The sequence below is a fragment of the Paenibacillus sp. FSL R10-2778 genome, assembly GCF_038593035.1.
Lineage (GTDB): Bacteria > Bacillota > Bacilli > Paenibacillales > Paenibacillaceae > Paenibacillus_AQ > Paenibacillus_AQ odorifer.
In genome coordinates, this window is sequence record NZ_CP151956.1 from 115,343 (window position 1) to 173,013 (window position 57,671).

The window sequence follows — 57,671 nt, forward strand, 5'->3', positions numbered from 1 at the left end:
CAGCCCGTACATTTTTGGAGCAAGCCAGTAAAGCGGCAGCAGGGTCAGAACCCATTCGATTAGGCTAAAGACTAAGACAGGTAGTCCATAGATCTTCATGCCGGGGAAAAAGAACAGTCCGCGCTCGCCCCTTCGCTCCTGGTGGAGCTCATGCAGCAATCCTGCCCTTATGAAAGGAGAAAGCAGAAGTCGCAAGACAACAAGTCCTAGAAGCATCCATAACCAAGTGCGTATCGCAGGGTCAGTATTCAAGCTGAACTGTCCCTCGATATAATACAACAGTCTGCCCATACCGCTGCCGCCGGCGTCTTTATCTGGATAGCGCAGTAGAATTGGAATAATAGCAGATCGGATGAAACCATACATAAAGTAGCCCCAGAGCAGTCGGTAGATGAAGAGCAGAATTAAAATATAAAATTGCTCCTTCATGCTTTGCCAGCCGCGGGTTATCGATGTTCTCACAATCATTCACCTCACCAGACAAGAGTTCCGAGCACGGTTTCAAGTAGTTTAGTTACACTTAACGTCCAGCGAGAGAGCGTCTTGTGCTCTATTTCCGCCAGCCTAAAGTTGTTTAAATGTTTGCTCTCCAATAAGATGGAATGCTCAGGGTCAATCTCAGCAGAGAGAAGAGGCTTATCGCTTAACAATTGAAACGTAGTCTCTGCTCCTTCACCGTTCCAGACCCGCTGCACCGAAGAGCTGTCGGCGAATGTGAATTTCACGGGAACATCAACGTAATGGCTCCCTTTATTTGAAATCTTCACTAATGATTCGTAGCTTTGAGCATCGCCGCTGTTATTTTTTTTAAAAGTAATCGTATCTACTGAGAAGTCAGGCGCCCCATCGCCATAAATGTAATCATCGAAATATGCCTGCCATGATTTTTTGGTTACCTTCTCAACCACTTTCTGAAAATCTGCCGTAGCGGGATGCTGGAAACGGAACTTACGAGCGTAGGAGGACATGATGTTGTTCATTGCTTTGGTACCTACCTGGCGTTCGATATCTTTAAGTACAAGCTTGCCGCGGATATAAACATTTCGGCTATAGGAATCCGCCCCTGCATATTTCCACGTTTCCAGATTTAACGGCTCAGGTATAGTTACCAGGCTGGCCTGTAAAGGCAAATTAGACTTGATACCGTATTCTTGTTCCATAAGTCTGTCTTCGGCATAGGAAGTAAAGCTTTCATCCAGCCAAGCCTCCTCGAATTCATTGCTGGCTACCATACCGTAGAAGTATTGATGGCCGATCTCATGAATGACGGTTCTTTCAAGTGAGGTATCTGGAGAAGAATCCGCGGCCCCAAAGGCTGTAATAAGGGTAGGATATTCCATTCCTCCCGCGCCGTTTCCCTCCTTAGGTGGGACGATAATAGACAGCGTAGAGTAGGGATAAGGGCCATACCATTTGCTGAAGTAGGTCAGGGCAGCCTTGGCAGCTTGAAGGTAACGCTCTTGTAAGTCTTTGTGCAGAGGGTCGAGATACACCTTAATTCGCACTCCAGGCACCTCCGGCGTAGAGAAAGCTTCCTCTGCTACTGTAAAATCAGGGGATGCAGCCCAAGCGAAATCGTGGACATCATCGGCGTAGAACTGATATATTTTCTGATCTTGTTTGAGCTTGGCATTTTTTACAGGAAATCCGGTCGCTGCCACCGTATAGTTGGAAGGAACGGAAATCGTTACATTAAAGATGCCAAAATCACTGTAAAACTCAGAAGTTCCGTGATACTGATGCAGGTCCCAGCCTTCTTCTTTAACTCCGCGCGTGCCCTTAGGCTCGTATACACTAAGCTTAGGAAACCATTGCCCAGCCATAACGAAGTTACCTGAAGCACCCATGCGAGCAAAGATTTTGGGCAGCTGGACTTCATACTGAAGCTTAAGTGTTACACTTTCCCCACCATTAACAGGCTGAGGAAGATGTACCTTTAGGAGTGTCTTATCGTTGATATTGCCGTCATCAGGTTGGACATATTGCACTCTTTGCATTAGCGAAGTTCCTTCTGTCGTGCGCAGATCGGTCAGCGTCATATTTCCGAAGCCGTTCTCAGGCATGCTGTCGCCTCTGAGCGTCCCCCCGGATTCCTTCATAAAGGTGGTATCTGATGAGGCAAATGCATTTGGATACATGTGAAAATATAAATCACTTACTGGCTTTACTCCGGGGTGTGTCCAGGTTACTGTCTCAGAAGCTTTTAAGGTTTCTGTGTCAGGAACAAGCTGGACATCAATGTGATACTCGACTACCCGCTGGCTTAAAGCCTCCTCTGCCGGGACGGGTGCGCTCTCAGGCAATACCTGCTGTGGTACGGCTGCAGGCGCTGTGCCGCTGGAGGACTTGGCCTCTTTTGAAGCAAAGCTAGTAACAGAAGCTGTTGAGCTATCTCCTGAAAAGGCCCATATTCCTCCTCCCAGCAGCGCGAGGATGGCCAGGGTCGCAAAGATGATGTACTTTAATGACAGTGACTTCATAGTGTGATTCCTCCCGTGACAAGCATCTACGGGATGTATATGTTTGCAATCGCCGCATTATTAGCTAAAATTAAATTATTCGTAAGAGGAAGGGTGTGCACTCGTGGACAACATACAACCGGAGGGCAAGAAACAGATTGCCTTAAATATTGTGAACGCTAAAAGTAAACATAAAGGCTTTGGAGCAGGCTCTATAGATCTCAACAACGTTTCACCTGTCATTATTGATGGTGATGTGGCGGTTATTGATATCGGTGCCATGCATGCCAAGAGCAAGGTGGAAAAAGGAATTAAATTTTCCATGAATCGTGAAGATGTACCGAATGGAAGACAGGTTTGGGTGGTATGGGTAGCGGTAGACCGTACATTGGAAGCTCAATTTTATGGTGGAATCACAGCCTGTGAAATGTGGATTGATACAGAAGCGCGCCGCGGATGGAAAATTCTTGCCGAGCATGTCAATAAGCTGGATGCAGCTCTTAAACGCAAGATCGATGTGGCAGGGCTTGGAGCCATTGAGAAGTCGGCGCTCAAATCCCTTCTGATCTCTCATAATGAAGCATGGTGGAATGCATCCTCAGATGAGCTTAAAGCTGCACTGACTGAATAGTATAGGAGCCTCCAGAAGGGTTATCCGATATAAAAAAAGCTTCGACCTCCGGAAATAGGAGCGTCGAAGCTTTTTTAATTTATGATTTGCTTGTACTGCTAAGCTTGCGTTTGAGCTGACTCACTCTGGCTTGGCTAATCCCGAGGATTTCTGCAAGTTCTTTTTGGTTGGCATAGGGATGATCTTCAATAGCTTGTTCCAGACGTTGGCACATTTCCTCTGTCTTCGACTTTCGGATGCTGGTGTTGTGCTCTGGTGCCTCAACAACAAAATCCTCACGTGACTCTGGCAATTGAGACATGCGTTCAGGATCGACAATTTCTTTTAGACAGCTGCTACAAATAAACTGCTCTTTATAGTAGGTGACATGGTCGTGGCTTCTGCAAAATGTACACTCTGTCGAGGTGTACTTCCTAAGGACGATGATTTTTTCGTCTAAAACAAAAAATTCGATAGGATCACCAATGTCGATATTACGCGTCATACGGATTTCTGCGGGAACCACAATTCTCCCAAGACTGTCTAAACTCCGGATCATGCCTGTATCCTTCATCCCATGTCCCTCATTTACATCAATTTATTTTGGTTTCTAATAACTATTATAGCAGTAATTGAGAGTTAAGAGAATGGGGTAAGCATAATAAATAAAACGGTTACATCCCTTATGTGATAAGTGATATTTGAATTTGGAAATTCTGTTGTTACTACAATATATAACTTATAAAAAAGAAAAACCCCTTCAATATAAATGAAGAGGCTAATTCAACCACCAGCGTTTAATGTTCTTCCATAGGGAACGGTTCTCTTCCGCAGGATCAACCTTGCTTTGTGTGTCATCGACAGCAGGAGCGGCGCCAGTTCCATGCAATTCGCAGTATTCGGTGGGCTCAGTTCCACTAATAAAGGTTTCCAGTTCTTTGTCGGGACATGCTGCTGTAGCAAGTTTACCGGATTGTGGATTGACGTATACGCTGACCACTCCATCTGGAATGGGGAAAATTTTTGGAGGGACATTTTCCAGCGCTTTTTCAGTAAATTGGGCGAAAATGGGAGCCGCACGCCGTCCGTCGGTAGTTGCGATGTCGCGCCCCTTGTCGTATCCAACCCAGACTGCCGTGGATAGCTCCGGGGTGAATCCTACCATCCAGCCATCTGTATCCGTAGTGCCGGTCTTGCCGGCTACCGGACGTTTGATTATGGAAGCCACACGATTACCCGTCCCCCCAGTCTCGAATACCCCCTCCATTAAACGAGTCAGGACATAGGCAGCTGAAGGTTCTACGACGGTTACTCCTTTGGGTTGAGGTGCTTCATACAGGACCATGCCATTCGAATCGGTTATTTTTAGAATGGCTGTGGTCGGCATTTTCTGACCGCTGTTTCCAATTACAGCAAAAGCCGCAGCCATTTCAAGCGGACTGATCGGTGAAGTGCCTAGTGCCAGCGAAGGTACGCTTTGAAGTGGACTGTCAATGCCCATCTTCGCAGCCATTTCGCTCACTTTATCCGCGCCGATCTTCATAATTGTATTAACAGCATAGATATTGTCCGATGCTGCGATAGCTTGCCGCATATTAATTTCACCCAGATACTTATCCCCAAAGTTTCGGGGCTGATACGTTTTGCGGTTGTTATCATAATGAAACATCGTTGGCTGACTATTGAAGACCGAAAGTCCTGTCATCTCTTTGGAAGAGAGTGCGGCCAAATACATAATCGGCTTAAAGGAAGAACCCGGCTGGCGTGTGGTGGCCAAAGCATGATTGTACTGGTTGGTACGATAATTTTTTCCGCCGACCATTGCTTTGATGTAACCGGTGCGAGGATCGATGGATACAAGCGCAGTCTCCAGATCACTAGTTTGATCCATCTCTTTATCAACGGCATTTTCTGCGGCATGCTGCATGTCAGGGTCAAGGGTGGTATAGACATTTAGTCCGCCTTGCTCCAGCTCATCATTACTGATGTGGAGCGATTCTATAGCCAAATTGCGGATATAATCCCGGAAATAAGGCGCAGCTACAAGCGTATCCTTTTGTCCTTGCGGCTTGAAGTTTAAGTTCTCTTGGACAGCTTGTCCGGCTTCTTCCTGAGTGATATTACCTAAATTCGCCATGACGGTCAGGATGATTCTCTGGCGCTTTTTAGCATTGTCCATGTGGTTGTATGGTGAATAATAGGTAGGTCCCTTTGGAATTCCAGCCAGCATGGTACTCTCTGCCAGGTCTAAATCAGCTGCAGATTTACCAAAATACATCCGTGAGGCTGCTTCAATGCCGTAAGCACCGTGGCCATAATAGATATTATTTAAATACATGTTCAGGATTTCATCTTTGCTGTATTTCATCTCCAGCTGCATCGTATAGACAGCTTCTTTAGCCTTGCGCGTCCACGTTTTTTCATGGGATAGGTAGAGGTTACGTGCGAGCTGTTGAGTTAGCGTACTAGCACCCTGCGACCGGTTCCCCTCTTCCAGATTGACAAGAACAGCTCGTGCCATCCCTTTCAGATCAAATCCGGAATGCTCATAAAATTTACGATCCTCGACTGCTAGTGTAGCTTCAATGAGCAGGGGAGAAATTTGACTTAATTTGACGGGTTCACGGCTGCGGCCGTCTGAGGTAAAGGTGGCAAGAACATTGCCCCGGGAGTCAAACAGCTTGGAGCGCACATCATCGCTAATCGGTGGAAGATCTTTTTGATATAGATAACCGAGCAGAGCTCCGGTGGTTAATACAAATAATATGATCAAGGCTGCCAGCAGCCGAAATAAACGCCGGAAGCGGCTTTTTCGTTTCGGTGGATTCGTTGATTCGCGTGTCATGGCACCAGACTCCTTTCTTTCATATTATGGGGAAGGATCTGGAAGGATATTCATTAGGGATATGGAGGGTAACAAATTGTTTCTATTTTGTGATTGTTTAAGGTAGATAGGGTATCCTCTCTGGCGGTATAACAGAGTAGGGATTGTGAGTAAGGGTATATACATATTAGGAGGTGTCATCATGAAATGGACGAAAAGGATTCATAAGACGACAATAACCGCCCTCTCGGCGACGCTTATTATGGTTTCAGGCTGGAGTGCACCTGTAACTTCTGTACATGCTGCACCAGCGACTTGCGGCACGGGAGATCACGGCTTGCTACAGGCCCTGCAAAACAAGCATTCAGGCGATGTATCCACACCGCTTAGCTTTTCTGATGTTCAGTTTTTGAATGGGAATATTGGACGGGCAGCAGGTAATGGATTTATGATTGGTACCTCTGACGGAGGTTGCCATTTTCAAGAGATCTATCAAGGCCAATGGAGCTTCAAACAATTCGATTTTCCCGATAATGTACATGGCTTTGCTCTTGCTTCTGTAGAGGAGGGGCAGGCTCAATATTTAATTGGTACCTCTAACGGTGGCTCGGAGTGGAAGAGACTTTCGAACAATGCCGTCAGCTTTGAAAGAATAAATTTTATCGATAGTAAGAAAGGTTTTGCTTATGAGAGAGCCGCCACGTTTTACACCAAAGACGGGGGGCTGAGCTGGAGTAAAATTTCCACCCCACCCAATACACGAGGCGCTTATTTTAGTGACCGGAATACCGGCTGGGCGGTTGTAATCGTGCCGGGAAGCGGATATCGGGTAATGAAGACCACAGATGGAGGGGGAACTTGGAGCCTTTCATTGAAGGCGGCTTTTGCCGAGCCCGAGTTTGGACAAATCTCCGCTAAGGGAGATCAGGTCGCTGTATTGCTCTATGGCGGTACGGGGATGAGTCAGACCTCTTACTCGCTGTATGAAAGTGCGAACAGGGGGAAAAGTTGGAATCGTGTGATCGCTCAGGAAACTGCCGGCGGCGGACCTGCGCCAGGCAGTGGCAAGGCTGAATTCAATAAAGGGCCAGCCGCTGGCAAACCCGGGAATCTGCAGCTTGTGGGAAACAGCACATCTTTTTTAGTGGGATTTTCCCCAGCAGCAGAGAAAGTGGCAGTTGGACGCTCTTATAACGGCGGTAAGCAATGGGCTAATCTTCCGGAGCTCGCTGGTTATGACGGGGTAACTTCCTTTACTAGTAATAAAGAGGGCTGGCTCGCCATCCATGAGCTTGATTACTCTTCCTTGTATGTGACCAAAGACGGCGGAGCTTCATGGGAACGCAGGTTTTCTTTAAAAGTGATGACCCAATAATTCTCTTCAATAAAAAATATAAGGGTCCGAAGTATTGTAAACATCGCAAATAGGCAGCAGAGCAGCGATTCTCCGGATACTTGGAGAATCGCTGCTCTGTATTTTTTATCCTTGGTTGCTTGCTTGAATAGTACCCTTATCAGTGGCCTTATCAGATCCCTCATCCTCGGAGGGGTACGGACCCAGTTGACGTTATTTGCAAATTTTCGGCCTTTGGGATAGGGTTTCGGACTCCAGTAACACTATTCCCTAGAAAGAGGTTCAAATGGGTTGTTTTTTATGCCAATAGCGACTAAGGGGTCCGTTATCACACCGAATATGGAATCATCCTGCGTTTAGGGTCATCTATGTCCGATAGGTGCTTGGTAGGTGCAAATATTATCGAAGTAAATGATATACATAGAGAATGGACGTTCAAAGTGTGCTTTTAATCATCAATATGGTAATATTTTATGTGCTTATGAAGATATGCTTGATTCTGTATTGAAATGCTTCTTTGAACTGGATTATAGTGTACAATGGGAAAGCGAAATAGGCCTTTGATTAATATAAAAATGTTTAAGCTTTGCCATTAGACGTTTTTCTTATGCAGAATGCAGAGGCTTGCAGAATGGAGGAACGTGTGATGCCTGAAATACAGTCTGACAAATATGATGTCTCTATAACGCTCGTGAGCCTTCAAGATGGTCAGCGAAATGTTATGGAAGCGAATGGAGAAGTAACATCCAAGGGACCGCATCTATATATTCAATATGAAGAATTAGAGCAGGGTCCTCGCGGAGAGGAAGTTTCTGTTCGTACAACGATAAAGATTGCAGGCAATCAACTGAAGCTAATCCGCCATGGCGGGATTCAGTCGGAGCAGAGCTTTGAAGCTGGACGGCGTCTGCCAGGATTCTACCGCTCGCCATATACTCAGTTCAATCTTTCTACGGAAACGAACAAGCTGGAAGTTGTGCGCGAAGGGCGTTCTTTAACGGTTGCCTGGGAATATGATTTGTACGTTTACGAGGAATTGACAGGAAAGTTCGCTATTAGTTTGCATATACAGGAGGAACCGAAATTATGACACATAGTAAGAATCCGTTAGAGCTTGTAAATGAACGGGTAAAAGAAGCCATCGCCGATGCGATTGTGAATGCTGGGCTGGTTGCACCGGAAGAGGTTCCGGATATTGTACTTGAAGTACCAAGAGATAAGGCGCATGGTGATTTGGCTACGAACGCTGCTATGCAGCTGACCAAAATTGCTAAACGTAATCCACGCCAGATTGCTGAAGCTATTATTGAGCATTTGGATACGAGCCGAGCTTCTATTGAGAAAGCGGAGATTGCAGGACCAGGCTTTATTAACTTTACCCTGTCTAAGAATTACTTGTACCCAATCATCAGCCTTGTTGCTGAGCAGGGGGATGACTATGGCCGTATTAATCTGGGTCAAGGTCAGAAGGTTGAAATGGAGTTCGTCAGTGCCAATCCAACGGGTAGCCTACATTTAGGGCATGCCCGTGGCGCTGCTGTCGGTGATGCGCTGTGTAATGTGCTTGATTATGCAGGTTATGAAGTGACCCGGGAATATTATATTAATGATGCCGGTAACCAAGTGGCTAATCTGTGTAAATCCATTGAAACCAGATACCTTCAGGAGCTGGGACAAGAGGCAGAAATGCCGGAAGATGGTTACCATGGTGAGGATATTAAGGGTTTTGCGAAGGAGCTTGTGGCAGAAAAGGGCGATACCTTGCTCGAGATGAGCCCTAGTGAGCGCGCTGCTTTTTTCCGGACCTATGGACTTAATAAAGAGTTGGATAAAATCAAACGTGATCTAGGTCTTTTCCGTGTAAACTTCGATATCTGGTTCAGTGAAACCTCGCTGTATGAGAACGGAGAAGTACTGCGCTCGCTGGACGAGCTCCGTGATCGTGGAGAAGTGTATGAGCAAGATGGGGCAACCTGGCTGCAAACGACAAAATACGGGGATGATAAAGACCGTGTCTTGATCAAAAATGATGGCACATATACCTACCTTACCCCGGATATTGCTTATCACAGCGATAAGTATGGCCGCGGTTACGATAAAATGATTAACATTTGGGGCGCTGATCACCATGGTTATATTCCTCGGATGAAGGCGGCAATGTCAGCCCTTGGCAATGATCCTGAGAAGCTAGTGGTTCTGATTGCTCAGATGGTCAGCCTGTTCCAGAATGGTGAAAAGGTCAAAATGTCCAAACGTACCGGCAAAGCGGTTACGATGGAAGATTTGATGGAGGAAGTAGGGATCGATGCGATTCGTTATTTCTTCACCATGCGCAGCATGGATTCTCATCTTGATTTCGATATGGATTTGGCGATCTCTACTTCTAATGAAAATCCTGTATTCTATGTTCAATATGCGCATGCGCGTATTTGCAGTATTTTCCGTCAGGCAGAGGAGCAAGGGATTTCTATCCCTGATTACGCTGAAATTGACTTCTCCAAGCTGACAGCAGTGCATGAATATGACCTGCTGCGCAAAATTGGTGAGCTCCCGGCAGAAATCGCTGTTGCGGCTGAAGGTTATGCTCCACATCGCCTCATTCGTTATGTATATGAGCTGGCTGCGATGTTCCACAGTTATTACAAAGCTGAACGTGTAATTACTGAGGATGCTGCTCAAACCGTGGCGCGTCTTGCTCTGCTGGGCGCAACACGTACTACTATTGCCAATGTACTGCGTCTTGTCGGAGTTTCTGCACCGGATCGCATGTAAATCAACAGCAAACGACAAAAAATCCGCCTTCCGGTTTCCTGGGGGGCGGATTTTTCTTTGCTGCCGTTCTTCGCACCGGCATCAGCTGTGCTAACGTCAGAGTGACCCACCCGGTGCCCGGGCGGGGTCTACACGTTCGCGGAGACCGAACGCTTCGCCCTTACTCCTGCTCTCAGCAGGCGTAGGGCATCGGCAGAGCCGCCGCCTAGGGATGCGCGGCGCTGCCCCTTACGCAGCCGCACCGGGGACGCGGTGCGGCGCAAGAGCAGCTTCAGCTCCCTTGGCGTGAGGCCCGGTCGCAGTGCGAGCAGCAGTGCGGCGGCTCCCGTGACATGCGAGGTCGCCATGGAGGTGCCGCTCATTTCTTTGTAGCCCTCCTTCAGCCAGCAGGAGGGCACGCCTTCGCCGGGCGCGTATACATCGATATATGAACCGCGATTGCTGAAGCCGGCAACCCGGTGTCTTTTATCGATGGCGCCCACGGCTATCGTCTCGGGATAACGTGCGGGATAGTCCCCGCCACGTTTGCCGTCATTCCCAGAGGAGGCAATGACGGCGATTCCGGCCCGATACGCTTTTATAACCACATTGTGGAGCGCCTTGCTTCTAGTCTTCATTCCAAAGCTCATATTAATGACGTCGATTCGGTTCTGCACACACCAATCAATACCTAGCACAATATCGGATACATAGGCTGATCCACTATGATCAAAAGCCTTGACTGGATATAGCAGCGCTCGCGGCGCCACTCCCATCATTCCGCGATTCCCCCCTGCTGCCGCTAAGGTTCCGGCGATATGAGTTCCGTGCCCATTATCATCCAGCGGCAGCATTCCGCGGTGTAGTAGGTTGACTCCAGTGGCTAATGAATGCTTCAGATCGGGATGACGGTAATCCGCGCCGGTGTCAATGACGCCGATTTTGACGTGAACTCCGGTTGATTTAGACCATGCCTGAGGAGCATGAATCGCTTTCACCCCCCATGGGAGCGCTGCGATTCCGCTTTTTTCGTTAGCTATGGAATGGATTTGGATTTGCAGATCGTCTTCGACATTTAGAAGGTCTGCAAATCGGTTCATCAGCTTTCCGGCGGCAGCGGGCACGAAGAAGGCCCGAATCAGCGGAGATACCTGTACTTGCCGCAGCTCGGGCTGCTTTGCTTTTAGAGCCTTCCATTGGGAGAAAGCTCCGGCATACTGGCGGGGATCGTTGAAGGTAAGAATACGCCGCTCACCATTTTTGGGGGCAACCGATATTTCTTCAAGAAGCATGTTCCAAAATTTGTAATAGTCCATAGGTTTCGCTGTCCCTCCTCGGTGCCCTGCTGCCATATTGTATGAGCGGAGGGAGGGGTCCGAATGGGAACTTGCCCTTTTTTAAGGAAATGGGCTGCCCAGCGTGTCAAAAGACGGCGCTTTACATAAAATAAACAGAAGAGATTAAAACTCTCTTTGTAACATCCCGTAAGGAGCCGATCCTTGGCGTGGATACAGTCATGCGCGGAGGTCTTCCTCCGCCTTTTTAAATCCCATTTCTAAAAACTTTGGGTGCGGCGAACCTTGCTACAATTACATATCAACTCTTCTTGATGAAGACAGGTTTCCTGTATGGATAATAAGCAGGAGGCTTTTTCTGTTGGGCGGTTCTTGCATTTGACTTGCATTTTGTTGTTAAATAGGTTTTACTTAGTTTTGTTAATGGATATTATTGAAATAAACCGTAATGTGAACAATGCGTGAGAGGAAGTGTCCTTTAGTGAGTACGCCACTCAATTTAAAGCTAGACCCTGAGAAAGTTAAAGAAATGCCAATGGTGGATCTTGCCTTTCTGGTGCTTAAAGCAGCCAATACACCGTATTATTACCGTGATCTGATGGTCGAGGTAGCCAAGTTACGCGGCATGACCGATCAAGAAAGCCAAGATACTATTGCCCAGTTATATACCGAGATTAACATTGACGGGCGTTTTGCCTGTGTCGGAACCAACCTTTGGGGACTGAAACGCTGGTATCCTCTTGAGCGCTCCGATGATCCGGTTGGTAACACTAAACGGGTGCGCATCATCAACGATGAAGACGATGATTTGGAAGATGACGATTTTGCTGATGAAGAAGAAAACTACACAGCTGAAGAAGAGGATTTCGACGCTATCGATGAAGATCGCGACGACCTCTATTCTGACGACGACAGCGAAGAAGAAGTCGACGAAGATGTCGTGATCGATGAAGATGACATAGACGAAGACGATACGGACGAAGACGATGCAGAAGATGGCGACGATGAAGATTCCGAGGATGACAAGTAAGATCAATAATCAGAAGAGTCTTGTCTGTGGCATAATTCCTCCCTTGACAGTGGGGGATCGTCAGAGTAAACTATTGCATGGGCTTATCATGTAAGTTAATAAACGTGTTTTCTAAAATAAAAAGTGCCCCGGTTCTACGGGTGTCACTTTTTTGTTTTTTTAGATGCAAAGTAGCTGTAGATTAATGGAATTTGAGGGATGACGGTTTATGTTTTCCCCGGTGAATTAAACTTTTGATTTCCCCTGTTTTGATGATAGTAAAACGGGTTACGATAAACACCATGTGCCGCTTTTATGTTTGGACTTTATTTAGGAGGGTTTTACAGTGACAAAGTATATTTTTGTAACGGGTGGCGTTGTGTCTTCCCTGGGTAAAGGCATTACCGCCGCTTCGCTGGGCAGGCTGCTCAAGAACAGAGGTCTAAAGGTAACGATTCAGAAATTTGATCCGTATCTTAACGTAGACCCTGGAACAATGAGCCCTTACCAGCACGGAGAAGTCTTCGTAACGGATGACGGTGCAGAGACTGACCTTGACCTTGGGCACTATGAACGGTTTATTGATATCAATCTGTCGAAGAACAGCAATGTGACGACAGGTAAGATCTATTCATCCGTAATCAGCAAGGAACGTCGTGGAGAGTACTTGGGTGGAACTGTACAAGTTATCCCGCATATTACGAATGAGATCAAAGAACGCGTGTTCCGCGCGGGCCGCGAGACCAACTCTGATGTTGTTATCACAGAGATCGGCGGTACTGTAGGGGATATTGAAAGTCTTCCGTTCCTGGAAGCGATTCGTCAAATCAAGAGTGATATTGGCCGGGAAAATGTGATGTATATCCACGTAACCTTGATTCCTTATATCAAGGCTGCTGGAGAAGTGAAGACGAAGCCGACACAGCATAGCGTTAAAGAGCTGCGCAGTATCGGTATTCAACCGAATGTCATCGTGTGCCGTACGGAATATGAGCTTTCCGCAGATATGAAAGCCAAAATCGCACTCTTTTGCGATATTGATGCTAATGCTGTTGTGGAATGCCGCGATGCTTCGACGTTATATGAAGTTCCATTGAACCTTCGTGATGAAGGATTGGACGAGATTGTTGTTAATCATTTGAAGCTTACAACACCTGCGCCAGATATGCGCGAATGGGAAAGTATGCTTAGCCGGATTCAGAAATTAGAGAAGACAGTAGAAATCGCAATTGTAGGTAAGTACGTAGCACTGCATGACGCTTATTTGAGCGTTGTTGAATCACTTTCACACGCAGGTTTTGCTGCGAATGCAGAGGTTAAGATCCGCTGGGTGAATGCAGAGGAAATTACGGATGAGAACGTGGACGAAATGCTGCGTGGTATTGGCGGTATTCTTGTTCCTGGTGGTTTCGGTGATCGGGGAATCGAAGGTAAAATCTCCGCTATTCGTTATGCCCGTGAGCAATTGATACCTTTCTTTGGCATTTGCCTTGGAATGCAGGTTTCTGTAATTGAATATGGCCGTTCTGTTCTTGGACTACAAGGTGCAAACAGCTCCGAAATCGATCCAAATACACAATATCCATTGATTGATTTGCTTCCTGAGCAAAAAGATATTGAAGATATGGGCGGCACTATGCGTCTTGGGTTGTATCCTTGTAAGATTATTCCGGACTCTCTGGCAATGTCTTGCTATGATGATGAACTGGTATATGAGCGTCACCGTCACCGGTATGAGTTCAACAATGCTTACCGTGACGAAATTGAAAAAGCAGGACTGGTTATCTCCGGAACTTCTCCGGATGGCCGTCTAGTTGAGATCGTAGAGCTTCCAGAGCATCCGTGGTTCCTCTCGGTTCAATTCCACCCGGAATTCACTTCACGTCCGAACCGCCCGCAACCGCTATTCCGTGAATTTGTCAAAGCCTCTTTGACGCATTCCGAGCAGCAATAATTTATACACAGACAGAAAGAACCCTCGGTTCTTAAATAGTCGAAGAGAGCCTTCATCCGAAGGCTCTCTTTTTGTATTACCCTTTAATAGAAATATTGTAACTGACATTTATTTCATTTTAGACTCTTTATTTACCCATTTTATCCAATTAGCAGGATTTGGACAGTAAAGCACGAATAATAGGTTTCGTATGGAGTAGTTTCTAAAGGGGCCGGTCGCTGTGGAGAGCGCGGTATAGTCAATCTGCCTTAATTTCTGGGAGGGTATCGTATGGAAAAGAAGAAAGTATTAATTGTCGATGATCAGAATGGGATCCGGATTCTTCTTATGGAAGTGTTCAATAGTGAGGGATATACAACATTTCAAGCGGCTAACGGAAAATTGGCATTAGACATTGTTCGCAGCGAGTCACCCGATTTGGTCTTACTCGATATGAAAATACCGGGAATGGATGGACTCGAGATTTTGAAGCATCTAAAGGAGATCAATCCGTCCATTAAGGTCATTATGATGACGGCATATGGTGAACTGGACATGATTAAGGAGGCGACCAAGCTAGGGGCGTTAATGCATTTTACAAAGCCGTTCGACATAGACGAAATGCGCGTAGCGGTAAACATGCATCTTCATAACAAGTCTGTGGATCAATGCAGTTAGAACGGTGATTTCTGTATCGGTCCTATTTCGCGTGGTGACTCCGAAGAGGATGAGTGTAATTGTTATATGGGCTGGATAAAAATCGTCCCACCGGGACATTTTTTTGTTTACCCTATTTAGTATTTGACACAGGATGTGCTATAATAAGCCTGTATGTGATGTCGGTTTAAAAACATAGCCAACCAACATTCTTAGGAGGATGAAACCATGCCATTAGTATCTATGACAGACATGTTGAACAAAGCACTTGAAGGAAAATATGCAGTAGGTCAGTACAACATTAACAACTTGGAGTGGACTCAAGCTATTCTTGGTGCCGCTGAACAAGAAAAATCACCAGTAATCCTTGGTGTATCTGAAGGCGCAGCACGCCACATGGGCGGCTTCACTACTGTTGTTAAAATGGTTGAAGGTCTAATTATTGACATGAATATCACTGTTCCTGTAGCTATCCACCTTGACCATGGATCTAGCTTTGATAAATGTAAAGCAGCAATTGATGCTGGATTTACATCCGTAATGATCGACGGTTCCCATCACCCAATCGATGAGAACATCGATATGACTAAAAAAGTCGTTGAATATGCTCACGCTAAAGGCGTTTCTGTAGAAGCTGAAGTAGGTACTGTTGGTGGACAAGAAGACGACGTTATCGGCGGCATCATGTATGCTAAGCTTGATGAGTGCGTACGTATTGTGAAAGAAACAGGTATCGACACCCTGGCTCCTGCACTTGGTTCCGTTCATGGACCTTACCATGGCGAGCCTAACCTCGGATTCAAAGAAATGGAAGAAATCCGTGACGCTACTAACATCCCAATGGTTCTTCATGGTGGTACAGGTATTCCTGAACATGACATCAAGAAAGCCATCTCCCTGGGTACTTCCAAAATCAACGTGAACACTGAGAACCAAATCGTGTTCGCAAAAGTGGTTCGCGAAGTTCTAGCTGCTAAACCTGATGCTTATGATCCACGTACATTCATCGCACCAGGTCGCGATGCAATCAAAGAAACCGTTATTGGTAAAATTCGCGAATTTGGATCCAACAACAAAGCCTAATCATTGTAGCTTCCGCCTCAGGTGGACAAGCAATTTGTTAAAGGATAGGGCTATTACTCTGTCCAGTTTAATAGTTTGATGAGGAAAGCACACCGCTTAGCCGGTGTCTTTCCATTTTCATCACTAAAAGTCCACAGCACGTATTGCCCACCCAGCTGCAATACACGTAGGGGGAAATTGATAAATCTATGGAAAAATTAATGATTGGCGGTGGACGTCCGCTAGAGGGCGTTGTAACCATCAGTGGAGCAAAGAATAGTGCCATCGCGCTTATTCCTGCGGCAATTTTGGCCGAATCTGAAGTTGTTCTGGATAATTTACCGTCCCTTAGTGATGTAGCCGTATACTCCGAAATCTTGCAAGAGCTTGGCGCTAATGTATCCTGGTCAGGCAATCAGATGAGAATTGACCCTTCACGTATTGTATCTATTCCAATGCCCAATGGGCCGGTTAAGAAACTTAGAGCTTCGTATTATATGATGGGAGCTCTGCTTGGAAGATTCAAAGAAGCGACAATAGGTCTTCCTGGTGGCTGTAATTTTGAACCTCGTCCAATTGATCAACATATCAAGGGATTCGAGGCTTTGGGAGCCACAGTTACCAACGAACATGGTTCTATCCACTTATATGCAAAAGAGCTACGCGGTGCGAAGATTTATCTGGACGTATCAAGCGTAGGTGCCACTATAAACATCATGCTGGCGGCTTCACGAGCCAAAGGCTCTACAATTATTGAAAATGCGGCTAAAGAGCCTGAGATTATAGATGTAGCTACCCTATTGAACTCTATGGGCGCTGTTATTAAAGGCGCTGGTACAGAAACCATCCGGATCGAAGGGGTCTCGGAAATGCACGGTTGCCGTCATTCCATTATTCCCGATCGGATTCAAGCAGGAACTTATATGATTGCCGCTGCGGCTACGCGCGGTAATGTGTTGATAGATAATGTTATTCCTAAGCACTTGGAAGCCTTAACAGCCAAGCTTTTAGAGATGGGCGTGGATATTGAAGAGCTTGATGAAAGTATCCGAGTTATAGGTAGAGCTAATTATGAACATGCAGATGTTAAAGCACTGACCTATCCTGGATTTCCTACAGATTTACAATCTCCTATGACAAGTATGCTGACACAGGCAGAAGGGGTTAGTGTGCTTAGCGATTTCGTCTACAGCAACCGCTTCAAGCATGTGCCAGAGTTGGTAAGAATGGGCGCAAAGATTCGTGTTGAAGGCCGATCTGCAATTATTGAGGGCAGTAAACTTAATGCTGCTAAAGTAAAGGCAGCTGATCTGCGTGCGGGTGCAGCCCTTGTCATTGCCGGGTTAACAGTAGAGGATGGTATTACTGAAGTGACCGGCGTAGAGTATATTGATCGTGGTTATGATAATTTAGTGAGCAACCTTCGGCAACTTGGTGCTCATGTTTGGCGTGAGAATGAATAATATTAGGATATCCCGCTTGGAAGGAGTATTAATTTGCGGTTAAACCGCATATTTCCTTCCATTTGGGGTAATACTAACCTAATGAGCATTTTAATAGAATCATATTTTTGCCTAGTAGATAGACTAGGAAGAACTCATTTAAAAATTGAATAGGTGGTTATTACATGGATCTTCAAATTTCCGATCTGGAAGAAATGAAGCTGACCGAGTTATATAAGCTGGCCAAGAAATACCAGATTCCTTATTACGGACAGCTGAAGAAACGGGAACTGATCTTTGCGATCCTTCGGGCACAGGCAGAGCAGAGCGGTCTCATGTTTATGGAAGGCGTACTAGAAATTTTGCCTGAGGGCTATGGATTTCTTAGGCCGATTAACTATTTGCCCAGTGCTGAAGATATTTACATCTCAGCTTCACAAATTCGTAAGTTTGATCTCAGAAGCGGAGATCTTGTGTCTGGTAAATGTCGGACACCAAAAGAAAATGAACGATATTTTGGCCTGCTTCAAGTCAATGCCGTTAATGGCGAGAACCCTGCTAGTGCAGCGGAGCGTCTTCATTTTCCAGCATTAACACCACTTTATCCGCAAGACAAGCTACCGCTTGAAACATCCCCTACTCATTTGTCTACCCGAATAATGGATTTGCTCGCTCCTGTAGGTTTGGGGCAGCGGGGTTTGATTGTAGCACCTCCAAAAGCAGGAAAAACGCTCCTCTTAAAAGAAATTGCCAATAGTATTTCCACTAATAATCCTGAGATTGAGCTCTTTGTATTGCTGATTGATGAACGTCCTGAAGAAGTAACCGATATGCAGCGTTCTGTAAAAGGCGAAGTGGTTGCATCGACGTTTGATGAGCTTCCAGAGAATCATATTAAAGTGGCTGAGCTTGTGTTGCAAAGGGCACTTCGTTTAGTTGAGCACAAGAAGGATGTAGTTATTCTTTTGGATAGCATTACGCGTCTGGCGCGTGCTTATAATCTGGTGGTTCCACCATCTGGACGTACACTTAGCGGGGGGATTGACCCGGCGGCTTTTCACCGGCCGAAGCGGTTTTTTGGTTCTGCACGGAATGTGGAAGAAGGCGGCTCATTAACTATTTTGGCAACAGCATTAATAGATACTGGCTCGCGTATGGATGATATTATATATGAAGAATTTAAGGGTACCGGTAATATGGAGCTTCATTTGGACCGCAAATTGGCGGAACGCCGGATATTCCCAGCTATCGATATTCGTCGTTCAGGTACACGTCGCGAAGAAGTGCTCTTGAGCAAAGAAGAACTGGATACGATTTGGGCGATTCGCAAAAATATGAACGAGTCCTACGATTTTGTGGAGGGATTCATCAAAAAGCTGCGTGATACGAAGACTAATGCTGAGTTCTTGGCATCCTTTGACGTTGCTGGGGCAAAAACAACACCAAACGGGACTGCAAGTAACGGAGGCACCTCCAACAGCGGTACAGCTGCTCGTCGTACCACACGGGCGAAGACACCTTCAGTACCTACAACTTGAGAATTGATAATAAGAGGAGACTAACATGTATTTGGTATATGCCGACGGGCAAGGAAACGTATATGATCATCCCGAACTGTACGGGCTAGCCCGTAGTGGGGATATGATTGTTGAAATGCTGGAGGAAGAATTAATTCCATTACCAGAAGGTGCTACGCTCGTGGGCTTGCCTAGTACACGTGCTGTGGGTATGAATCCTGAGACGGGTGAAATGATGTCTTTGCCGGAAGGTTCGCAGGCTGTCGGAGCGCTGCTGCCGCAAGGCTACACTCGTCTATGTCTTCCTGGTTATGTGAAGACAGATAAGTCTTATAAGCTTCCTCTGTTTGGGTATTCGGCTGTAGTGTGGAAGGATGGCGGGTTCTATGTTGCGGCAGACCCTACCGATAATCCAGAGAAATGGAATCCACTTAATTGTGACAAAGAAGATCTTGAAGTCAGTGTTGGTGAGATGACAGCCAAATATCCTGATAACCGCCTCTATGAGCATCTTTCTAACTGTGCGCTTGGCTATGAATGCCTGACTTCCTCCAATACCTTTTTAGGGCGTTGGGAGGGCGGTGTACCCGTCTCTTATTCATGTAATGCTGGATGTTTTGGCTGTATTTCTGAGCAACCTGATGATAGCGGCTTTGTATCTCCGCAGACTCGGATGAATTTCCGGCCTACGGTCAACGAAATTTCACAAGTTATGTTGGAGCATTTAAAGACGCCTGAATCGATTATCAGCTTTGGACAAGGTTGTGAAGGGGAACCTTCCACGCAGGCAAAACTTATTATAGAAGCTATTCGTGAAGTGCGCTCGATTACTGATATGGGCTATATCAATATCAACACCAATGCGGGATTAAGCGATCATATGCGAGGAATCGTTGATGCTGGGCTCGATTTGATGCGTGTCAGCACAATCAGTGCCCTTGATGACCATTATAATGCTTATTACAAACCACGCGGTTATACATTGGCCAATGTAGAGAAATCTTTGAAATACGCTGCTTCGCAGGGCGTTTACACATCGATCAATTATCTGATCTTCCCTGGAGTGACTGATCGCGAAGAAGAGATTGAAGCGATGCTGGAGTTTGTAAGACGTACTGATCTGAAGCTTATTCAGATGCGCAATCTAAACATTGACCCGGAGAGTTATTTAGAGTTGATTCCTCCTGCCCAGGGTGAAATCCTTGGGATGAAGACGATGCTTGATATTTTCCGCGATGAACTGCCGGATGTAGTTATAGGCTCTTATACACATGTGCCACCAGCAGATATGGCGCGGGCTAAGCGGCGGGGAATCAATATTTAAGCAGCTAAAATGTAAAAATGAAACATATTGCCCAATTTGATATTTCGTGCTAAAATACCACAGTGTAATCATATAACTCTGGGTCCGCATGAGGCTTAGGGCATGAGAGGTGAAATTCAAAATGCAAGAAGCAATTCAACCAAAGTATAATGTAACTAAGGTAACCTGCGCATGTGGCAACACTTTCGAAGCTGGCTCTGTTAAACAAGAGCTTCGTGTCGAAATTTGCTCCAACTGCCATCCGTTCTTCACTGGCAAGCAGAAGTTCTTGGATGCCGGCGGTCGCGTTGATAAATTTAAGAAGAAATATGGTATCTAATTTGAACAGTCGCTTTGCGGCTTAACAGTTAGATTGAGCCCCCAGCTGTATAGCTGAGGGGCTCATTTTATGTCTTAGAGTTGATTTTTGTCCGAGCGTGAGCTATACTTATCTTCGCCGTGCTAGACGGGGAGGTAGCGGTGCCCTGTAACTCGCAATCCGCTGTAGCGAGGTTGAATTCCTGTTAGAGGTGCTATCGATGTGAGGCCTTGGTTCCTACGGGCTGTGTTGACAGTTGGGTCCTCCGCAATGAGTGCTTATGAACCTGGTCAGGTCCGGAAGGAAGCAGCCATAAGTAAGATTACTCTTGTGCCGGAGGGTGGCCTAACTCGAGCAGTCATGTAGGGTTGCCGCTTGGATCGTAGCCATCAATAACAGGTGCACGGTTTATAATTCTGTTTATCATAGCATCTTTGCCACAAGCAAAGATGCTTTTTGTTTTTGGTCAATAGCCGATGAATATAGTATAATAAATTTGCGACAAATGCCGGGAAAGCGGCAGCTTAAGAGAGGGTAATGCATAGTGGAACATATCGCGCTGTACCGTGCTTGGCGGCCGCAGTCGTTTCAAGACATGGTTGGACAACAGCACATTATCCAAACGCTGCAGAACGCAATTCGTGAACAGCGGGTTTCGCATGCCTATCTGTTCAGCGGTCCGCGGGGAACTGGTAAGACAAGTGCTGCTAAAGTCTTAGCTAAAGCGGTTAACTGTGAACGTGGGCCAGGTCCGGAACCTTGTAACGAATGTCCATCCTGCTTGCGAATCGCTGCGGGTAATGTAATGGATGTGCAGGAAATAGATGCGGCATCAAACCGGGGCGTAGAGGAGATTCGTGATCTGCGTGAGAAGGTGAAGTATGCACCTACCGAGGTGCGCCGTAAAGTGTATATCATTGATGAAGTGCATATGCTGACGACAGAAGCTTTTAATGCTCTATTAAAGACTTTGGAGGAACCGCCGTCACATGCGATGTTTATTCTTGCGACAACGGAACCTCACAAATTGCCGGCGACAATAATTTCCCGTTGTCAGCGTTTTGACTTCCGTAGAGTGGCGTTAGAAGAACAGACCGCCCATCTGACTGCTATTTGTGAGAAGGAAGGGATTACAGCGGATAACAACGCATTGCAGTATATTGCCCGTCTATCTGATGGGGGTATGCGTGATGCATTGAGCTTGCTGGATCAGATTTCATCCTTTACAGATGGTAATGTTACGTACGAGCAAGTGTTAGGAATGACAGGGGGAATTCCCTCCGAGCAATTTGCACGTCTTGCCACTGCCATATTAGAAGGTGATATGGGTCTTCTTCTGGAGCTCGTTGAGCAGCTTATGCATGAAGGTAAAAGTGCAGATAAATGCCTAGAGAATCTCATGTATTATTTCCGTGATTTATTGATGATTAAGATGGTACCCGAGGCCGATCAATTAACAGAGAGGGTGCTGAATCCTGCTGAATTTAAAGATATGGCCACCGCATTTTCTCGGGAGCGTCTATTTCAGATTGTAGATACAATCAATAAATACCTAGGTGAAATGAAATACGCAACACATCCTCAGACACTGTTTGAAGTGGCGCTGATGAAGCTTTGCAGCTTGCAGCAAGAGGTAAGTCAGAGCGCCGCATTTGCTCCGTTAGGTGAAACAAATGCCGGAGTAAGCGCGAATCATTCGAGCGTTGACTCTGGTGAACTCGATCTTCTCAAAAGACAGATCGCAGCACTGGAGAAGAAGCTGGAACAGGCAATGCAATCCGGTGGTATTTCCGGAGGAGGGCGTGATGGTGCTCCTGCACCGAAATCGCACGCGGTTCCAACACCGCGGGTTTCTTCAGCCTCGAAAATGCCTCCTAACGTAGATAAGTTTATTGCTGGTAAGGATAGTCCCGATTTTGCAGCTATCTATAAACAGTGGAGCCTTGTCCTGCAGGGAGTAAAAGAGGAAAAGGTAACGGTTCATGCATGGTTTGTAGACGGTGAGCCAGTATCGATTATGGAGGATGCGGTACTTGTTGCATTCAAGAACACGATTCACCGCGATACTACTGAGAAGCCGGCAAACAGACAGGTTATTGAGAGTGTGCTTGCAGCTCGTCTAGGCAAACCTTATAGACTTGTAACCATGATGCTTCGTGACTGGAATGAAGCTGCCCAGAAGTCTGTGGGACAGACTGGCAAAGAAGAACTGCAGCTGGAGCATGAACACGATACTGCAGAAGCTAAACCTGAACCTTGGATTGATGAGGCTATCCAGCTTTTTGGAGAAGACCTTGTTGTCATAAAAGAGTAATATAAACTTACTAGCGCTAATTGCGCATTCCAAAGGAGAGACGATGTATGAATAATATGAACCAAATGATGAAGCAAGTTAAGAAAATGCAGGAGCAAATGCTTAAAGCTCAAGAGGAACTCGGAGGCAAGGTTATTGAGGGTTCATCAGGTGGCGGCGTAGTTACTGTTCAAGTAAACGGCCACAAAAAATTGCTGTCTATTCAAATTAAACCGGAAGCCGTTGATCCGGAAGATGTTGAAATGCTGCAAGATCTTGTAATCACTGCTGTAAATGATGCATTGACTCAAGCTGAAGAGCTTGCTAACAATGACATGGGTAAATTCACTGGTGGAATGAAGATCCCAGGCTTGTTCTAATAGCCCACTCCACTTCAGTCTAAAGGAGAATTATTAATTTGTATTATCCCGAACCGCTAGCTAAGCTGATCGATGCTTTTACGCGTTTGCCCGGGATTGGACCGAAGACAGCCGCCCGGTTAGCTTTTCATGTGCTTAACATGAAAGAGGATGAAGTCATTGATTTTGCAAAAGCGCTAGTAAGCGTCAAACGCAATCTTCACTATTGCTCGGTCTGCTGTAATATTACGGATACGGACCCATGTAAGATATGTCAGGACAAAACTAGAGATCCTTCAGTGATATGTGTGATTCAAGACTCTAAGGATTTGGTGGCTATAGAACGAACCAAGGAGTTTAATGGATATTACCATGTTCTTCAGGGTGCTATTTCACCTATGGAAGGTATCGGCCCTGATGATATTCGCCTGAAAGAATTATTGACCCGTCTGAGTGATGAGAGAGTAAGCGAGCTTATAATGGCGACTAACCCCAACATTGAGGGAGAAGCAACGGCGATGTACATTTCTCGTCTTGTTCGGCCGTTTGAGATTAAAATCACCAGGATAGCTCATGGCTTGCCTGTAGGTGGCGATCTTGAATACGCTGATGAAGTTACCTTGTCCAAAGCGTTGGAAGGCCGTCGCGAGCTATTCTAGCAGCTCTATAGTGGTATTTTTTAAAAAGGAAGCCCTCGGGTTTCCTTTTTTTTGTTCTAAGTTTGTCCCTATCCCGATATGAATGAGAATAACGAGATGTGTATTTTGGATCAAAATTATTCTGAGGAGGAATTAAAATGGGATGGTGGAGAGAGCTGTGGTGGGGAGTGGATAAGGAACAAGGCAAAAAGGAAAGTGAGGGATGGGAAACCCTCTTAGAGGTCCGTAAGGCGCATTCAGAGTGGGAGAGGGCGTACCTGATGTTCGACGAGGCGTTGGGACAGGATCAGATAGATTACGCGATATATATTTTGGAGGCTGCAGAACGTAAATATCAGATACATCTCAAACATGCAAAAAGCTTGGGGTTGAACAGCAGTCAAATATAAGGGCTTATAAATAATTGTATAAGGGGGATCTACATGCTTAGAATGATAGCTATGGGCGTATTGATATTATCCGTTATCTTATTAGGTTTAGTTGTATTTAGAAAAAAGCTGGGTTTTGGGTGGCTAAGTTTATTTGGGGTTCATTTGGTATTGGCTGCACTCGGGATATATGTAGTGAACTTCTCAGGTTTGCTCACGCAGGTGTATATCCCTTTGAACCCTGCAACTATAGGCGCAGTAACGGTTCTTGGGCTTCCTGGCGTGGTTATGTTACTCGGATTAAGAATAATTTTATTTTAATGCTTGACGTGGCTTTGAAAAATATGATACATTAAGTCTCGCCCGTTTGGACAAGCTGTTGATTAACAACTTGCTGAAATGGTCAAGCAAAAAAAGAAATTAAAAAAATGCTTGACGAAAACAAAGGCGCTGTGATATATTATAAAGGTCGCTGCTGACAAGCAACGACGACGAAAGATGAGACATTGATCTTTGAAAACTGAACAACGAGTGAGTGGGAAATCACGTAAGTGAAATCCAAAATTAGAGAATTAATTTTCTCGTCAGATGTTTCAAAATGAGCATATCGCTCTTTTCAATACTAATTGGAGAGTTTGATCCTGGCTCAGGACGAACGCTGGCGGCGTGCCTAATACATGCAAGTCGAGCGGAGTCATTTTGAAAGCTTGCTTTCAAAATGACTTAGCGGCGGACGGGTGAGTAACACGTAGGCAACCTGCCCTTCAGACTGGGATAACTACCGGAAACGGTAGCTAATACCGGATAATTTCTTTTTTCTCCTGAGAGAAGAATGAAAGACGGAGCAATCTGTCACTGAGGGATGGGCCTGCGGCGCATTAGCTAGTTGGTGGGGTAACGGCCCACCAAGGCGACGATGCGTAGCCGACCTGAGAGGGTGAACGGCCACACTGGGACTGAGACACGGCCCAGACTCCTACGGGAGGCAGCAGTAGGGAATCTTCCGCAATGGGCGAAAGCCTGACGGAGCAACGCCGCGTGAGTGATGAAGGTTTTCGGATCGTAAAGCTCTGTTGCCAGGGAAGAACGTCCGGTAGAGTAACTGCTACCGGAGTGACGGTACCTGAGAAGAAAGCCCCGGCTAACTACGTGCCAGCAGCCGCGGTAATACGTAGGGGGCAAGCGTTGTCCGGAATTATTGGGCGTAAAGCGCGCGCAGGCGGCTATTTAAGTCTGGTGTTTAAACCTTGGGCTCAACCTGAGGTCGCACTGGAAACTGGGTGGCTTGAGTACAGAAGAGGAAAGTGGAATTCCACGTGTAGCGGTGAAATGCGTAGATATGTGGAGGAACACCAGTGGCGAAGGCGACTTTCTGGGCTGTAACTGACGCTGAGGCGCGAAAGCGTGGGGAGCAAACAGGATTAGATACCCTGGTAGTCCACGCCGTAAACGATGAGTGCTAGGTGTTAGGGGTTTCGATACCCTTGGTGCCGAAGTTAACACAGTAAGCACTCCGCCTGGGGAGTACGGTCGCAAGACTGAAACTCAAAGGAATTGACGGGGACCCGCACAAGCAGTGGAGTATGTGGTTTAATTCGAAGCAACGCGAAGAACCTTACCAGGTCTTGACATCCCTCTGAATCTGCTAGAGATAGCAGCGGCCTTCGGGACAGAGGAGACAGGTGGTGCATGGTTGTCGTCAGCTCGTGTCGTGAGATGTTGGGTTAAGTCCCGCAACGAGCGCAACCCTTAACTTTAGTTGCCAGCAGGTAATGCTGGGCACTCTAGAGTGACTGCCGGTGACAAACCGGAGGAAGGTGGGGATGACGTCAAATCATCATGCCCCTTATGACCTGGGCTACACACGTACTACAATGGCCGGTACAACGGGAAGCGAAGCCGCGAGGTGGAGCCAATCCCATCAAAGCCGGTCTCAGTTCGGATTGCAGGCTGCAACTCGCCTGCATGAAGTCGGAATTGCTAGTAATCGCGGATCAGCATGCCGCGGTGAATACGTTCCCGGGTCTTGTACACACCGCCCGTCACACCACGAGAGTTTACAACACCCGAAGTCGGTGGGGTAACCCGCAAGGGAGCCAGCCGCCGAAGGTGGGGTAGATGATTGGGGTGAAGTCGTAACAAGGTAGCCGTATCGGAAGGTGCGGCTGGATCACCTCCTTTCTATGGAGAATCGTTCTCTGCAATGAGGACATTCAAATCGGAAGCTCAGCTTCCACAATAGAACCCTGGGGTTCGAACACTCACTCGTGTTCAGTTTTGAAAGAGCAAGTCTCTTTCGTATGCGTTTGGTGGCGATAGCGGAGGGGTTCCACACGTACCCATCCCGAACACGACCGTTAAGCCCTCCAGCGCCGATGGTACTTGGACCGAAGGGTCCTGGGAGAGTAGGACGTTGCCAAGCGGACAACCAATTCATTGGTTGATTCACAATGTTATATATGTTATATGGGCTTTTAGCTCAGTTGGTTAGAGCGCACCTCTGATAAGGGTGAGGTCGGTGGTTCGAGTCCACCAAGGCCCACCATATAACATTATAGAGTAATTTTATGGGGCCATAGCTCAGCTGGGAGAGCGCCTGCCTTGCAAGCAGGAGGTCAGCGGTTCGATCCCGCTTGGCTCCACCATAAATTTTTAAATGAATAACTTTTTAAACTTGATCCTTGAAAACTGGATACCGAAACGAATTTGCGTTTTAGAACATCTTTTAGCAACTTGTGCAAACAAGTAAATGTTATTAGTGAGATGATTCCAAAGAGAATGTCATCGTATGATATTTTCCTGCGGAAAAATCAAGGTTAAGCTAATAAGAGCACACGGAGGATGCCTAGGCGCCAGGAGCCGACGAAGGACGTGGCGAACAACGAAACTGCCTCGGGGAGCTGTAAGCAAGCTTTGATCCGGGGGTGTCCGAATGGGGAAACCCAGCTGTGGTAATTCGCAGTTACTCATACCTGAATACATAGGGTGTGTAGAGGCAGACCAGGGGAACTGAAACATCTAAGTACCCTGAGGAAGAGAAAACAATAGTGATTCCGTCAGTAGCGGCGAGCGAACGCGGAACAGCCTAAACCTAAGAGCTTGCTCTTAGGGGTTGTGGGACGTCTCACATGGAGTTACAAAGGAATATGGTAGGTGAAGAGGTCTGGAAAGGCCCGCGATAGAGGTAAAAGCCCTGTAACCTAAACTGTATTCTCTCCGAGACGGATCCCGAGTAGTGCGGGGCACGTGAAACCCCGTATGAATCCAGCAGGACCATCTGCTAAGGCTAAATACTACCTGGCGACCGATAGTGAAACAGTACCGTGAGGGAAAGGTGAAAAGCACCCCGGAAGGGGAGTGAAATAGAACCTGAAACCGTGTGCTTACAAAAAGTCAGAGCCCTATTAATGGGTGATGGCGTGCCTTTTGTAGAATGAACCGGCGAGTTACGTTTAACATGCAAGGTTAAGCCGAGAAGGTGGAGCCGCAGCGAAAGCGAGTCTGAATAGGGCGAATTAGTATGTGGACGTAGACCCGAAACCGTGTGATCTACCCCTGTCCAGGGTGAAGGTGCGGTAACACGCACTGGAGGCCCGAACCCACGTACGTTGAAAAGTGCGGGGATGAGGTGGGGGTAGCGGAGAAATTCCAATCGAACTCGGAGATAGCTGGTTCTCCCCGAAATAGCTTTAGGGCTAGCCTCGGTATAAGAGTAGTGGAGGTAGAGCACTGATTGGGTGCGGGGTCCGCAAGGATTACCAAGCTCAGTCAAACTCCGAATGCCATATACTTATTGCCGGGAGTCAGACAGTGAGTGCTAAGATCCATTGTCAAAAGGGAAACAGCCCAGACCATCAGCTAAGGTCCCCAAGTGTGTGTTAAGTGGGAAAGGATGTGGAGTTGCACAGACAACCAGGATGTTGGCTTAGAAGCAGCCACCATTGAAAGAGTGCGTAATAGCTCACTGGTCGAGTGACTCTGCGCCGAAAATGTAACGGGGCTAAACACACCACCGAAGCTATGGCTAGATGCTTTGCATCTGGGGTAGGGGAGCGTTGTGTAGGGGTTGAAGGTGTACTGAAAAGAGCGCTGGACACTACACAAGTGAGAATGCCGGTATGAGTAACGAAAAGATCAGTGAGAATCTGATCCGCCGAAAGCCCAAGGTTTCCTGAGGAAGGCTCGTCCGCTCAGGGTAAGTCGGGACCTAAGGCGAGGCCGAAAGGCGTAGTCGAAGGACAACAGTTTGAAATTACTGTACCACCGTAATCCGCTATGAGCGATGGGGTGACGCAGGAGGGTAGTGACGCGGACTGATGGATGTCCGTCTAAGCAGTGAGGCTGATGTGTAGGCAAATCCGCACATCGATAAGGCTGGGCTGTGATGGGGAGCGAAAATTATAGTAGCGAAGGTCATGATCTCACACTGCCAAGAAAAGCCTCTAGCCAGGAGAAGGTGCCCGTACCGCAAACCGACACAGGTAGGCGAGAAGAGAATTCTAAGGCGCGCGGAAGAACTCTCGTTAAGGAACTCGGCAAAATGACCCCGTAACTTCGGGAGAAGGGGTGCCCCGGTAGTGTGAATAGCACGAGGGGGCCGCAGTGAAAAGGCCCAAGCGACTGTTTAGCAAAAACACAGGTCTGTGCGAAGCCGCAAGGCGAAGTATACGGGCTGACGCCTGCCCGGTGCTGGAAGGTTAAGGGGAGTGGTTAGGGGTAACCCGAAGCTATGAACCGAAGCCCCAGTAAACGGCGGCCGTAACTATAACGGTCCTAAGGTAGCGAAATTCCTTGTCAGGTAAATTCTGACCCGCACGAATGGCGTAACGACTTGGGCGCTGTCTCAACGAGAGATCCGGTGAAATTTTAATACCTGTGAAGATGCAGGTTACCCGCGACAAGACGGAAAGACCCCATGGAGCTTTACTGCAGCTTGATATTGAATTTGGGTACGATCTGTACAGGATAGGTGGGAGCCGTAGAAATCGGAGCGCAAGCTTCGGTGGAGGCGCCGTTGGGATACCACCCTGATCGTATCTAGGTTCTAACCTAGTACCCTTATCGGGTACGGGGACCGTGTCAGGCGGGCAGTTTGACTGGGGCGGTCGCCTCCTAAAGAGTAACGGAGGCGTTCCAAGGTTCCCTCAGAATGGTTGGAAATCATTCGCAGAGTGCAAAGGCATAAGGGAGCTTGACTGCGAGACCTACAAGTCGAGCAGGGACGAAAGTCGGACTTAGTGATCCGGTGGTACCGCATGGAAGGGCCATCGCTCAACGGATAAAAGCTACCCTGGGGATAACAGGCTTATCTCCCCCAAGAGTCCACATCGACGGGGAGGTTTGGCACCTCGATGTCGGCTCATCGCATCCTGGGGCTGAAGTAGGTCCCAAGGGTTGGGCTGTTCGCCCATTAAAGCGGTACGCGAGCTGGGTTCAGAACGTCGTGAGACAGTTCGGTCCCTATCTGTCGTGGGCGCAGGAAATTTGAGAGGAGCTGTCCTTAGTACGAGAGGACCGGGATGGACGTACCGCTGGTGCACCAGTTGTTCCGCCAGGAGCATGGCTGGGTAGCTACGTACGGACGGGATAAGCGCTGAAAGCATCTAAGCGTGAAGCCCCCCTCAAGATGAGATTTCCCAATTAGTAAGACCCCTTGAAGACGACGAGGTAGATAGGTTGGAGGTGGAAGTGCAGCAATGCATGGAGCTGACCAATACTAATCGGTCGAGGGCTTATCCTATATGTAGAATGCAGATTCGTTTCGGATTCAGTTTTCAGGGAGTCAAATTCCTGTTTGGATTGCTGTGGTACTGATATCGTTTGGAGAGATACCCAAGTGGCTATAAGGGGACCCTCTGCTAAGGGGTTAGACTGCGTAAGCGGTGCGTGGGTTCGAATCCCACTCTCTCCGCCATTTTCAATCCATAGCAATACTAATTATTGTGGCGGTGTAGCTCAGCTGGCTAGAGCGTACGGTTCATACCCGTGAGGTCGGGGGTTCGATCCCCTTCGCCGCTACCATAATACCTGGAGGCTTAGCTCAGCTGGGAGAGCATCTGCCTTACAAGCAGAGGGTCGGGGGTTCGATCCCCTCAGCCTCCACCATTTTCATCTTTTAAGAATTTCTTTTACACCGTGCCGGTGTAGCTCAACTGGTAGAGCAACTGACTTGTAATCAGTAGGTTGGGGGTTCAAGTCCTCTCGCCGGCACCATTTTTTATTAATGCGGAACCGTGGTGTAGTTGGCCTAACATGCCTGCCTGTCACGCAGGAGACCGCGGGTTCGAATCCCGTCGGTTCCGCCATTTTTTCCACAAAATGAGTGGGAAGTGTAAGACTTTTCCGCTTAATTGTCATGTAATCTTATGGCTCGGTAGCTCAGTCGGTAGAGCAGAGGACTGAAAATCCTCGTGTCGGCGGTTCGATTCCGTCCCGAGCCACCTTTTTTGGGGGATTAGCGAAGTGGCCAAACGCATCAGACTGTAAATCTGCTCACGTACGTGTTCGGTGGTTCGAATCCATCATCCCCCACCATTTATGAGCCATTAGCTCAGTTGGTAGAGCACCTGACTTTTAATCAGGGTGTCGAAGGTTCGAGTCCTTCATGGCTCATCCCAAACAGAAAGTCATCACCTTAGGGTGGTGGCTTTTTTTGTGTTTTTATGTCGTATTATAGTAGCGCGCTGCTGTAGTGATTAACATAATATTAGAGAATATGCTAAAATAGGCGAAAAGAGCAAAAGTGGTGGAGTATGGTGACTATGGATAGCGAAACATTGCGGAAAAAGTTAGAGCAGCTCACCGGAAAGAAAACCGGAATCAAGCAGTTAGGTAGGCAACATTCAGCTTCTCTTTTTAGTATGGGATTGGAAGCACAGGAACAGCCGGTAATCCATGAGGGTCATCTTTGGGCACCATTATATGAGACTGATGGACGTGTAACCGCTGTCTGGGTGGAATTGGATGGACTTAACTCTTTGGAAATACAATTAGTGAATTATGCAGTTCGAAACTTTGCAATTGCACTAAAAGCTACTGGGGTTAGAGAAGAAGGGGAAGCGGAGGCTCGGCAGCTGGGTATCTGGTTGAACACCGAACTGGAGCAAGAGAAAAATGACTCTGAGATACCCGATGAGATGGCTCTAAAGGGACGTTTATTCGGAGATATGGTTCCATTCCTACTTAGCAGTGAGAATGCACATAGCCCGCAGATCACTTATCGTTCCTTAATGAAGCTGCTGCGCAGCTATTTTGAGAATGAAATTCTGCTTATACCTCTTCAAGAAAAAGAATGGTTAATATTGGCCCGGAAGGAACTACTCACGGGCGGAGATGATAAGGATGAGGAAGAAGAGAGTGTAGATGAAATTCTGGCTCAGACCAGTATGGGCTTACACGAACTGATAGCCAGCGAATGGGTAGGTGTATTCCATTTGGCTGTAGCTCCGGCTATAGTCCCTGTTAAGGGATTGACGGGATCCGTGGCCTTGCTGAGGGAGACCATTGTACTCGGACGTATTTTCCAAGTGGGTGAATATATTCATTTACCTTGGGAGCTGCATTTGGAACGTTTGGTTAACAGCATTCCTGATGCACGGCGTAAACAGTTACTTGGACAGATTGGCGACTATTCTTCCGTATTATCGGATAAAGAGATGCTGATGACCCTGGAGACGTTTTTTGAGATGGATTGTAATGTAAGTGAAACAGCCAAGAAGCTATATATTCATCGCAACACGCTTTTATACCGTCTGGACAAGATAAAACAGGAGACGGGTGCCGATGTGCGTAGCTTTGGGGACGCTGCTATTGTGAAGCTTACTATGCTTTTGTATAAAGTGACGAAAAGGAAATAGGTTTTTTGTGAACGTTACAAATAGCCACCGTGTCCCGTCTAGGGTAATATAAATGTACAAGGAAAAAAGAATTTTTCAATTAATCAATAATTAACTCGAGGGGGAAATACAATGGCAGGCGTACGTTTAGAGCATATTTTCAAAAAATACCCGGGTTCAGATAAAGCAACAGTAATGGATATCAATCTTGATATTAAAGATAAGGAATTTCTAGTATTGGTTGGACCATCCGGTTGCGGTAAATCCACAACTTTGCGTATGATCGCTGGTCTGGAAGAAATCTCCGAAGGTAAAATGTACATTGGCGATCGTGTAGTCAACGACGTTGCACCTAAAGACCGCGATATCGCGATGGTATTCCAATCCTACGCCCTGTATCCGCATATGAGCGTATACCAAAACATGGCTTTCGGTTTGAAACTTCGTAAAGTGAAGAAAGATGAAATCGACAAGAAAGTACGTGAAGCTGCTAGAATTCTCGATATCGAGCATTTGCTAGATCGTAAACCAAAAGCACTTTCCGGTGGTCAACGCCAACGTGTCGCTTTGGGACGCGCTATCGTACGTGATCCACAAGTCTTCTTGATGGATGAGCCTCTTTCCAACTTGGATGCTAAACTTCGTGGTCAAATGCGCGCTGAAATCACTAAACTGGTTAAACGCCTTGAAACCACTTGTATCTACGTAACGCATGACCAAACAGAAGCTATGACAATGGGTGACCGTATCGTAGTTATGTATGATGGTATCATTCAACAAGCTGCTTCCCCTGAAGAGTTGTACAATGAACCAACTAACCTGTTCGTAGCTGGATTTATCGGATCCCCTACAATGAACTTTATCAATGGTACTTTGTCCGAAGCAAACGGTTCTATCCGTTTCCGCGCTGAGAACCTTGATGTTGAAGTACCAGGCGGAAAAGCTCAAATCATCCGCAGCAAAGGCTACATTGGCAAAGAAGTAATTATGGGCGTTCGTCCAGAAGATATCCATGAAGAGCCAGTATTCTTGGAAGCTTCCCCGAACACAATCTTTACTTCATTGGTTGATGTAACTGAAAACCTTGGTCACGAAATGCTCCTTTACTTGAGCGGCCTTGGTAAATCTACTGTAATCGCTCGTGTAGATGGACGTTCCACTACTCGCGAAGGCAGCAAGCCAAAATTGGCTATCGATATGAACAAAGTTCACTTCTTCGATAAAGAATCCGAAGTTAACATTCTGTTGGGATAAGATCGCAGGATCTTTTCTCTCTTGATAAAGCCACCCGAAAGGGTGGCTTTATTGTTTAATTAGGGTCGTAATGGATAGGCGTTAAGATTGCATTCACAAGCGTTATCAATTAAGATAGCAGGAGAATTACCTCCGGAATTGTAATGAGATCGCTGTCAACCGGACGCAGTAAGCGGACATATACCGCAGGTGACGAAAGGACGAATTTACATGGCTAAGAAAGTAAAAGTATCTGAATTGGTACAACATTTTCAATTAGAGGTTATTTCCGGCCAGGAAGGTCTAAAACGACCTATTACGGTCGATGACCTGAATCGCCCTGGACTAGAGATTGCTGGTTATTTCGAATATTATCCGGAAGAACGTGTTCAACTATTAGGTAAGACAGAACTCGCATTCTTCTCCATGCTGCCTGAAGCTGAACGTAAAAGTAGGCTTCGTGGAATCTGTAATGACAATACCCCTTGTATCGTAATTACCCGTAGTTTGGATGTGCCACAGGAGTTAATTGATATAAGTAATGAAAAGGGACTTCCTGTGCTTCGTAGCTCGATGGCTACGACTATTTTCTCCAGCCGTTTGACGAGCTTCTTAGAAGGGAGATTAGCCCCTACAGCAACGATTCATGGTGTGCTCTGTGATGTATATGGTGTAGGTATGCTGATTACTGGTAGTAGTGGTATTGGTAAGAGTGAGACAGCCCTTGAACTTGTAAAACGTGGACATAGACTGATCGCTGATGATGCCGTGGAAATCCGCCAGACTTCAGATAACCAGCTGCATGGTACAGCCCCTGAGTTGATCCGTCACTTGTTGGAAATTCGCGGAGTAGGTATCATTAACGTAATGACACTTTTTGGTGCGGGTGCTATCCGTAATCATAAACGGATTACACTTGTCGTTAGATTAGAGGCTTGGCAGCAAGACAAGCAGTATGACCGGCTTGGACTTGATGAGGAAACAACGCGGATTATTGATACCGATGTTCCACTTGTAACCATTCCTGTACGTCCAGGACGTAACCTTGCCGTTATTATTGAGGTTGCTGCGATGAACTATCGCCTGAAGCAAATGGGCTTTAATGCAGCCCTGCAGTTTACGAATAAGTTAACTGCGACCATATCTGAGGATATGGACGATCTCGATTAGGAGTGTGAGACAATGTTCCCATTAGCAATAGATCCTATTGTATTCTCAATTGGATCACTACCTGTACACTGGTACGGGTTAATACTAGGGGTCGGTGCACTCGCGGGATTATTTCTTGCGATCCGCGAGGGCAAACGGTTCGGAATCCCGCAAGAATTCTTTATGGATATGCTGCTACTGGGTGTACCCTCGGCAATTATAGGGGCACGGATTTATTTTGTAGCTTTTAAATGGGACGATTATAAGCATAATCTGATAGACGTCTTTAAGATCTGGAATGGCGGCATCGCCATTTACGGCGCATTAATAGGAGCGATTATTTGCGGAATTATTTATTTCCGTTATAAGGGTTACCCTTTCTGGCGTATTGTTGATATTTGCGCACCTGGACTACTGGCGGGTCAAATGATTGGCCGCTGGGGAAACTTTGTCAACCAAGAGGCATACGGCAGCGTAGTTGAGGAATCTTTTTTACGGGATAAACTGCATTTGCCTGACTTCATCGTTAATCAAATGTACATAGGGGATGCTTTTCATCATCCGACCTTCCTGTATGAATCTCTTTGGAGCTTACTAGGGATTGCGTTATTGATGGTTCTCCGTCGTCAGAAGTTTGTACGTGCTGGAGAAATCTTCATGTCTTACTTTATATGGTATTCCATCGGTCGGTTCTTCATCGAGGCTGTGCGTACTGACAGTTTAGCGTTTAACGGAAGTGCAGGACTGGCTTCGTTTATAAACGGCTTATGGAGTCCGATGGAATGGTTAGGTTTTGAACAAGGATATTTGGATCCTGCCTATGGTAATATTCGTATTTCTCAGCTGCTTTCTCTACTGATTATTGTGGCAGCTATATTGCTGATCGTTATTCGCAGAGTAACCGGAGAGCCTAAAGCACATTATTCTGACCCTATCGTATGTACTAAACCGATCCAAGCAGATACTGTAGTGCCAGAAAGCGCAGTAAATACACCGCAGAAAACTCGTCAAGGAACACAACCTGAGCAAGGACAGCCAGCGGATGGAGATAAGAAGGAGCAGTAAAACTTATGATAGAATGCGTTCTTTTTGATCTGGATGGAACGATTGTCGATACGAATGAGCTAATCATTAGTTCATTTATGTACGCGCTGAAGGACAATGGTCTGGCTCCACTGACCAGAGAAGAGATAATTCCGCATATGGGAACAACCCTTCAGCAACAGATGAGAGTATTCTCTGGACTAGAGGATGTAAATGGTACGTTAGAAAAGTCCTATCGTTCTTATAATAATGAGCATCATGATGAGTTAGTGCGTTCTTTCCCGCTTGTAAAGGAGACTATTGAGGAGCTCTCGCGTCGTGGGATCAAACTTGGGATTGTAACTACTAAGATCCGTCCAACAACGATCAAGACCCTGGAAAGGTTCGATTTGCTTAAGTACATGGATACGATTGTGACTGTGAACGATGTTACTGAACCAAAGCCACATCCGGAGCCCGTTCTGACAGCGGTCCACAATCTTGGTGTTGATCCTCGCAAAACCTTAATGATAGGTGACAGTGCAGTTGATATTCAATCAGCCAAAGCTGCCGGTGTATACGCTGCTGGAGTATCTTGGTCTTTGAAGGGCGAGGATACGCTCCGCAAGTATGATCCGGACTTTATCATCCATAACATGAAGGATATTATAGAAATTATGGAGCGAGGAACGAATGAATCGTGAGAAACGTAACCCGTTATCCAGTAGAAGGTCATAACTCACTTTGGTATATTTACCGTACGGTCAGCCCTTGGAAGGGTGTCCGCAACTTTATTTTTATTCAGATTGCCCGCTATTGTCCGATTCTACCGTTAAAGAATTGGATCTATCGACGGATGCTGGGGATGAAGGTTGGTAAACACACGGCTTTTGGTCTTATGGCAATGGTGGATGTGTTTTTTCCGGAGAAAATAACGGTAGGTGAGAATTCTATTATTGGTTATAACACGACGATTCTGGCGCATGAGTATCTGATCAAGGAATATCGCCTGGGCGAAGTGGTGATCGGTGAAAATGTATTGATCGGCGCGAATACAACGATTCTTCCCGGTGTAACCATTGGAGATTGGGCAGTTATAGCTGCTGGCTCCGTGGTGCACAAAAATGTGGCGGCTGGCTCTTTTGTCGGAGGCAATCCTCTGCGAGAGCTGCGCCCCTCTTCAACGGAAGAACATGCGGAACAAGTGTAAACGATGCTTTTTTAACCCTGCAGTTACATATTGCGTTTTTTTAGCGCAGGTTCTGCAGGGTTTCTTGCGTCTTAGAGAAGATTATTAAGGAAACTTTAAGTTCTTCTTAAGTTTTTAGAACAGATACATTCGATATAATTAGCGTTAGTGATAAGGCGAATCCCACGCTAGGCATTCAGCTTCAAATATCAGAATGTAAAATCAGCAGGTGCAGGCTTCCTGGTATTTTCAGTTTCCACATTCCGCTTAGCGTCTCTATGAACAACCATCATAGTAGAGAAGAGGAATATAATATGAACACTGCGAGACAGGAAAGGCTGCCCCAGCTGGATATTTTCAGAGCATTAGCGATCTTAGGCGTATTGCATGTGCATTCCTCATCTTTTGCGGCTGGAGAGCAGGCACTGCATTCCCCTTATTATTACTGGCTGAACTGGATCAACATTTTCTTTAAATTCGGTACGCCCTCATTTATTTTTCTGAGCAGCTTCGTATTGTTTTATAATTATTATGGGCGTCCTGTGACACGCAGCTTGATTATTAATTTCTACCGTCGTCGATTAAAGTATATTTTATTACCTTATCTGCTAGCCTCTATGGGCTATTATGCACTAACCTTATATGTGAACGGACGATTGACCCAGAACCTCGGTGGCAACCTGTACAGCTTTATTAGAGCGTTATTCTCAGGTTCCGCATATGCGCATTTGTATTTTGTATTTATCAGCATTCAGTTTTATTTGCTTTTTCCAGTACTGCTTAAGCTACTCCAGAGTTCCCGCTTTTTAATTAAATGGGCGGTTCCGCTCGGATTGGCACTTCAGTGGGGGTTTATTTTCTGGAATAAATACGAACTGCACATTGTTGAAAAAGGGAGCCTGGCGATCTCTTATCTGGCTTATTATATGATGGGTGCTTATATCGCGATTCACTTTGAGAAGGTGAAGACGTGGCTGATGAAGCCATGGAGGGAGCTAACTGCCAAGCAAAAGGGATGGACTGCCCTGTTAGTGAGCGGGTGGTTAATTGCAGCCTTTATCCATGTGCAGCTTTGGTATGTGGCCCGCCATTTTGGGGTGTGGACGGATTCGCTGTGGTACGAGCTATTATGGAATGTCCATACGATGTTATCAGCATTGGTTCTGTTGTATGCTACATTCCTGATCTACCGTAAGGCCTCTCGCGGGATTGTTGCTTTTTTAACACGTTTGGGTGAACTCTCATTTGCGATATATTTGATTCATCCGCTATTGCTGGCGGTATATCGCAGGTTCCGATATCAGATTCCCCTAGAGTCGCTAACATATGTTTTGTTCATCTACGGAGGGCTTGTGGTCGCACTGGGAGGGAGCTGGCTTATTGTGCAGTTTGCTTTCCGGCGAGTTCCGGGTTCATGGATTATTTTTGGAAGCGTGCCTCGCTCTTTGGAATCCAATCCGCAGGAAAAGTCAGGTTATATCTCTGAGGAACGGGCAAAGGGGTTCGTGCAGCAGGAGAAATAGCGTTAGAAGAAGGTCTGATACACGCACACGCTTAAACGTGGGGAAGTAGCCTTCATAATATTTGATTAAAAAGGCATCATTTCGATGCGGAGCTTAACAGGAGGAAAGATTATGAGACAAAAAGAAAGAATTCCGCAGCTGGATATTTTTCGGGCGATTGCTATTTTTGCAGTGCTGGCTATTCATGCTACTTCACGAACGTTGGCGGAGACACTAGGTACAAACATGTTTCATCCGTTCTTATTTATTAATAAATTCAGCCAGTTCGCCGTACCTTCATTCATATTTTTGAGTGGGTTCGTGCTCTTCTATAACTATATTGACCGTCCGCTGGGTGGCAAAACGCTAGGAAAGTTCTACACTAGAAGGCTGCTTTATATTATTGTGCCTTATGTAGTATTTTCACTGCTGTATTTTGCGTTAAAAATGAATGCCGGGAATACTTGGGGCTTACCTCCGGGGGAGATGGCTTCTAAGCTATGGAAGTATTTATGGACAGGAACGGCATATACGCATCTGTATTATATTATTATCATTATTCAGTTTTACGTGTTATTTCCGCTCATTTTGTGGTGTTTGCAAAAGGTTCGTCATCTGGCGGCTTGGGCGCCGCTGATCGGGTTATTACTACAGTGGGGTTTTGTGTTGCTGAATAAATACATGACCAATCACGGGTATTGGCAGTTATCCAAGGGGAGTCTGGCGATCACTTATTTCTCGTATTTCCTGCTGGGTGCTGGGATTGCAGTGTATTACTCTTCTTTGAAAAAATGGTTAGTGCCTTCACGTGAAGGCTGGCGCGCCGGTAAAGGTCCGGTTTGGATTACGTTGTGGTTGTTATGGATTGTAGCAGGGGTTGTTCATGTTGAGCTATGGTTTAACAATTACACGGAAAAAACTGTCATCAACAGCTTATGGTATGAGGGTTTCTCTAATCTACATGCGCTGCTCTCTTGTGTGGTGCTGTTGCAAATCTCCTTCTTGCTCTATGGGGCGGGTCGTAGCTTGCTGACAAGACTTTTGGTATCTGTGGGAGCATGCTCCTTCGGAATTTATCTATTGCACCCTATGCTGCTGTATTTCTATAGAAAATTACCATTTCACGGGGGTTCTCTTGCGTACATCGCAGCGATTGTAGGAGGATGGCTTGTTGCGCTGCTGGTTTCATGGCTGGCAGTGGCTCTCGTCTTCCGGTATGTGCCTGCGTCTTGGATTATTTTCGGATCAGGCGCACAAAAGAAAGCAAAAACAGGCTCCATAAGCACATAGTCTACTGCTAGGTAATATAAAAGCGCCGGTCTCCCGTATATGCGGGTTGACCGGCGCTTTTATTTTTTGTCTATTCTCCAGCTTGTTCCCGCTGAAACTCCGCAATAGCTTGATACTGGCTTTCCAGACTACGGTAGACGGAAATATAAATCGGCAGCAGCTGCTTGTACACTTTGGTATGTTCATCAATCGGATCATGCTGGTAAGTTGAACCGATCATGTCGAATACAACATCGAAGGAGTCCACACGGCCCGTTGCGTATAGACCAAGCACTACTGCTCCGAGGCAGGAGCTTTCGATACTCTCCGGAATGATGACCTCTTGATCAAAAATATCAGACATCATCTGCCGCCAGATTGAGGAACGGGCGAAGCCGCCTGTAGCCAGAATTTTGCTAGGACGCCCGATTTGCTCTTCCATAGCCAGCAGAACCATATACATATTGAAGATTACGCCTTCTAGTACCGAGCGAATCATATGCTCCTTATGGTGATTCATAGAAAGGCCGAAGAAGGAGCCACGAGCATCAGGATTCCACAGCGGTGCCCGTTCACCAGTTAAGTAAGGATGGAATAGAAGACCACCGCTACCTGCCGGAACTTGTTCCGCGATGCGCGTTAGAACCTCGTAAGGGTCAATGCCAAGACGTTTGGCGGTTTCGACTTCAGAAGCAGCGAACTCATCCCGTACCCAGCGGAACAGCATACCACCGTTATTAACGGGCCCTCCGATCACCCAATGTTTTGGGGTTAAGTTATAACAGAAGGTCCGTCCTTTAGGGTCGGTAAGCGGGTGATCCACTACGGTGCGAATCGCTCCGCTTGTTCCAATCGTTGCGGCCACTACACCGGGTTTAATCGCGCCTACGCCAAGGTTGGACAAGACGCCATCACTGGCTCCTACGACAAAAGGTGTCGTCGGGAGCAGTAGTAGCTCCTCTGCTAGACCGGGAAGCAGGCCTTGCATGATCTCTGTGGTGGGAACAAGCCGTGAGAGTTGACCTGGTGAAATATGGGCTATCTCCAGGGCCTCTTGATCCCACTCCAAAAGTTCAAGGTTGAGCATGCCTGTAGAAGAGGCAATGGAATGATCGATGATGTATTCGCCGAACAGCCGAGCGAATATGTATTCTTTTATAGAAATGAATTTATAGGTTTGTTGAAACAACTGAGGCTGCTCTTCCCGAAGCCACATTAGCTTGGTAATCGGTGACATAGGATGAATAGGCGTTCCTGTGCGCAAATACAACTCATGTCCGTTGAACTCGTTCTTCAGGCGAAGTGCAGATCCGGCACTACGGTTGTCAGCCCAAGTGATGCAGGCAGTAAGTGGTTTACCCAGCTGATCAATTGCAATGACACTGTGCATGGCTGAACTGAATGAGACGAATAGGATCTTATCTGGAGTTACGGCGCTTTGCCGCATGACATTAGAGAGGGTATGAAAGACTGCACGTAGGATTTGCTCTGGGTCCTGCTCCGCTATAGAAGGGGAGGGTTGATGCAAGGGATAACCCATATTCGCTTGTGCAACTATGGCTCCATTCTCCTCGAAGAGAACTGCCTTTGTACTTGTAGTACCAATATCAACGCCAATCATATAGGATTTAGTCAAGCGTTAGCCCTTCTTTCTAGTTGAAAGTATATTTTTAGAACACCAATTACAAAATTATGAAGTACAATCGTATTAGCTCATTATAGTATTCGATAAGCGGGGAGGCAAAAATAAAGAAAATGCCAAACGCTCGACTAAGGGTTTGATTGACGAAAAAGCAGTGAACATGATACGATATTGAAAATACTTTAATTTGCTACCACTTTACCATAGTAAAGTAAACATAAACAGTATCTAATGATAACTGACGAGGTGAACAATGAAGATGTCCAAACCAAAGGGATTTGAGAAGCCGTCGGGCGTTCGGGACTATCTGCCCCGGGCCGTAACGAAATTGCGCAAAATTGAGAACGATGTACTGCATTGCATGAGTCGCTGGGGATATCAGCAAATGATGACTCCAACGTTGGAATATTACGATACAGTTGGCGTGGCTAGCTCTACGTCGGACCAGAAGCTCTATAAATTACTTAACAATCGTGGTCAGGCTTTGGTGCTTCGATCAGAAATGACTGCCCCGGTTGCCCGTGTTGTTGCCTCTCTATTGAAGGATGAGCCACTGCCATTGCGTCTGTCATATCACGCGAATGTATTCCGTGCCATTGAGGAAGAAGCGGGGCGGGAAGCGGAGTTCTTCCAGACAGGTGTAGAGCTGGTAGGTGATGATTCACCTGAAGCCGATGCGGAGGTAGTTGCGCTTGCTATTTCTTCGCTGCAAGCCGCGGGTGTGAAGTCTTTTAAGATCGCTATGGGGCATGTAGGCTTTCTGAATGGGTTATTTCAAGAGGCACTTCCTGAACTGCCTGAGGCTCAAGAGGAGCTGAAAAGTCATTTGCTGGGCCGTGACTATGTTTCTTTCCGGGAGACTTTACGGCGGCTGGATCTTACAGAAGCGCAGAAGAACGAACTGGATGGGCTGCTGCGTCTGCGCGGAGGCAAGGAGATTTGTGGACAGGCGCTAGAGCTGAGCAATCATCCGCTCGCGCGTCATTCGATTGATCATTTGTGCAAGGTGTGGGAGGTGCTGGTCTCTTACGGCGTATCACAGCATGTACTGATTGATCTGACGATGATCGGGGACTTTTCCTATTATACAGGCATGACTTTTGAAGGTTATGCAGCGGAGTTAGGATTTCCGGTATGCAGTGGTGGTAGATATGACAATCTGCTGCAACAGTTTGGGCGTCCGATCCCATCCACAGGATTTTCCTTAAAAACGAATCGCATCCTGGATGGTGTAACTGGAGTGGCCGAAGAGGGAGAGCTGCCTATTTTGATCCAATATGATGCGATTCGCAGAAAAGAAGGCTTGGAAGAGGCAACACGCCTGCGGTCAGAGGGTCATGCAGTCGTTACTAGACTTGCTGCAGGTCCAGAAGAGCTTGAAACGGTGAAGCGTTTGGATACGGACACGGTTGAAGCAGAGGGTGTACGGTACGGTGAGATCTATACATTCGTATCTTTTGTAAGTGAGCATGGCTGAGGATATCGCTAGTACAAAAAGCGATTAACATAAATTTTGCATGGAGATGGAAAAGGAGGCAACTTAACAATGGCACAGATATTGAAGGTGGCTATGCCAAAAGGCCGGATTTACGAAAAGGCTGCTGAGCTGTTCCGCCAGGCAGGTCTTCCGATTCCACCGGACGGTGAGGCATCACGCAAGCTTGTTATTCCGCTGCCTGAGGCAGGGATGGAGTTTATATTGGCGAAACCAGTAGATGTACCTACATATGTAGAATATGGCGTGGCGGATATTGGGATCGTGGGCAAGGATGTTTTGCTGGAGGAAGATCGTGATGTATACGAGCTGCTTGATCTTGGCATTGCCCGCTGCCGGATGTCGATCATCGGATTGCCGAACTGGCAGCCGGGAATTCAGCAGCGTGTAGCGACGAAATATCCGAATGTAGCTTCAAGGTATTTTAGGGAGCAGGGGCAACAGGTCGAGGTAGTGAAGCTAAATGGATCCATCGAGCTTGCACCACTGATTGGTCTGGCCGATCGTATTGTGGATATGGTAGAGACCGGGCAAACGCTGCGGGACAACGGATTAATCGAAATGAAGAGTATATTCGAAATTACAAGCCGCCTGGTGGCAAATCGTGTGAGCTATCGGATGAAAAATGAAGAGATACAGCAACTGTGTGACCGACTACAGGCAGTTATAGGGCAACCTAATTTGCGGTAGGCGGCAACAGATGTTAGGGGTAAAGGGAGGAACCAGCGATGAAGGTTGTGTCGAGCAAGGACTTTAAGCTAGAGCGGGAAGTGGAGTATGGTACGCCAGAGCAAAATCAGGCGGTAAAGGAAATTGTGGCCGCCATTAAAAAAGAAGGAGACACAGCGCTTCTTCGCTATACGGAGCAATTTGACCGGGTTGCACTTACGCCGAATCAACTGCGGGTAACGCCGGAAGAGCTTCAGGCAGCGTATGGCCGAGTAGAGCAATCTTTCGTATCTGCCATTCAAGCAGCTGCAGCCAATATCCGGGCGTTCCATGCCAGACAGAAACGGAATTCATGGATGGATTTGCAGCCGGATGGCACGATTCTGGGGCAGATTATTCGTCCGCTGAAGCGGGTAGGGGTATATGTACCTGGTGGCAAAGCAGCTTATCCCTCCTCGGTGCTGATGAACGTGATCCCAGCACAGATCGCGGGTGTGCCGGAGATCGTCATGGTGACTCCGCCATCCACCGGCGGCAAGGAAGGGATTGACCCTTATATCCTGGTTGCTGCCGCAGAAGCAGGTGTGAATGAAATCTACCGTGTGGGCGGAGCACAAGCGGTAGCTGCTTTGGCTTTTGGTACGGAGAGCATAGCGCCGGTAGATAAAATATGTGGGCCCGGCAACATATACGTTGCGCTGGCTAAACGCGAGGTATATGGCGCCGTGGATATCGACAGTATCGCGGGTCCAAGCGAAATTGTCGTGCTGGCAGATGAGACCGCTGAGCCGGCTTATGTCGCAGCGGATCTACTTTCGCAGGCCGAGCATGACGAGATGGCCTCGGCGATTCTGGTCACGCCATCGCAGAGCCTGGCGGATAACGTGGCGGCCGAAGTGGAGCGTCAGCTGCAAGAGCTGCCGCGTCAGGCGATCGCCCGTTCTTCGGTAGAGAATTACGGCGCGATCATTGTTGTGGAATCTATGGAGGAAGGGATCTCCGTAGTGAATAGACTGGCACCAGAGCATCTGGAGATTGTTGTCGAAGATCCTATGGGCCTCGTAGGCAGCATTGAGAATGCTGGAGCCATCTTCCTGGGAGCGTATAGCTCCGAGCCCGTGGGTGATTATTTTGCCGGGCCAAATCATATTATCCCAACCAATGGGACCGCACGTTTCTCGTCACCAGTGGATGTGGATGATTTTATTAAAAAATCAAGTCTGATCTATTACAGTAAGGAAGCACTCTTGCGTGATGGGAAGACCATTATAGAGCTGGCACGTCGCGAAGGCTTAGAAGGCCACGCACGAGCCATTGAGATTCGACTCAAGAACGAAGGAAAAGGTGGAGACGGATATGGAGAACAATAACGAACAGGCCCTGCGCCAAGCTGGATTAAGCCGTAAAACAAACGAGACGGATATAAAGTTGTCTCTTAACGTAGATGGAAGTGGAGTTTCAGAGCTGGAGACGGATGTTCCTTTTCTGAATCATATGTTGGATCTGTTCACGAAGCACGGACAATTTGACCTGTCTGTACAGGCACGTGGAGACATCGAGATTGATGACCACCACACGGTTGAAGACATTGGGATCTGCCTAGGGCAGGCACTGCACGAAGCACTGGGTGATAAAAAAGGAATCAAACGTTATGCGAGTGTTTTTGTACCGATGGATGAGGCGTTGGCGCAGGTTGTGATCGATATCAGCAATCGCCCGCACTTTGAATATCGTGCAACCTATCCTTCACAGCAGGTGGGCAGCTTTTCGACGGAGCTTGTTCAGGAGTTCCTGTGGAAGTTCGCGCTCGAAGCACGGATTACGTTACATGTTATCGTACACTACGGTTCTAACACACACCACATGATTGAGGCTGTATTCAAAGCGCTTGGACGGGCGCTGGATGAGGCAACTTTGATTGATCCCCGTGTGAAGGGTGTGCCTTCTACGAAGGGAGTGCTGTAGGATGACTGTTGCAATCGTCGATTATGGCATGGGCAACCTGCACAGTGTGAGTAAGGCGGTAGAACGTCTCGGTTATGAGTGTGTAGTGACGGGTGATGCCGAGCAAATTCTCGCTGCTGATAGTGTCATTCTGCCAGGTGTCGGTGCATTTGGCGATGCGATGGGGCATCTGCGGGAGAATGGTTTGGATCTTGTCGTCAAACAGGTAGCCGCTGGTGAGCAGCCTCTGCTTGGGATCTGTCTTGGTATGCAGCTGTTGTTTAGCACCGGTGAAGAGCATGGCAGCCATGAGGGGCTAGATATTCTCTCGGGTTCAGTGGTGCGGTTCGCTCCTAGAGATGGCTATAAGGTGCCGCATATGGGGTGGAACAAGCTTAGCTTTAGACAGCCGGAGAATCCGCTTTTTGTTAGCCTTGAGGAGGGGCATGTGTATTTTGTCCACTCTTATCACGCGCTTGTAGCAAAAGAGAGTGATCTGCTGGCCGTCACAGATTATGGTTACCCAGTTACAGCTATTGTCGGGCAAGATAATGTGTTCGGTATGCAGTTCCATCCGGAAAAAAGCGGAGAGCTGGGAATCAAGCTGCTGGGTAATTTTTTAAAGATTAAGAGAGAGCGGGCGTAAGTCACGCTATAAATATAATGTAACGAAAGTGGGGAGCGCCAAATGTCTTCTTTTATTGTATATCCGGCGATTGATATCCGGGATGGAAAATGCGTCAGGCTGCAGCAGGGGGATTACAATCAGGAAACGATATACAATGATAGTCCACTAAAGGTGGCAAAATCATGGGAAGAGCAAGGTGGAAAGTTCATTCATTTGGTGGACTTAGATGGTGCGAAAGCGGGTCATCCTGTGAACGATGCGATTATCGGTGCTATTGCTGCTAATGCTAACGTTCCTGTGCAGGTGGGTGGCGGTCTTCGCAATCTTGCGGACGTAGAGAAATTGCTCGGACTTGGCGTTAGCCGCGTTATTATCGGTACTGCTGCGATTAATGATCATGCGTTTACCGAAGAGGTATTGGCAAAATACGGCGATAAAGTCGCGATCGGCATTGATGCGCGCAACGGTTATGTTGCGACACACGGCTGGCTGAACACCTCTGAAGTACGTGCTGAAGCTCTTGCCAAGGAATTGGCGGCAAAAGGAGCCGAGACATTCATTTACACCGACATCTCCCGCGACGGGATGATGCAGGGACCGAACGTGGACGGTATCCTGTCCATGGCGCAGGCCAGCGGTAAAACTGTGATCGCGTCCGGCGGAGTCACCAGTCTTGATGATCTGTTGCGTCTGAACGTGCACAGCGGCAGCGGTGTAGGCGGAGCTATTGTTGGCAAGGCGTTATATACGGGCAATATTGATCTTTCTGGAGCTTTGCGAGCGCTTGGGCAGAAATAGCGTTGGGCGAGCGCGCTAATTGATGAGCGGATGAACAAAAAGACGACATGAGCTAGCCAAGGAATAGTGGATCAATGAAACAGACAGAACCAACAGTGGGTTAAAGAATTAGACTTAACAGTAACGTAGTGAACAAAAATCACTAAATCACCAAACTAATTAATAAACGAGCGAATGAACAAAAAGACAACAGTTGAGCAAGCCATGAGCAGTGGATAAAAGAAATAGACGTAACAGTAAATGAGTAACTAATAATAATTAAATGAACGCACAGAGAAGCAAACTAGCAAAAGTTAAACGAACAAACCAGCAAAAGTTAAACGAACAAACCAGCAAAAGGGCTTAATAACAAAGCAACAAACCAATAAACCAACAAAAGAGCTAAAACAAACCAGCTGGCCAATAAAGCAACAAACCCAACTAGCTAATGTGTTTTCACTTTGCAAAAATCTCATCTCATTACGAATGGCGTAACGACTTGGGCGCTGTTTCAACGAGGGATCCGGTGAAATTTTAATACCTGTGAAGATGAGGTTACCCGCTAGCTAAAACCCGCTGCACAATCTGCTACAATAGGCGTAATGAGGCGGCGGGAAGGGTATTTTTCCTCGGATGATGATTTAAGTGTACTTTATACAGCTATTTTTCACATTTAGAGCTGATTAGCTAATTTAGTTGTATTTCGTGCAGCTATAACTCAGAGATGAGTTGATTTATAAGCTCATCCCCAGATTTAGTTGTACGAAATGCAGTTAAAAGAGTAGCTTGCAAAAAGGGTGATAAAATAACTGCACGTTGTGCAATTAAATACTCGTGGGCTTGCAGGTGGCGTGAGCCCTTCCGACCACATAAGGGCCAAAACCGCGGAACATGAAGGTGTTATGGGTCAAGGAAGCTGGCTACGAAGGGGTTAGCGATCATAGCACATGTTCAGCCGTGTGGGCTATGGTTCAGCCGGATGGGCTATGATCCGCCATGCCAACAATGAAGGTTTCCAAAGCGCAGGGGCCCTTGGGCTCCCCCTGGGGGCTAAGAGGGCTTTAGGGGGACGGACACACTTTAGGTGCTTGAAACGCTTTTTAAAGAAAGGGGGATTTCATAATGTTAGCAAAACGTATCATCCCCTGTCTTGACGTTAAGGATGGACGGGTAGTCAAAGGCGTTAACTTTGTGAATCTGCGTGATGCTGGAGATCCGGTAGAGCTAGCGGCGCTGTATGACCGCGAGGGCGCAGATGAGCTTGTGTTTCTCGATATATCGGCTTCCGTAGAAGGTAGAGCAACGATGATCGAGGTTGTGCGGCAGACCGCTGGTGAGATTGCTATTCCTTTTACAGTGGGTGGAGGGATCTCTACAACTGATGATATGAAAAGAATTCTTCGTGCAGGCGCAGACAAAATCGGCATTAATACGGCAGCCATCACTAATCCTCAGTTAATTTTGGACGGTGCTCGCCGATTTGGCTCCCAGTGTATTGTAGTAGCGATAGATGCTAAATATAATGAGGCTTTTGGTGAATGGGAAGTGTACACTCATGGCGGGCGTAAGCCCACCGGCATCCGTGCTCTGGCTTGGGCTAAAGAAGCTGAGAAGCTGGGCGCAGGCGAGATTTTGCTCACTAGCATGGATGCAGATGGCACAAAAGACGGCTTCGACCTGAAGCTAACCTCGGCAGTATGCGATTTGCTCAGTATTCCTGTGATTGCTTCTGGCGGCGCTGGGAAGAAGGAGCATTTTTACGATGTATTTACGGAAGGGAAAGCCGATGCGGGACTTGCGGCGACCATTTTTCACTATAAAGAGATTGCAATTAATGATTTAAAGGCAGATTTGAAGCAAAAAGGGGTAGAAATCCGATGAGCGAAACACAAAACAATACCACATTAAGCCAAAAAGAAGCTCTGGCAGGCATTCGCTGGAATGAAGCGGGTCTGGTGCCTGCCGTTGTTCAGGATGCTAGCAGTTTAGAGGTACTTATGGTTGCTTATATGAACTCCGAATCGTTACAGCTCTCACTGGAGAGTGGTCAGACTTGGTTTTGGAGCCGTTCACGCAGCGAACTTTGGCATAAAGGCGGAACCTCAGGCAACACACAAGCTATTATCTCCATATCCTATGATTGTGATAGCGACACACTACTCGTGAAGGTTGTGCCTGAAGGACCAGCTTGCCATACTGGAGCTACGTCATGCTTTTTCCGTGAGATTCCTTTGAATAACCCAACAACGGATGCTTCGAAATCAGTGTCTAGTCTGACGGATGGTGAGCGTTTTGCTGTTCTTGGTGAGCTGGAGCGTGTGATTGCTGAACGGGAAGTGGAACGCCCGGAAGGCGCGTATACCACTTATCTGTTTGATAAAGGCGTGGATAAGATCCTCAAAAAGGTAGGCGAGGAAGCTTCCGAGACCATAATTGCCGCCAAAAATAAAGATAACGCCGAGCTGCGCCTTGAGGTCAGTGATCTGATCTATCATCTGTTGGTATTGCTGCAAGAGCGCAAGCTTCCACTGGATGAGATTATGGAAGAGTTGAGTACCCGTCACGAACGCCCACGCCGGGATCAGTACTAAGGGAGGACTGAGTGATGCACATTGATTACCACACGCATCATGAACGCTGTGGCCATGCCGTGGGTAAGCTTGAGGAGTATGTACAGCGCGGGATAGAGCTTGGACTTCAGCAGCTGGGATTATCCGACCACTTGCCGCTCATCCACGTAGATCCCGCCAGCTATTATCCTGAAATGGCTATGCCAATGGCTGAACTGCCTCGTTATGTGGAGGAATGTCTAACCTTAAAGGAGCGTTACCGTGGAGTCATAGATCTGCGGGTGGGGCTGGAAGCCGATTATATCGAAGGTTATGAAGAGCAAATCCGCGAGATTTTGTCGCCGTATCCATGGGATTATCTTATAGGTTCTGTACATTTTCTTGGGGAGTGGGATATTACGGATCACCGCCAGGTTCATGGTTGGGAAGGCAAAGATGCGCTAGAGGTATATCGTCTTTATTACGATGCGGTAAAGAAGTCGGCGTTATCGGGATTATATGATATTATAGGACATATGGATGTTATTAAACGGTTCGGTTATGGCCCACAAACACCGGAGGGCACGGCTGAGGTAAGGGCGCTGGAGCTAGAGACCTTAAAGGTTATAGCGGATAGCGGAATCGCCATGGAGCTGAATGCATCCGGACTTACGAAGCCTTGCGCTGAGATGTTCCCGGCCGAGCATCTGCTACAGGAGGCCCTAAAGCTCGGCATACCGCTGACATTAGGCTCCGATGCACATGATCCTGCCAAGCTGGGGGACGGGCTGCAAGAGGCGCGTAGTATGCTTTGGCAGACTGGTTTTCGTGAGCTGGCTGTATTTGAGGGACGCCGCCGTACCACTGTTCAGTTCAAACTATAATAATTTATAATCCGCAGGAGGGTATTATGCATCATCAACAATTACGTATTTTTTCCGGTTCGTCGAATCCAAAGTTAGCGGCTGATATTGCGGAGCGACTTGGTGTTGAATTGGGGCAGATAAAGCTGACCCGCTTCATGAGCGGCGAGATTTACGTGCATTACGAAGAAAGCATCCGGAACTGCGACGTATTTTTGGTGCAATCCCTTTCGCATCCCATTAATGAGATGTTCGTGGAGCTGCTGGTGATGATAGATGCTGCCAAACGGGCTTCAGCTCGTACAGTGAACATTATTGTGCCGTATTATGGATATGCTCGGCAGGAGCGGAAGTCCGCACCTCGTGAACCGATCTCGGCTAAGATGGTGGCTGATGTGCTCACGACCGCTGGAGCAACCCGCGTAATCACCATCGATTTGCACGCAGCGGCGATTCAAGGCTTTTTCAACATTCCGGTCGATCATCTGACTGCACTCGATTTGATCAGCAGCCATTTGAAAGCCAAGGCAATGTCTGATCTGGTCATTGTTTCCCCGGATGCAGGGCGTGCGTCTATGGCTGAGAAGCTGGCGAATAAGCTGGATTCACCTTTTGCCATTATGATCAAGAAGCGCCCAGCCCATAATGAATCGGTAATCACTCATGTCATTGGTGATGTCGAGGGACGGACACCTATCATTATTGAGGATCTGATCGATACTGGGACGACCATTGTGAATGTGGTAGAAGGTCTGAAGGAGAGAGGTGCGAAGGACAGTATTGTCTGCGCGACGCACGGATTATTCTCAGGGCCCGCGCTACAGCGGCTTGACCATCCTTCTATTCAGGAAGTGGTTACGACAGATTCTATTGCACTGCCTGATGACCATTCAAGTCGGTTTACGGTATTGTCTGTTGCACCGATGCTTGCCCAGGCTACGCACATCATCCTTGAGGGTGGTTCAATCGATAAGCTATTTAGAGATGCGGGAATTTAATTCCCCGTCTTTTTTATTTTTTGTCAAAAAAGATGTTGTAAGCAGAGTGGTAGAGTCTTTCTCAACTTGAGATTCTCGCTGTCACATGTGGTATACTGTGTGGAGATACCCGCGCCCAATAAGGGAACGGAATAGCGATTAAGGATGGAGCTCCGGCATACCCCATAGGGCGCCGCCCTCCTATTTTTCGTTAGTATAAGGAAGCTTCTTATAAGGGAGGTGCCTTGCTTCCATGATTGAGAGAACTTCAGAGTATGAACTGGGGAATGATAATGTGATTCCTGTAACTCTGAATGCCAATTTTTTCTTTGAAAGAGCCGTTCGGTCCTTGGATCGCTTTCAATATGATAAGGCATTAAAGAATTTTCGCAAAGCTGTAGAGTACGAGCCGGAGAATCCGGTCAATCATTGCAACGTGGCTGGCGTATTATCAGAAATGGGTAATTATGAAGCGTCCAACGACATTTTAACCCATGTACTGGAGAATATTGATCCGGCAATGACGGAATGTTATTTCTATATGGCTAACAACTTCGCCAATATGGAAAGCTATGAGGAGGCAGAACGCTCACTCGTCACTTATCTCGAAGAAGATGTGAACGGTGAATTTCTGGCCGAATCGGAAGAATTGATGGAGCTGCTGCAATATGAGCTGGACCGTCCTGCTCCACTTATCCGGATTAGAAGCCGGGAAGGTGTAATAGAGCATGAGCGAGCCCGAGCACTGTTGGAGGAGGGCAAGTTTACACAAGCCGTCACTTTGCTTGAAGAGATTGTGAGCAATACGCCTGACTTCCTGGCGGCACATAACAACCTAGCCCTAGCGTATTTTTACATGGGTCGTTTTACCAAAGCTAAGGAATGTATTATGCGGGTGCTGGAGCTGGATTCCGGGAATTTGCATGCACTCTGTAACTTAGCGATCTTCCTTCAGTATGAAGGTGACCGCGGGCAACTGGATGGATTGTTACACCTTCTGGAGACCACCATTCCGTTTCATCAGGAGCATCTGTTCAAAATGGCCACCACCATGGGGATTCTGGGACGCCATAGAACCGCCTATGGCCATTTTAGACGTCTGTTGAAGGATGAAGAGGTCGGTGGCGACGCCAGTCTCTATCATTACTGTGCGGCAGCTGCCAGCAATAGTGGCCTGTATACAGAAGCCCAGCGCTGCTGGCAGAAGGCGGCTAAGCTCGATCCGGAATCGGCTGTGCCGAGATTTTTTCTTGCTCAGCTGCAGCAGGCGCAGGGGGAAGGTAAAACGCTGTCGCTGGTCAGCTACAACTATCAGCTTCCTTTTCAGGAGCAGCTGAAGCTGTGGAAGGACAACAAGGGCAGCTTTACCGAAGAGGTACGGAACAATCCGCTGCTTCGCTCTTCCTTCTTCTGGGCGCTCCGCTACGGGGATGCCAATACGAAGCTTCAGGTTACAGAAGCTCTGCGGTGGATCGAAGATGAAGAGATGTCCGAAATTCTGCAAGGACTTCTAAAGCAGCAGCCCTTGCAGGAAGAAAAGCTGCAAGAAGCGGCACTTCTTAGTCTGCAGCGGCTGATTGGAAGTGTTCCTGAAGAGAATGTGCTTCAGGAAGTCAAAGAAACCTCTTCCCCGCGTCTGAAGGGACTGCCGGAATGGAGAGAGGATTGGCAGAAAGTTATCGACCAGACCCTTAGTATGATGGATCGAAGATATGATGCAATCCACAAAAAAGATGCTGAATTACTGTGGAAGCAATTTCTGAGCAGCCTTTATCCGGATGTTCCGTTTATCCGTCATGCGAATGGCTGGTGTGCTGCCTTAGAATATCTAATCGCTAAAACGCATAACCTGCCGGTCACCTACCGTGAAGTAGCCCAGCGTTACAATGTTTCCGTTTCTATGGTCAGTCGTTATGCTCGGCGCATAGATGAGGAATGTAGTTTCGAGGGAAGTGTGAGCGACAGCCTTCCGCCATTTACCGAGAATATCTAAATCGATCATGTAGTATTTCGTAGAAACGGAGCCCTTTTTATATGTCTTGCGTAACGCTAATGTTCCTTATAGGGACATCGAAGGCGTCTATGCTCGCCAAAAAAGGGCCCGTTTCTTCTAAATAAACCCTATTGTGAGGAGGCCACTGTTATGTACAAAACGATTGTAATCGGAACAGGCCCAGCCGGGCTTACTGCTGCAATTTATTTGGCACGTGCTAACCTAAACCCACTTGTGATTGAAGGTATGCAACCAGGTGGACAACTGACAACGACGACAGAAGTCGAGAACTTCCCAGGCTTTCCTGAAGGAATTCTAGGCCCGGATTTAATGGACAACATGCGCAAGCAGGCTGAACGTTTTGGGGCTGAATTTAAGAATGGTTGGGTGGATTCAGTTGATTTTTCACAGCGTCCATTTAAAGTGACTGTAGATGGATTGGGAGTATTAGAGGCGGAGTCAGTGATCATCTCAACCGGCGCATCTGCCAGATATTTAGGAATCCCCGGGGAGCAGGAGAATGTGGGCCGTGGGGTCAGCACTTGTGCTACTTGTGACGGATTCTTTTTCCGTGGCAAAAAGATTATTGTCGTCGGTGGTGGAGATTCAGCGATGGAGGAAGCCAGCTTTTTAACCCGGTTCGCTTCTAATGTAACATTGGTTCACCGTCGTGATGAGCTTAGGGCTTCGAAGATTATGCAGGCTCGCGCACGGGATAACAGTAAGGTATCGTGGGCTCTTAACCGTACACCGCTTGAGGTTACAACCGACGAGTCTGGCGTTAAGGGACTGACGGTTCGCAACAATGAGACGGGAATTGATGAACTCATCGAAGCGGACGGAGTGTTTGTCGCGATTGGGCACACGCCGAACACCGGATTTTTAGGGGGGCAAATTACGACCGATACCAACGGCTACATTGTGGTCAACCCTGGAACGACAGAAACGAACATCCCGGGCGTATTCGCTTGTGGCGACGTGCAGGATACCCGTTATCGTCAGGCAATTTCCGCAGCGGGATCTGGCTGTATGGCAGCAATGGATGCTGAGAAGTACCTAGAGGGCACGATGGTGCATGACTGGAGCGAAACACTGGATAGTTAATTTTGCGAGAAATCGTAGTCGATGACATATAAGCAGGTTATCCTTTTTCTAAAGGGTTGCCTGCTTTTTTCAATATTGGCGGGGCCGTGTCCAGATATTAAATATGTTGTTTATTTATTACCGCTCGGAAGTTAAAATAACTGTAACAATGTCTTTATAAAAAGACTTGCGCATTTTAAAAATACGTTTACAATGAAGATATAATGTTAACGTGAACAATTTACACAAACCCTATTATAAGCAATAATTTTAAGTTTAAAATATTTATTAAGAAATCGACCGATTGAATAAATGTTCACGTTAAACTTTGTGTAACTCCCATTCGAACTTAAAGGAGAGCAGCAAACCTCATGAGTAAAAAATTCATGGATGAGAACTTCTTATTGTCGAGCGAGACCGCAATTAAGCTGTTTCATCATCATGCGAAAGACATGCCCATTATCGATTATCATTGCCACCTCAGTCCAAAAGAAATTTATGAGAACAAAACGTTCAACAATATCACCGAAGCTTGGCTGTATGGCGACCATTATAAATGGAGAGTGATGCGCGCTAACGGTATAGAAGAGAAATTTATTACTGGCGATGCCAGTGATTATGATAAATTTTTAGCCTGGGCTAGAACGGTTCCGATGATTATCGGGAATCCGCTATACCATTGGACGCATCTGGAGCTGCAACGTTTCTTCGGTGTATATGAGTTGCTGAATGAAGCTAACGCACCAAAAATCTGGGATGAAGTGAATAGACAGTTACAGGGTGAAGGATACGGAGCAAGAGATTTGATCATTAAATCGAAGGTAACTACGGTTTGTACTACCGATGATCCTGTAGATAATCTGGAATATCATGAGAAAATCAGTAATCTGAGTGGGTTCAATGCTAGCGTTGTGCCGGGATTCAGACCAGACAAAGCGCTTGAAATCAACCGTCCTACCTTCCAGCCTTGGGTAGCTCAGCTAAGCGAAGTTTCGGGAATGGCTGTTAAGAATTACGGACAGTTTCTTGCAGCATTGGAGAGCAGAGTGAGATTCTTCCACGCCAGAGCCGGCCGTGTATCTGACCATGCTTTGGATGCGGTAATGTTTGAGCCTACTACCTTGGAGGAAGCTACAGCTATATTCGCTAAAGCACTTTATGAAGGCACTGTAAGTGAGAGTGAAGAAAAGAAATATAAAGGATTCACGCTAGTATTCCTCGGCAAATTGTATAACGAGCTGGATTGGGCGATGCAATTCCATATTCATGCGCTACGGAATAACAACAGCGTAATGTTCGGACGTCTCGGACCTGACACGGGTTATGATTCTATCAATGACGGCGTGATTGCTAAGCCTTTGGCGGGTCTGCTCGATGCGCTGGATCGTGAGAATGCGTTGCCTAAGACCATTTTGTACTCATTGAACCCTAATGATAATCATGTTATTGCCAGTCTAATGGGCAGCTTCCAGGGCGGCGGTATTCCAGGGAAGATTCAATTCGGAACCGCATGGTGGTACAACGATAATAAAGACGGCATGCTGGAACAGATGAAGACACTTGCTAATCTAGGCGTACTTAGCCAATTTGTTGGGATGTTAACAGACTCCAGAAGTTTTTTATCGTATACCAGACATGAGTACTTTAGAAGAATCTTGTGTGATCTAGTAGGCTCTTGGGTAGAAGCTGGAGAAGCCCCGGATGATATGGAGTTACTGGGCAGTATGATTGAGAACATCTGTTACAATAACGCTGATCATTATTTTAATTTCTCGAAACAGGCATTGGTGACTAGGTAATCGTTATGATATCCTTACATGGAAGAGCCAAACCCGTTTAATAAGGAAGGTTGACCCATGGCACCTACAATCAAGGATATCGCCAAGTTGGCGAATGTATCGCATACAACTGTATCGAGAGCACTTAACAATAGTCCACTAATTAAAGAGGTCACACGTAAAAAAATTGCCGAGATCGCTGCGCAAGTGGGTTACGTCCCTAATTACAATGCCAAAAGCCTTGTGATGCAGCGATCCTATACCATTGGTCTGTTCTTCACGAGTATTGCCAACGGCACAACTTCTGGTTTCTTCTCTGATACGATTCGTGGTGTAAATAGGGTCATAGATGTAGAGTACAATCTGTTCATCCGTGGGATCGACGATTATGCGGATTACTCCTCTATTCATCGCAAACGTTTTGATGGAATTATTCTAATGAGCCAGAGTGAAGCAGATAATAAATTCATTTACCATGTTGTCCAGCAAGGCATTCCAATCGTTGTGCTGAACCGGGAAATTGATGACCGTTCCATTATCAACATCATCTCGAACGACCGGGAAGGTGCTTATAATGCAGGCAAATACCTGATCGAAAACGGGCATCAAGACATTGCAATTATTGAAGGTGTCGAGGGCTTTAAATCCACACAGGAACGTAGAGATGGCTTTATAAAAGCTTTGATTGACCATAATATCCCTGTTCGTAATGACTACATGATAAGCGGTAGTTATGATATGCAAAGTGGATATGAGGCGATGGGCAAGCTGCTGGATCTCGAGAAGCCACCGACTGCTGTATTTTGCTCTAATGATGATATGGCGATCGGGGCTATGAAAGGCGTGTTTGAGCGAGGGCTGCAGGTGCCAAATGATATCTCTGTTGTTGGTTTTGACGACATTGGGTTTTCACTTTTTGCCAATCCTTCACTCACCACGGTCAAACGTCCTATTGAGAAGATTAGTGAGCAAGGCGCTCGCCAGCTGTTAAGCTTGGTCAAGGAACCCTCAGAAAAAGACGGGCGAATCTCGATCGAGACAGAGCTTATTGCCAGAGAATCAGTCAGGAAGTTGCAGAAGTAGAGGCTGCGCATAGCAGCCTAATCCTTTACCTTCGTAAAGGGTTGCTATCTAAAATTTTCACGTGTGCATATATTTAATTGATTAGTAATATAAATATGATTTTATATAGTTTATTTAATAAGTTTATCGTGTGCATTTACTATTAGGAGGCGTTAATATGAAAAGATTAAATAGTGATAATTGGACAGCTTACAAGCAGTATCCTGAGAAGGTTCTACAATTTGGCGAAGGCAATTTCATGCGCGCCTTTGTAGATTGGCAGATTCATACCATGAATCAAAAAACGGATTTCAATGGTGGAGTGGTTGTTGTACAGCCATTGGCTAACGGACTGGCAGAAATGCTGAATGATCAGGATGGGCTGTATACCCTTTATCTGCAAGGCATTAAAGACGGAGCGGCTGTAAAAGAACACGAGGTAATTAATTGTATTACGCGGACGCTTAATCCCTATTCACAGCATGAGGAGTATATGAAGCTGGCTGAGAACCCTGAGCTGCGCTTTATCGTGTCTAATACTACTGAAGCGGGAATTGCTTTTGAAGCTGGCGACAAGTTAACCGATACGCCGCAGAGTAGTTTCCCAGGCAAGCTGACGGCCTTATTGTACAAACGTTATCAAACTTTTAATGGGGAGGCTTCTAAAGGTTTTATCATCATTCCATGCGAGCTGATTGACCGGAATGGTGATGAGCTCAAAAAGGTTATTTTGAAATATGCTGAGCTGTGGAATCTTGGAGAAGGTTTTGTGAACTGGTTGAATGAAGCTAATACCT

46 protein-coding genes, 10 tRNA genes, 3 rRNA genes and 1 other RNA gene (2 of these 60 running past the window's edge) are annotated in these 57,671 nt (G+C 46.8%); 54 read left to right on the forward strand and 6 right to left on the reverse strand.

The window, feature by feature from the left end; all coding sequences use genetic code 11:
- On the reverse strand, positions 1–462 hold the 5' portion of the coding sequence (locus NST40_RS00550; RefSeq protein ID WP_076187222.1) for a hypothetical protein. The gene continues 369 nt to the left of window position 1, outside the view; only the first 462 of its 831 coding nucleotides appear in the window; the start codon lies at positions 460–462; its stop codon lies beyond the left edge, outside the window.
- Positions 463–473: 11 nt separating this feature from the next.
- Entirely contained in the window at positions 474–2,480 is a 2,007-nt protein-coding gene (locus NST40_RS00555) for a M1 family metallopeptidase (RefSeq protein WP_342410313.1), read from the reverse strand.
- Positions 2,481–2,583: 103 nt separating this feature from the next.
- Here NST40_RS00555 and NST40_RS00560 point away from each other — a divergent pair, with 103 nt between their 5' ends.
- Positions 2,584–3,090, forward strand: coding sequence for a YwhD family protein (locus tag NST40_RS00560; RefSeq protein ID WP_036679953.1), 507 nt, complete (start codon positions 2,584–2,586; stop codon positions 3,088–3,090).
- Positions 3,091–3,169: 79 nt separating this feature from the next.
- On the opposite strand, the gene NST40_RS00565 is transcribed toward NST40_RS00560, so the two are convergent.
- Positions 3,170–3,643: an AbrB/MazE/SpoVT family DNA-binding domain-containing protein gene (locus NST40_RS00565; protein WP_038568063.1), complete on the reverse strand. Its 474-nt coding sequence runs from the start codon at positions 3,641–3,643 to the stop codon at positions 3,170–3,172.
- A 204-nt stretch (positions 3,644–3,847) separates the two neighbouring features.
- Positions 3,848–5,914, reverse strand: a complete 2,067-nt coding sequence (locus NST40_RS00570) for a PBP1A family penicillin-binding protein (RefSeq protein ID WP_076278004.1) — start codon at positions 5,912–5,914, stop codon at positions 3,848–3,850.
- Between the two features lie 181 nt (positions 5,915–6,095).
- Here NST40_RS00570 and NST40_RS00575 point away from each other — a divergent pair, with 181 nt between their 5' ends.
- From NST40_RS00575 to argS, 3 genes are all read left to right on the forward strand, one after another.
- Positions 6,096–7,268 carry a hypothetical protein gene (locus NST40_RS00575; RefSeq protein WP_341000896.1) on the forward strand — a complete coding sequence of 391 codons (1,173 nt, stop codon included), beginning with the start codon at positions 6,096–6,098 and terminating at the stop codon, positions 7,266–7,268.
- Between the two features lie 625 nt (positions 7,269–7,893).
- Entirely contained in the window at positions 7,894–8,337 is a 444-nt protein-coding gene (locus tag NST40_RS00580; RefSeq protein WP_036679946.1) for a DUF1934 domain-containing protein, read from the forward strand.
- Positions 8,334–10,019: an arginine--tRNA ligase gene (gene argS, locus NST40_RS00585; RefSeq protein ID WP_036679944.1), complete on the forward strand. Its 1,686-nt coding sequence runs from the start codon at positions 8,334–8,336 to the stop codon at positions 10,017–10,019. The genes NST40_RS00580 and argS overlap by 4 nt, the downstream gene beginning before the upstream one ends.
- 128 nt (positions 10,020–10,147) lie before the next feature.
- Here the strand turns inward: argS and NST40_RS00590 are convergent, their stop codons facing one another.
- Positions 10,148–11,314, reverse strand: coding sequence for a S8 family peptidase (locus NST40_RS00590; protein ID WP_036679942.1), 1,167 nt, complete (start codon positions 11,312–11,314; stop codon positions 10,148–10,150).
- A gap of 460 nt (positions 11,315–11,774) precedes the next feature.
- Between NST40_RS00590 and rpoE the strand changes: the two genes are divergently transcribed.
- The 35 genes from rpoE (at position 11,775) to NST40_RS00765 (ending at position 39,435) form a co-directional block, all read left to right on the forward strand.
- Positions 11,775–12,323, forward strand: coding sequence for a DNA-directed RNA polymerase subunit delta (rpoE, locus tag NST40_RS00595; protein ID WP_036679939.1), 549 nt, complete (start codon positions 11,775–11,777; stop codon positions 12,321–12,323).
- Between the two features lie 325 nt (positions 12,324–12,648).
- A complete protein-coding gene (locus tag NST40_RS00600) occupies positions 12,649–14,256 on the forward strand; it encodes a CTP synthase (protein WP_076130377.1) in 1,608 nt (535 codons plus the stop codon).
- 270 nt (positions 14,257–14,526) lie between these two features.
- Positions 14,527–14,913: a response regulator gene (locus tag NST40_RS00605; protein WP_036679935.1), complete on the forward strand. Its 387-nt coding sequence runs from the start codon at positions 14,527–14,529 to the stop codon at positions 14,911–14,913.
- Positions 14,914–15,120: 207 nt separating this feature from the next.
- A complete protein-coding gene (gene fba / locus NST40_RS00610) occupies positions 15,121–15,975 on the forward strand; it encodes a class II fructose-1,6-bisphosphate aldolase (RefSeq protein ID WP_036679934.1) in 855 nt (284 codons plus the stop codon).
- A gap of 188 nt (positions 15,976–16,163) precedes the next feature.
- On the forward strand, positions 16,164–17,417 hold the full coding sequence (locus tag NST40_RS00615) for a UDP-N-acetylglucosamine 1-carboxyvinyltransferase (RefSeq protein WP_036679932.1): 1,254 nt from the start codon (positions 16,164–16,166) through the stop codon (positions 17,415–17,417).
- Between the two features lie 164 nt (positions 17,418–17,581).
- A complete protein-coding gene (gene rho / locus NST40_RS00620; protein ID WP_036679930.1) occupies positions 17,582–18,934 on the forward strand; it encodes a transcription termination factor Rho in 1,353 nt (450 codons plus the stop codon).
- A gap of 25 nt (positions 18,935–18,959) precedes the next feature.
- Positions 18,960–20,237, forward strand: a complete 1,278-nt coding sequence (locus tag NST40_RS00625; protein WP_038568079.1) for a radical SAM protein — start codon at positions 18,960–18,962, stop codon at positions 20,235–20,237.
- 121 nt (positions 20,238–20,358) lie between these two features.
- Complete coding sequence (gene rpmE, locus NST40_RS00630) at positions 20,359–20,556, forward strand: 50S ribosomal protein L31 (RefSeq protein WP_036679927.1); 198 nt, start codon at positions 20,359–20,361, stop codon at positions 20,554–20,556.
- Between the two features lie 117 nt (positions 20,557–20,673).
- Positions 20,674–20,942, forward strand: an RNA gene (ffs, locus tag NST40_RS00635) — signal recognition particle sRNA large type.
- Between the two features lie 137 nt (positions 20,943–21,079).
- Positions 21,080–22,849, forward strand: coding sequence for a DNA polymerase III subunit gamma/tau (gene dnaX / locus NST40_RS00640; RefSeq protein ID WP_076218777.1), 1,770 nt, complete (start codon positions 21,080–21,082; stop codon positions 22,847–22,849).
- A 47-nt stretch (positions 22,850–22,896) separates the two neighbouring features.
- Entirely contained in the window at positions 22,897–23,208 is a 312-nt protein-coding gene (locus NST40_RS00645) for a YbaB/EbfC family nucleoid-associated protein (RefSeq protein WP_036679924.1), read from the forward strand.
- Positions 23,209–23,246: 38 nt separating this feature from the next.
- Positions 23,247–23,846, forward strand: coding sequence for a recombination mediator RecR (gene recR / locus NST40_RS00650; RefSeq protein ID WP_036679922.1), 600 nt, complete (start codon positions 23,247–23,249; stop codon positions 23,844–23,846).
- A 137-nt stretch (positions 23,847–23,983) separates the two neighbouring features.
- A complete protein-coding gene (locus NST40_RS00655) occupies positions 23,984–24,235 on the forward strand; it encodes a DUF2508 family protein (RefSeq protein WP_076278007.1) in 252 nt (83 codons plus the stop codon).
- A gap of 33 nt (positions 24,236–24,268) precedes the next feature.
- Complete coding sequence (locus tag NST40_RS00660; RefSeq protein WP_038568084.1) at positions 24,269–24,535, forward strand: pro-sigmaK processing inhibitor BofA family protein; 267 nt, start codon at positions 24,269–24,271, stop codon at positions 24,533–24,535.
- 302 nt (positions 24,536–24,837) lie between these two features.
- Positions 24,838–26,395, forward strand: a 16S ribosomal RNA gene (locus NST40_RS00665).
- Between the two features lie 124 nt (positions 26,396–26,519).
- A 5S ribosomal RNA gene (rrf, locus tag NST40_RS00670) occupies positions 26,520–26,636 on the forward strand.
- A gap of 46 nt (positions 26,637–26,682) precedes the next feature.
- Positions 26,683–26,759 (forward strand) — tRNA-Ile (locus NST40_RS00675).
- A 24-nt stretch (positions 26,760–26,783) separates the two neighbouring features.
- A tRNA-Ala gene (locus tag NST40_RS00680) sits at positions 26,784–26,859 on the forward strand.
- A 169-nt stretch (positions 26,860–27,028) separates the two neighbouring features.
- Positions 27,029–29,954, forward strand: a 23S ribosomal RNA gene (locus NST40_RS00685).
- The 16S, 23S and 5S rRNA genes sit together here with 10 tRNA genes alongside, the layout of an rRNA operon.
- Positions 29,955–30,036: 82 nt before the next feature.
- Positions 30,037–30,128 (forward strand) — tRNA-Ser (locus NST40_RS00690).
- Between the two features lie 30 nt (positions 30,129–30,158).
- Positions 30,159–30,235 (forward strand) — tRNA-Met (locus tag NST40_RS00695).
- A gap of 8 nt (positions 30,236–30,243) precedes the next feature.
- A tRNA-Val gene (locus tag NST40_RS00700) sits at positions 30,244–30,319 on the forward strand.
- A gap of 32 nt (positions 30,320–30,351) precedes the next feature.
- Positions 30,352–30,427 (forward strand) — tRNA-Thr (locus tag NST40_RS00705).
- Positions 30,428–30,441: 14 nt separating this feature from the next.
- Positions 30,442–30,519 (forward strand) — tRNA-Asp (locus NST40_RS00710).
- Positions 30,520–30,581: 62 nt separating this feature from the next.
- Positions 30,582–30,654: transfer RNA gene (locus NST40_RS00715), tRNA-Phe, on the forward strand.
- 8 nt (positions 30,655–30,662) lie between these two features.
- Positions 30,663–30,748: transfer RNA gene (locus NST40_RS00720), tRNA-Tyr, on the forward strand.
- Positions 30,749–30,753: 5 nt separating this feature from the next.
- Positions 30,754–30,826, forward strand: a tRNA-Lys gene (locus NST40_RS00725).
- 149 nt (positions 30,827–30,975) lie between these two features.
- Positions 30,976–32,070, forward strand: coding sequence for a helix-turn-helix domain-containing protein (locus NST40_RS00730; RefSeq protein WP_341000899.1), 1,095 nt, complete (start codon positions 30,976–30,978; stop codon positions 32,068–32,070).
- Positions 32,071–32,181: 111 nt separating this feature from the next.
- Positions 32,182–33,303 (forward strand): sn-glycerol-3-phosphate ABC transporter ATP-binding protein UgpC, encoded by a 1,122-nt coding sequence (ugpC, locus tag NST40_RS00735; protein WP_076126826.1) that lies wholly within the window; start codon positions 32,182–32,184, stop codon positions 33,301–33,303.
- A 210-nt stretch (positions 33,304–33,513) separates the two neighbouring features.
- Complete coding sequence (gene hprK / locus NST40_RS00740; protein WP_036687047.1) at positions 33,514–34,452, forward strand: HPr(Ser) kinase/phosphatase; 939 nt, start codon at positions 33,514–33,516, stop codon at positions 34,450–34,452.
- Between the two features lie 12 nt (positions 34,453–34,464).
- Positions 34,465–35,496: a prolipoprotein diacylglyceryl transferase gene (lgt, locus tag NST40_RS00745; protein ID WP_076126827.1), complete on the forward strand. Its 1,032-nt coding sequence runs from the start codon at positions 34,465–34,467 to the stop codon at positions 35,494–35,496.
- 5 nt (positions 35,497–35,501) lie between these two features.
- Positions 35,502–36,158 (forward strand): pyrophosphatase PpaX, encoded by a 657-nt coding sequence (gene ppaX, locus NST40_RS00750; RefSeq protein ID WP_076126829.1) that lies wholly within the window; start codon positions 35,502–35,504, stop codon positions 36,156–36,158.
- On the forward strand, positions 36,155–36,664 hold the full coding sequence (locus NST40_RS00755) for an acyltransferase (protein WP_170914218.1): 510 nt from the start codon (positions 36,155–36,157) through the stop codon (positions 36,662–36,664). Before ppaX ends, NST40_RS00755 begins: the two co-directional genes overlap by 4 nt.
- Positions 36,665–36,957: 293 nt before the next feature.
- Positions 36,958–38,166 carry an acyltransferase gene (locus NST40_RS00760; protein ID WP_342410315.1) on the forward strand — a complete coding sequence of 403 codons (1,209 nt, stop codon included), beginning with the start codon at positions 36,958–36,960 and terminating at the stop codon, positions 38,164–38,166.
- A 111-nt stretch (positions 38,167–38,277) separates the two neighbouring features.
- Positions 38,278–39,435, forward strand: coding sequence for an acyltransferase (locus NST40_RS00765; RefSeq protein ID WP_342410317.1), 1,158 nt, complete (start codon positions 38,278–38,280; stop codon positions 39,433–39,435).
- 70 nt (positions 39,436–39,505) lie between these two features.
- Here NST40_RS00765 and gntK read toward each other — a convergent pair whose 3' ends face one another.
- Positions 39,506–41,035, reverse strand: coding sequence for a gluconokinase (gntK, locus tag NST40_RS00770; RefSeq protein WP_076277742.1), 1,530 nt, complete (start codon positions 41,033–41,035; stop codon positions 39,506–39,508).
- 280 nt (positions 41,036–41,315) lie between these two features.
- On the opposite strand from gntK, the gene NST40_RS00775 reads away from it, so the two are divergent.
- From NST40_RS00775 to NST40_RS00845, 15 genes are all read left to right on the forward strand, one after another.
- Entirely contained in the window at positions 41,316–42,533 is a 1,218-nt protein-coding gene (locus NST40_RS00775; RefSeq protein WP_342410318.1) for an ATP phosphoribosyltransferase regulatory subunit, read from the forward strand.
- Between the two features lie 69 nt (positions 42,534–42,602).
- Entirely contained in the window at positions 42,603–43,241 is a 639-nt protein-coding gene (gene hisG / locus NST40_RS00780) for an ATP phosphoribosyltransferase (RefSeq protein WP_036687062.1), read from the forward strand.
- Positions 43,242–43,279: 38 nt separating this feature from the next.
- The gene (hisD, locus tag NST40_RS00785) at positions 43,280–44,590 is read left to right on the forward strand and encodes a histidinol dehydrogenase (RefSeq protein WP_076126836.1); all 1,311 of its coding nucleotides are present in this window, start codon (positions 43,280–43,282) and stop codon (positions 44,588–44,590) included.
- Positions 44,577–45,185, forward strand: a complete 609-nt coding sequence (gene hisB, locus NST40_RS00790; RefSeq protein ID WP_036687073.1) for an imidazoleglycerol-phosphate dehydratase HisB — start codon at positions 44,577–44,579, stop codon at positions 45,183–45,185. Before hisD ends, hisB begins: the two co-directional genes overlap by 14 nt.
- Before the next feature lies 1 nt (position 45,186).
- Entirely contained in the window at positions 45,187–45,810 is a 624-nt protein-coding gene (gene hisH, locus NST40_RS00795; protein ID WP_342410319.1) for an imidazole glycerol phosphate synthase subunit HisH, read from the forward strand.
- A 42-nt stretch (positions 45,811–45,852) separates the two neighbouring features.
- The gene (hisA, locus tag NST40_RS00800; protein ID WP_076126839.1) at positions 45,853–46,590 is read left to right on the forward strand and encodes a 1-(5-phosphoribosyl)-5-[(5-phosphoribosylamino)methylideneamino]imidazole-4-carboxamide isomerase; all 738 of its coding nucleotides are present in this window, start codon (positions 45,853–45,855) and stop codon (positions 46,588–46,590) included.
- Positions 46,591–47,691: 1,101 nt separating this feature from the next.
- Entirely contained in the window at positions 47,692–48,450 is a 759-nt protein-coding gene (hisF, locus tag NST40_RS00805) for an imidazole glycerol phosphate synthase subunit HisF (RefSeq protein WP_036687077.1), read from the forward strand.
- Positions 48,447–49,160 carry a bifunctional phosphoribosyl-AMP cyclohydrolase/phosphoribosyl-ATP diphosphatase HisIE gene (hisIE, locus tag NST40_RS00810; protein WP_342410320.1) on the forward strand — a complete coding sequence of 238 codons (714 nt, stop codon included), beginning with the start codon at positions 48,447–48,449 and terminating at the stop codon, positions 49,158–49,160. Before hisF ends, hisIE begins: the two co-directional genes overlap by 4 nt.
- Positions 49,161–49,174: 14 nt before the next feature.
- On the forward strand, positions 49,175–50,002 hold the full coding sequence (gene hisJ / locus NST40_RS00815) for a histidinol-phosphatase HisJ (protein WP_340394808.1): 828 nt from the start codon (positions 49,175–49,177) through the stop codon (positions 50,000–50,002).
- A 26-nt stretch (positions 50,003–50,028) separates the two neighbouring features.
- Complete coding sequence (locus NST40_RS00820) at positions 50,029–50,979, forward strand: ribose-phosphate pyrophosphokinase (RefSeq protein WP_036687083.1); 951 nt, start codon at positions 50,029–50,031, stop codon at positions 50,977–50,979.
- A gap of 232 nt (positions 50,980–51,211) precedes the next feature.
- Complete coding sequence (locus NST40_RS00825) at positions 51,212–52,951, forward strand: tetratricopeptide repeat protein (RefSeq protein ID WP_076277720.1); 1,740 nt, start codon at positions 51,212–51,214, stop codon at positions 52,949–52,951.
- Between the two features lie 150 nt (positions 52,952–53,101).
- Positions 53,102–54,055, forward strand: a complete 954-nt coding sequence (gene trxB / locus NST40_RS00830) for a thioredoxin-disulfide reductase (protein WP_036687084.1) — start codon at positions 53,102–53,104, stop codon at positions 54,053–54,055.
- Between the two features lie 350 nt (positions 54,056–54,405).
- Complete coding sequence (gene uxaC / locus NST40_RS00835; protein WP_076192647.1) at positions 54,406–55,833, forward strand: glucuronate isomerase; 1,428 nt, start codon at positions 54,406–54,408, stop codon at positions 55,831–55,833.
- A 57-nt stretch (positions 55,834–55,890) separates the two neighbouring features.
- Positions 55,891–56,895: a LacI family DNA-binding transcriptional regulator gene (locus NST40_RS00840; protein WP_076105201.1), complete on the forward strand. Its 1,005-nt coding sequence runs from the start codon at positions 55,891–55,893 to the stop codon at positions 56,893–56,895.
- Between the two features lie 157 nt (positions 56,896–57,052).
- Positions 57,053–57,671, forward strand: partial view of a tagaturonate reductase gene (locus tag NST40_RS00845; protein ID WP_076219202.1) — the 5' end (the start) only. The gene runs 851 nt beyond the window's last position; only the first 619 of its 1,470 coding nucleotides appear in the window; its start codon is at positions 57,053–57,055; the stop codon falls past the right edge of the window.

Bases quoted from the DNA above. Each gene is read 5' to 3' on its own strand.
- NST40_RS00555 (WP_342410313.1), bottom strand. From the start codon at position 2,480: ATGAAGTCACTGTCATTAAAGTACATCATCTTTGCGACCCTGGCCATC.
- NST40_RS00565 (WP_038568063.1), bottom strand. From the start codon at position 3,643: ATGAAGGATACAGGCATGATCCGGAGTTTAGACAGTCTTGGGAGAATT.
- NST40_RS00570 (WP_076278004.1), bottom strand. From the start codon at position 5,914: ATGACACGCGAATCAACGAATCCACCGAAACGAAAAAGCCGCTTCCGG.
- NST40_RS00575 (WP_341000896.1), top strand. From the start codon at position 6,096: ATGAAATGGACGAAAAGGATTCATAAGACGACAATAACCGCCCTCTCG.
- NST40_RS00580 (WP_036679946.1), top strand. From the start codon at position 7,894: ATGCCTGAAATACAGTCTGACAAATATGATGTCTCTATAACGCTCGTG.
- argS (WP_036679944.1), top strand. From the start codon at position 8,334: ATGACACATAGTAAGAATCCGTTAGAGCTTGTAAATGAACGGGTAAAA.
- NST40_RS00590 (WP_036679942.1), bottom strand. From the start codon at position 11,314: ATGGACTATTACAAATTTTGGAACATGCTTCTTGAAGAAATATCGGTT.
- NST40_RS00605 (WP_036679935.1), top strand. From the start codon at position 14,527: ATGGAAAAGAAGAAAGTATTAATTGTCGATGATCAGAATGGGATCCGG.
- fba (WP_036679934.1), top strand. From the start codon at position 15,121: ATGCCATTAGTATCTATGACAGACATGTTGAACAAAGCACTTGAAGGA.
- NST40_RS00615 (WP_036679932.1), top strand. From the start codon at position 16,164: ATGGAAAAATTAATGATTGGCGGTGGACGTCCGCTAGAGGGCGTTGTA.
- rho (WP_036679930.1), top strand. From the start codon at position 17,582: ATGGATCTTCAAATTTCCGATCTGGAAGAAATGAAGCTGACCGAGTTA.
- NST40_RS00625 (WP_038568079.1), top strand. From the start codon at position 18,960: ATGTATTTGGTATATGCCGACGGGCAAGGAAACGTATATGATCATCCC.
- rpmE (WP_036679927.1), top strand. From the start codon at position 20,359: ATGCAAGAAGCAATTCAACCAAAGTATAATGTAACTAAGGTAACCTGC.
- NST40_RS00645 (WP_036679924.1), top strand. From the start codon at position 22,897: ATGAATAATATGAACCAAATGATGAAGCAAGTTAAGAAAATGCAGGAG.
- NST40_RS00655 (WP_076278007.1), top strand. From the start codon at position 23,984: ATGGGATGGTGGAGAGAGCTGTGGTGGGGAGTGGATAAGGAACAAGGC.
- NST40_RS00660 (WP_038568084.1), top strand. From the start codon at position 24,269: ATGCTTAGAATGATAGCTATGGGCGTATTGATATTATCCGTTATCTTA.
- NST40_RS00730 (WP_341000899.1), top strand. From the start codon at position 30,976: ATGGATAGCGAAACATTGCGGAAAAAGTTAGAGCAGCTCACCGGAAAG.
- ugpC (WP_076126826.1), top strand. From the start codon at position 32,182: ATGGCAGGCGTACGTTTAGAGCATATTTTCAAAAAATACCCGGGTTCA.
- hprK (WP_036687047.1), top strand. From the start codon at position 33,514: ATGGCTAAGAAAGTAAAAGTATCTGAATTGGTACAACATTTTCAATTA.
- lgt (WP_076126827.1), top strand. From the start codon at position 34,465: ATGTTCCCATTAGCAATAGATCCTATTGTATTCTCAATTGGATCACTA.
- ppaX (WP_076126829.1), top strand. From the start codon at position 35,502: ATGATAGAATGCGTTCTTTTTGATCTGGATGGAACGATTGTCGATACG.
- NST40_RS00760 (WP_342410315.1), top strand. From the start codon at position 36,958: ATGAACACTGCGAGACAGGAAAGGCTGCCCCAGCTGGATATTTTCAGA.
- NST40_RS00765 (WP_342410317.1), top strand. From the start codon at position 38,278: ATGAGACAAAAAGAAAGAATTCCGCAGCTGGATATTTTTCGGGCGATT.
- gntK (WP_076277742.1), bottom strand. From the start codon at position 41,035: ATGATTGGCGTTGATATTGGTACTACAAGTACAAAGGCAGTTCTCTTC.
- NST40_RS00775 (WP_342410318.1), top strand. From the start codon at position 41,316: ATGTCCAAACCAAAGGGATTTGAGAAGCCGTCGGGCGTTCGGGACTAT.
- hisG (WP_036687062.1), top strand. From the start codon at position 42,603: ATGGCACAGATATTGAAGGTGGCTATGCCAAAAGGCCGGATTTACGAA.
- hisD (WP_076126836.1), top strand. From the start codon at position 43,280: ATGAAGGTTGTGTCGAGCAAGGACTTTAAGCTAGAGCGGGAAGTGGAG.
- hisB (WP_036687073.1), top strand. From the start codon at position 44,577: ATGGAGAACAATAACGAACAGGCCCTGCGCCAAGCTGGATTAAGCCGT.
- hisH (WP_342410319.1), top strand. From the start codon at position 45,187: ATGACTGTTGCAATCGTCGATTATGGCATGGGCAACCTGCACAGTGTG.
- hisA (WP_076126839.1), top strand. From the start codon at position 45,853: ATGTCTTCTTTTATTGTATATCCGGCGATTGATATCCGGGATGGAAAA.
- hisF (WP_036687077.1), top strand. From the start codon at position 47,692: ATGTTAGCAAAACGTATCATCCCCTGTCTTGACGTTAAGGATGGACGG.
- hisIE (WP_342410320.1), top strand. From the start codon at position 48,447: ATGAGCGAAACACAAAACAATACCACATTAAGCCAAAAAGAAGCTCTG.
- hisJ (WP_340394808.1), top strand. From the start codon at position 49,175: ATGCACATTGATTACCACACGCATCATGAACGCTGTGGCCATGCCGTG.
- NST40_RS00820 (WP_036687083.1), top strand. From the start codon at position 50,029: ATGCATCATCAACAATTACGTATTTTTTCCGGTTCGTCGAATCCAAAG.
- NST40_RS00825 (WP_076277720.1), top strand. From the start codon at position 51,212: ATGATTGAGAGAACTTCAGAGTATGAACTGGGGAATGATAATGTGATT.
- trxB (WP_036687084.1), top strand. From the start codon at position 53,102: ATGTACAAAACGATTGTAATCGGAACAGGCCCAGCCGGGCTTACTGCT.
- uxaC (WP_076192647.1), top strand. From the start codon at position 54,406: ATGAGTAAAAAATTCATGGATGAGAACTTCTTATTGTCGAGCGAGACC.
- NST40_RS00840 (WP_076105201.1), top strand. From the start codon at position 55,891: ATGGCACCTACAATCAAGGATATCGCCAAGTTGGCGAATGTATCGCAT.